Below are 57,671 nucleotides of genomic sequence, written 5' to 3' on the forward strand. Positions count from 1 at the left end.
CCATGGGGTGGATTCCATTGCGGCTGTGGCCTTTGTCACTGCTCCTTCTTATCTGCACCAGAAACTGGGAATCCCGGATTCTGAACGGATCCTTATGGGCGTGGGCCTGGGATACCGGTCTGACGCTGCCATCAATCGGTTTCGGAGTGATCGGGAGAAGGTGGAGGACATCCTCTCCATTACCCAATGAGTTGGAGAAAATGGACAGCAGGAAATCGGAAAGGAGGTGACGGTTTACCGCCCTGGGGCGAATCATTCCGGCATTGACGGGGGAGTTCTCTCAGCATAGAATATACATGCACTTACAAACAAATGAAAGCAGAGGAGATCTTTCATGAACAACAGCAGTGAATGCCAGATCATTCATCATTGGATGAGGTTCACCAAAAGTTATCGGATGCTGGAGCAGAAAATCGAGAGCAGGATCAGAGAAAAAGCAGGGCTTTGCCTCAACGATTTCTATCTGCTCTACTATCTGGGAGAAAGCCGCAATCACGAGATGAGACTGCAGGATGCCTGCGAAATGATCCAGATGAGCCAGAGCGCCTTGTCCCGGCTTGTCCAACGGCTGGAAGGATACAATGAACCCATTATCCGGAGATGTATCTGCCATGAAGATAAACGGGCGGTCTATATCTCATTGACAGAAGAGGGAAAGGCTCTGTACGAGTCTATCATCCAGGATATTGCCGATATCCTGGTGGAGTTTTCGGAAGTGGATTTCAGCCGGTGAATCTTTCTTTCTGAGGGCAGTTTCAGTGATACTGTACCGACAAGGGAATTTTCATTTGAAAAAGAAAATCAGATTATTGACCGTTCCACCATTGAACAGTCTTTGGATGCCCCGGGGGCTGAAGCCTACCGGATCGTATTCCAGGGAAAGGCAGCCGGAGGCGTATGATATGAACGCAAAACACATCCCTCCCGTCCCTGACCACATTGAGGTCCGGGGCGCCAGGGTCCATAACCTGAAAAATATCGACGTGGACATTCCCCTCCACAAAATCGTGGGGATCGCCGGGGTATCCGGGTCCGGGAAATCCTCCCTGGCCCTGGGGGTCCTGTATGCGGAAGGGTCCCGGCGGTACCTGGAATCTCTTTCCACCTATACCCGGCGCCGGATGACCCAGGCGGCCAAAGCGTCGGTGGACCAGGTGCTGTACATCCCGGCGGCTCTGGCCCTCCATCAGCGGCCCGGAGTCCCGGGAATCCGCAGCACCTTCGGCACCGGCACGGAACTGCTCAACAGTCTCCGGCTGATGTTTTCCCGGCTGTCCAGCCACCGCTGTCCCAATGGCCACTATCTGCCTCCCACCTTGAAAATGGCGGCGGAACAGCCCATTTTCTGTCCAGAATGTGGGGCTCGGGTGGAACCTCCGGGAGCGGAAGACCTGGCCTTCAACAGCCGAGGTGCCTGTCCCCGGTGCGGAGGTACGGGCATCATCCGGACCGTGGACGAATCTACTCTGGTCCCCGATGAGAGCAGGACCATCGAAGAGGGGGCCGTGGCGCCCTGGAGTTCCCTGATGTTCAATGTCATGATCAAGGTGTGCCAGGCCATGGGAGTGCGGACGGATGTGCCTTTCCGGGATCTGACCCCGGAAGAGAAGGATATGGTGTTCCACGGCCCGGCGGAAAAAAAGCATATCCTGGTCCAGTCCAACAAGGGCCGTGATCTGGTGGAAGTGAATTTTACCTTTTTCAATGCGGTGCGCACGGTGGAAAATGCCCTGTCCAAGGTGAAGGACGAAAAGGGCATGAAACGGGTGGAAAAGTTCCTGAAGCAGGCTGTGTGCCCGGACTGCGGAGGCACCCGGCTCAGTGAAGCGGCCCGGGCTCCCCGGCTCCGGGGCATCAGTCTGGCGGATGCCTGCCGGATGACCCTGGGGGACCTGGTGGAGTGGGTGGACGGGGTGCCGGCATCCCTGCCGGAAGAAATGCGCCCCATGGCCCGAAGCATCTGCGAATCCTTCCAGACTGCCGCCCGCCGTCTCCTGGATCTGGGACTGGATTACCTGACCCTGGACCGGGCGGCTTCCACCCTTTCCACCGGAGAACGGCAGCGGATGCAGCTGGCCCGGGCAGTGCGGAACCGGACCACCGGAGTGCTCTATGTACTGGACGAACCCTCCATTGGGCTCCATCCTGCCAATCTGGAAGGACTCACCGGGGTTATGGACGACCTGCTGGCGGACGGCAATTCCATCGTCCTGGTGGACCATGATGTCCAGCTGCTGGGACACAGCGACTGGCTGGTGGAGATGGGGCCGGGCGCCGGGGCGGACGGAGGACAGGTCATCACTCAAGGAACGGTGGAGGCGGTAGCGGCCAATCCCCACTCCCGGATCGGACCCTTCCTCTCTGGGAAGGCTGGGATTGTCCGGACGAAAAATCCTCAGCCTCTTTTTGCCCAGGGACGGATCCATCTGTCCACTGGTCCTATCCACACAGTGCAGCCTCTGGAGGTGGATTTCCCCAAAGGCCGGCTGACGGCGGTCACCGGTGTTTCAGGCTCCGGCAAGACCACCCTGGTGCTGGAAAGCCTGGTGCCCGGTCTGAAAGCCGCTCTGGACGGGAATCCTCTGCCGGATCCTGTGAAGGCCGTGGAAGCCCAGGGCATCCGCCAGGTGAAACTCATCGACGCCACTCCCATCGGCATCAACATCCGCTCCACCGTGGCCACCTATGCAGGTATCCATGATGAACTGCGGAAGGTCTTTGCCCGGACGGAGGAAGCCCAGAAGCAGGGGCTGAAAGCCGGGGACTTTTCCTACAACACCGGACGGCTCCGCTGTCCCACCTGCGACGGCACCGGGGTCATCAGTCTGGATGTCCAGTTCCTGCCGGACGTGGATATCCCTTGTCCGGACTGCAAAGGATCCCGGTATGCCAAGGCCGTGGGAGAAATCCGCCGGCAGCCGAAAAAGGGCGGCCAGTCCCGTTCCCTGACGGAACTGATGAACTGCAGCGTGTCCCAAGCCCTGGAAGCCTGCCGGGATCTGCCTCTGGTATCCAAACGGCTCCAGGCTCTCCAGGACCTGGGCCTGGGTTACCTGACCCTGGGAGAAGACACCCCCGGCCTTTCCGGCGGGGAGGCCCAGCGGCTGAAACTGGCCAGTGAATTGGGAAAAAGCCAGGGAGATTCCGTCTTTGTCTTTGATGAACCCACCATCGGCCTCCATCCTTTGGACGTCCAGACCTTGCTCCAGGTGTTCCAACGCCTCCTGGATAAGGGAGCTACGGTCATTGTCATCGAACACGACTTGGACTTGATCCGGAATGCCGACTATATCGTTGACATGGGGCCGGGCGGCGGCTGCAGAGGCGGACGGATCGTGACCAGTGGGACGCCGGAAGAGGTGAAGAGATGCAGGGAGAGCCGGACCGGATACTATTTGAAGGATGACAAATGACCCAGGCGCAGGGAAACTGGAAAGACGTCAGACACGGCCAGCAGCCAACAGATTTCAAACGTCAGCTTGTTGGCGATGAGCAGTCCGGTGCTGCATTTACATCGAACAAAGCTGACGTCTGACTTCTGAGAGGTTCGTCCGGGCCGTTTCTGGCTTCTTTTTTTTATGCAGTTGTCATGCCAACGGAATTATTTCTACCAATCTACTATACTTAAACCATCAAAGAAATACCAAACAAATTGGGAGGAATGTTCCATGATCACTGTGAAAAATACGCTGGCCGAAGTTGTCCGGGATTATCCCCAGACCATCCCCTTTTTCAATGAGCTTCACTTGGATTACTGCTGCGGCGGGGGGATCCCTCTGGAAGAAGCGGTGAAGGATACGGACTTGGATGCGGAAAAAGTGGTGGCGGACCTGAATGCTTTCATTGCTGCCCACAGCGCCAAAACCGGCAGCCAGCAGGAATCCCTGGACCGTTTCAAGAAGCTTTCCATTCCGGATATGCTCCAGGATCTGGAAGCCACCCACCATGTGGATGAACGGAAATACATGGCAGAAATCGAAACGGACCTGAACAAGATCCTCTTGGTCCATTTCGTCCACCACGGGGAACTGCTCACCCGTCTCCATCATCTCTACGGTACTCTGAAAACTGGACTAGAAGAACATTTTGCCCGGGAAGAACGGATGGTGTTCCCGCTGATGCGGACCTATCCCCAGCCCAACCTGGAAGTCCTCACCCTGATCCAGAACCTGGAAAAAGATCATTCTGCCGCCGGGGACATCATCAAGGAAATCGAAGCCCTGACGGATCATTTCACCGTGCCGGCCGATGCCTGCGCCACCTTCAAACGGACTTATCAGCTGTTGGAAGCATTCGTCAATGATGTGTTCGTCCATATCTTCAAGGAAAACTCCATCGTTTTCCCGGAATATGCGGAAAAAGCGCCCAACCAGGAAGAACTGGATCATCAGGTGGAAGTGTCTCTGGAACAAGAAGCGGGCAGCAACAGCAACACCTGCGGCTACTGTGAAAACGAAAATGGAGAAGAAAAGAGCCCGGTGCTCTTTGAATGCGGCAACTGCGGCGCCCTGTACTGCAGCGACTGCGGAGAGACCGGCTGCCCCAGCTGCGGCGCCTCCTTCAGTCACGCCCATCCTTTGGAATACTCGGGGAGCAGTTGGAATCCGAACCAGGACTAGGCAATAAGAGGGCTAACGCATAACCCCAGGGCACAATAAGGTCCCACCTGCTTTGTCAGCGGGAGATTTGGATCGCGGCATGTACGTCTATGTACTATGCCACAATCCAAATCTCCCGCTTTCGCGCATCTGGGCCTTTCTTGCGCCCTGGGAAGAAATCCATGGAATAGGCACCCATCCGCTTTGTCAGGGGAAGAAGAAAGACGTCAGCTTGTTAAGCGGAAGCAGGGCAACTGCATCTGCACCGAACAAAGCTGACGTCTGACTTCTGAGAGGACCGCAAGGGCCGGTTCTGGCTTCTTCTATTCCCAGGGGCTGAATGGAGGCTTGGATCGAGCGGTTCACTCCTCTGCCAGTTTCAGGAACAGGGAAACCGGGGTCCGGAGGATCCTGTCGTTGAAATCATATTCCGGACGGTGGGGAGTGGGCCAGTCTTTTCCGTTGCCCACGTAAAACATGGCACCGGGGCAGACTTTCAGGTACCAGCCGAAATCTTCCGAAGGCCGCCAGGGCTGTTCCATGGGAGCCAATTCCAGGCCTAGGCTGCGGGCAGCCCTGCGGACCCGTTCCGCACATCGGGGTGTATTGACCGTGGCCGGAAAGGGGTCGGATTCGGCAAAAGAAAGAGCGAGGCCGGATTGCTTCCCCAGACGGAGGGCTTCCTCCCGGAGACGGTTTTCCACTTCTGCCAGGTCTTCTTCCCGGTCCGCCCGCAGGGTGAGGGAAATCTCTCCATCTCCCGGGGAAATGCCGAAATTGCGGCCTCCCAGATTGATCCCTACGATGGTGAGCAAGGTAAAGAAGGGGGCTTTACAGGCTTCCTTTTCCAGCTGGCCGGCAAATAGCGTCATCTGGGCCAGGGCCAGAGCTGGGTTCCTGCCGTTTTCCGGGGCACCGGCATGGGTCTCTTTTCCCAGGAAGCGGATGATCAGCCCCTTGGAAGCGCACTGGGTGAGGCCATCCCGGACCATCACCGCGTTTTCCGGATAGCCGCTGAGATTGTGGAAAGCATAGACTTCGTCCAGTCCTGCCTGTTGGACGAAATCTGCACAGGGTTTTCCTCCTTTGCCGATTTCTTCTGCTGATTGGAAAATGAGATACACCGGCCGCCGGATCTTACGGTCCTTTTCCAGGAGCAGAGAAAGGGCTGCCAATACAGCGGAATGGCCGTCGTGGCCGCATTTATGGGCAACTTTCTCTTTTTTCGAACCATAGGATAGAGCAAGGGTTTCCGGCAGAGGCAGGGCATCCATATCTGCCCGGAAGCCGATGGGGGGCTTTCCCTTCTCCACAGCCGGTTCATACAGTGCATAGAACCAGTCCCCCTGGTCCACGACTTTCAGATTCGTATGCAGCCTGATGAAATCCATCAGGCGTTTTTTTGTCTCTCTTTCTTGTCCAGACAATTCCGGATGGGCATGGAGGGTATGGCGCAGCGCAATGATCTGTGCCCAGTCCTGTTGAGATATAAGTTCCTGATCCATGGTTGTCTTTTCCTTTCTGAGGGCTGTTGCAGCGCCCTTTTGTCTCATTTCCTAATGGTACTACAAATCCAGCAGAAAAAAAATAATAAATGATGTAACAAAACTATTGACAACAAAACCAAGATGATGTACTATACATCATGTAAGAAGTAATAAAAAATATTACAATAATAAAACAAACTGGTTGGAAGGGTTACCCCCTTCTGAAAGGAGAAATTCAAATGAAAAAGATTGCTGTTGTTGCTGCCAATGGCCGTGTTGCCAAAAAAGTGATTGCCGAAGCCCTGGACCGGGGAGATGAAGTGGTGGCTTTTGGCCGCCATGCCGAAAATGATACGGCTGCCCAAAACTACATCCGGAAAGACATCCTGGATCTGACCCGGGAAGACCTGGCCGGTTTCGATGCGGTGGTGGACGCCTTCGGGGCCTGGGCTCCGGAAGCTCTGCCCGGCCATTCCATTACCCTGAAGCATCTCTGCGATGTGCTTTCCGGGACGGAGGTACGTCTGGTGGTGGTAGGGGGTGCCGGATCCCTGTACCTGGATAAAGAACACAAGACCCAGCTGGTGGACAGCCCGGACTTCCCGGATGCCTTCAAGCCGCTGGCTCTGGCCCAGGGAAAGGCGCTGGAAGAGCTGCGGGAAAGAACGGATGTCCGTTGGACCTTCATCAGCCCGGCTGCTGATTTCCAGGCGGATGGGGAACGGACCGGGAAATATATCCTGGCAGGGGAAGAACTTACGGTGAACCCCAAAGGCGAATCCATCATCTCCTACGCTGATTACGCCATCGCTCTGGTGGATGAAATCGAAAAAGGGAACCACATCCAGCAGCGGATCTCCGTGGTGCGGGGGTAACCCTGCCACGGGAGTTGTCCTTAAAGGAGGGATGGGAATGACGGGAAATATTACGGACGAAAACATTGCCCTGCTGGAAGAAAAAATCTCCCAGGCGGAAGCCATCCTTGTTGGTGCAGGAGCCGGGCTGTCTACGGCAGCAGGGTTCACCTATTCCGGCAAACGGTTTCACCAGTGGTTCTTCGATTTTGAACAGGCCTATGGCATCCGGGATATGTATTCCGGCGGTTTCTATCCCTTTCCCAGCCGGGAAATCTACTGGGCCTGGTGGAGCCGGCAGATTTACTTGAACAGGTATGTGGATGCGCCTCTTCCGGTGTATCCCCAGCTGCTGGACCTGGTCCATGGAAAGGAATACTTTGTCCTCACTACCAATGTGGACCACCAGTTCCAGCGGGCCGGGTTCGACAAAAAACGCCTGTTCTACACCCAGGGGGATTATGGGCTCTTCCAGAAAGAGCGGCCCGGACGGAAAAAGGAAACCTGGGACAACGAAGAAATGGTGTACCGGATGCTGGAAGCCCAGGGGTTCGTGAAAGACCGGGACGGCCGGTACCAGGTGCCATCTGATGGGCATATCCGGAAAGCCATCCCTGCCGCACTGGTGCCCAAGGCACCGGATGACGGTTCTCCCTTGGTGATGAACCTGCGCTGTGACGATACTTTTGTGGAAGATGCCGGGTGGCACTGGGCGGCTGGGCAGTATCACCGGTTCCTCCAGAAGTTCCAGGATAAGAAGATCCTGTATCTGGAACTGGGTGTGGGGATGAATACCCCGGTGATCATCAAATATCCCTTCTGGCAGCGGACCGGGGACAATCCCCAGAGCTTTTATGTGTGCATCAACCGAGGCGCTGTTTTCTGCCCGGACGAAATCCGTGGCCGGAGCCTGTGCCTGGACGGGGATATTGCGGAGGTACTGGAAAAACTCACGGAAAGGAAGGAGGCATGACCATGGAACAGGAAGAACGGCGGATTTGGCTGATACGGCAGCTCCAGAAGGAAATGCCGGACTATGCCGGGATCCCTTTGCCGGAAGATCCGGAAAGACAGTGGCAGCTGTTCCGGGGGCTGTGCAATCTGCGGCCGCCCCGGAAGGCTTCCCGGGAATTCCTGGAAGTCCAGGATGCTTTCCTTCAGGAAATGACCCGGGAAAAAGGCATCATTGCCTTGGATGATCTGGAACCCTCTCCGGTGGATCCCCGGTTGTTCCTGTGGCAGGGAGATATCACCCGGCTCCAGGCCGATGCCATCGTGAATGCCGCCAACAGCCAGCTTTTAGGTTGCTTCCGGCCCAACCACAACTGCATCGACAACCTGATACAGACCATGGCCGGGGTCCAGCTCCGGTATGCCTGCTGGGAGCTGATGGAGGAACAGGGCTGCCCAGAGCCTACAGGACGGGCCAAGATTACCAAGGGATACAATCTGCCGGCCCGGTATGTGCTCCATACGGTGGGTCCCATCGTCCAGGGAAAAGTCACAGAACGGGACCGGCAGCTGCTGGCTTCATGCTATCGGTCCTGCCTGGAAATGGCTGATGCCGCAGGGCTCCGCAGCATTGCTTTCTGCTGCATTTCTACCGGTGTCTTCGGTTATCCGCCGGAAGCAGCAGCACCGGTGGCGGTGGGGGCTGTCCGGGAGTATCTGAAAAATCACCCGGCTTCCGCTCTGGAAAAAATCGTCTTTGATGTCTATCAGGATCGGGATAAGATCCTCTATGGAAGGGCACTGGACTGATCTGCAGACTTTTCTCGTTGACACGCTCCTAGGTATCTGGTAGGATATATGAGTAAAGAAAATAAGGGCTATGGTTGGAGCCGGCTGGTGAAACAGCAAAATCGACGCAGTGCGGGAGCATTGCGTCTTTTTCTTTATCCGCCCAAGCCTTAGAGAAAGAAGGAAGCACGTCCATGAACTGTCTGCAGAAATCCCTGATCCTGGCCCTGAGTGCTGCCAGTCCTTTTGTGTTCCAGACTCCGGCAGGGGCCCAATCCTATGCGGCTCCCCATTTCCATCAGGAAGGCCGGTGGCACAGTGTGGCCCTCAAACTGCTCCTGGATGCGGGCATCCAGGCCTATCAGCAGGGTGACTATACCCAGGCTCTGTCCCTGTTCCGGCAGGCTGCGGCCAGAGGACACGGCAAAGCTCCCCGGTACATCGGCCTTTGTTACGAAAAAGGACTGGGGGTGGCCCAGGATCTCCAGGAAGCGGTGGAATGGTATCGGAAAGCCGCTGCTAAGGGGGACATCACCGGGGCTTATCTATTGGCCCGATGCTATGAAAAAGGAAACGGCGTTCCTCAGGATCTGGCTCTGGCCCACAAGTACTACCGGCAGTCGGCCCAGCGGGGAGACATCATCGCAGCCCCGGCCATGACCGCCCTGGGGAGACTGGCGGAACAGGGGGTGGGGGAGCCCAGAGACCCGGCAAAAGCCAAAACCTGGTATGCCAAAGCCGATGCTGCTGGGTATGCTCCGGCCCATGAGGCCCTGACCAAGCTCCTGGGCCATGAACCGAAAGTCCATACGCCCCGGGTCCTGACGGAACGGGTGTCTGCCGGCAGCAGCCGGGATCTGGCGGACGGGGTCACCCGCCTGGACGTGACCCATATCTGGAAGCCAGTCCGGACCATCGACTTTTCCTCCAAACACAATGTGCTGATCCAGAATCCGGATGGTACCACTGTGCCCATGGATCAGCCCTGGTTCGCTTCCGCCCAAATAGCCCCTGGCACCTGGCAGATCCGCAGCGACGGGGACTACTGCTACCTGCTGGAAGGAGACAGCCTGGCGGTGATGATCGACTGCGGCTACGGAGCCGGGAACATCCGCCAGTACGCCCAGACCCTCACTGCCAAACCGGTGCAGTACGTGATCAATACCCACTACCATTTCGACCATACGGCCAATGATGCCTACTTCGATGCCGCCTTCATGACTCCCGAAAGCGTGGAGTACGCTACCATCCCGTATGCCAGCTTCCAGGGCATCACTTTCCCCCGGGACTATCCGGTGATCACCGTCCAAAACGGATACAAAATGGATCTAGGGAACCGGGAACTGGATATCCTGACCTTGCCCCATGCCAACCACACCTTGGGGGGGCTGATGGTCCTGGATCCATCCCGGAAGATCCTCTTTACCGGAGATGAGTTCCTGGGGAATGACAAAATCGATCTGAACATCTCTCTGGAGGATTTTGCTGCCAACATGGAACGGATCGGCGCTGTCCGCAGCCAATTCGACGTCATGTACGGAGGTCCCGGGAAGAAGGACGCCAGTGTGTTTGATGCCTGTGCAGCTGCCGCCCGGGCAGGTTTGGATCCCGACTTGAAAACAGGACCTTCTTCCAGCACTGGTTTCAAGCCCCAGCCTGCCGCTCCCGCCCAGGGCACGATGGTCTATAGACGGGGCAGCGTCCGGCCGGGAGACGGCACTTTCAATGCCCCGGAACCCGTGATCCAGGGTATCCGCCGGTCCTTTACCGTGAACGGATTCCAGGTGAATTTCACGGAACCTGAAAAAAAATAAAAAAGACCTTGCATCTTTTGGGACACTCTGCTATAATAACATTCGTTCGGTAAACACGCCCGTAGCTCAGTGGATAGAGCAACGGCCTCCGGAGCCGTGTGCGGTGGTTCGATTCCACTCGGGCGTACCATTTAAAACTTGCCTCATAGTTCGCGTCAGCGGGGTATGAGGTTTTTTGTTGCCCTGGTGGTTTTTTCAGTCAACTGGACCAGGGAAAAAGTGGTATAATAAATAAGTTGTCAATCCATGGAGAAATGATTTTCCATGAGGGAGAAAAGAGGTTATGCCGTGGTTAGTATCACAGATCGTGTGCGCTTTTCAGAAACTGATTTGATGGCCGTGGTCCATCATACCAATTATCTGCGCTGGTTCGAAATGGGGCGTGTGGCCTATTTCCGGCAGGCAGGCATCGACCTGAATCAGCTGCGGGAAGCTGGCTATATGGTCCCGATCGTCGAAGTCCAATGCAAATACCGCCAGTCCGCCCGGTTCGATGATGTGTATGAGATCCAGACCACACTGACGGCCTGCAGCCGGGCCATGATCCGGTTCAGCTACCGGGTCCTCCGGAAGGCGGATGGAGCCCTGCTGGCCGAAGGCAGTTCCAAGAATGCCTTTGTGAACCTGGAGGGGAAAGTGGAACGGCTGACATCCGAGTATTATGAAAAACTGCAGCAGCTGGCTGCACAAGAAAGGGAGATCCAAGCATGATCAATGTGATTTTACTGATTCTGGGGCTGTGCGTCCTGGGCCTTTTGGTGATGATCGTCTACGCCGCCCTGAAGCCCACCGATGCAACCCGCGTGGTGGTGGAAGAAAAGACCCCGCTGAAACTGGAGTATCTGGACCATGACAAGGCTGTGATGTCTTTTGAGGTGCCTCTCCGGAACAAGAGCCCGGAAAGTGCTGCAGTGACCGATTGCTTCGTCCGTCCCTATCTGCCCCAGGAACAGTTCCCCGATGCCTGGTGCACCGGCAATGTGGAAAAAAGCGACCGGCGCCGGAATGACCATTATTTCGAAGCCCTGGTGCTGAAGGAATGGTCCGAATGGACGCTGATCGTCACCTTGACCCTCCGGGCCCGGAACGGCAAGGACATGCGGGAAATCCTGAACCGGATGGTGGATATGGATGCGGCCATCTTCGTCTGCGGGGTGGGCCGGAAAGCCCATTATGTGCGGAAATATTTCTTCACCGTCTTCGCGGATGAACTGAAAAAATTGGCAGGGGGTGCCTACAATGGCTGAGAAATATGAAATCATTCCCATTCCGACCCGGATCCTCACCGTCCATGACAATATCGTAGATGCGGTACGGGAATTCGGCGGCGACAAGATCGGTCCCCGGGACGTGGTCTGTGTAGCAGAAAGTGTGGTGGCCATCACCCAGAACCGGGCCATCCGTCCGGAAACCCTGAAGATTTCCTTTGCGGCCAAGGTCCTGAGCCAGCTCTTCCCTGGGGTGGGGAGCATCGGGAACTGGTCCGCCATGCAGAGCCTCCTCAACGAATCCGGTACCTTGAAAGTGCTCTTTGCGGTGGTGGTGGGCTTCTTTGCCAAATGCTTGGGCAAGAATGGGGTGTTCTACCAGCTGGGCGGAGAACAGGCCCGGCTCATCGATGACATCACCGGTACCATGCCTCCCTATGATAAGCACATCGTCCTGGGCCCCAAGAATCCGGTGCGGGTGTCTGAAAGCATCAAGGAAGGGTTGGGCTGTTTCGGCGCCGCCGTGGCGGACGTGAACGACCTGAAACGGTCCTGCTGCCTGGGCTGCACCAAAGGGGTGGATCCCCGCCTGGTGGAAAAGATCCTCATCGACAACCCCTTCGGCAATGACAGCCAGAAGACGCCGATTTGTGTGATCAAGAATTACATTGATTAAGCAGCATTGCTGCTTAATCAATGTAGTCAGGAGTCGGAAGTCTGGAGCCCAATGATAAATTTGCGGGCAAATTTTTAAATGTGTAAACCGGAACCGTAGAGGCTGCACGCCGGGCAGCCCGCTGAATTATCGATAGTCCGTGCATAGAGCGGGCCGCCGGGCCTGCGGCCCCTACGGTTTTATACAATCAAAAGAAACTGGCCTTCAAGCCAGGTTCTGTCCTGAGGCTTCCGACTTCAGACTTCTGACTCCCGACTTAAAAAGCTGTTGCGCAGGCAACAGCTTTTTTTATCAAATAGAACTTTTTCCCTCTGGATTTATCCCCTCACAACAGTTACAATAACAGTTGTAGAAAAGGTAGGTGAAATTGATGTTGGAAGTTGTAATCGCAACCCACAATCTGGGCAAAGTAGAGGAATTCAAGTCGCTGATGGATGAACTCGGCATCACCTTTACCTGCCTCAGCGATTATCCGCCTCTGCCGGAACCGGAAGAGACGGGACGGACCTTTGCGGCCAATGCCCGGCTGAAAGCCCGGTATTATGCCAAGGCCCTGGGAAAGATCTGCCTGGCCGACGATTCCGGGCTGGAGGTGCTGAGCCTGAAGGGAGCCCCTGGTGTCCGGTCCGCCCGCTATGCGGGAGAAAAGGCGACAGATGAAGAGAACAATGATCTGCTCCTGGCCAATATGAAGATGCAGGTCCGGAGGAACTGCCGGTTCTTCTGCGCCTTGGCCATGGCCAATCCGGAAGGGCGGATCCTGGCAGAAAGTGCCGGGATCTGTGACGGGATCCTGCTCCATGAGCCCCATGGGACCAATGGATTCGGGTATGATCCCCTTTTCTGGTCCACGGAACTCCACAAACCCCTGGGCGAGGCCACCTTGGAAGAAAAGAATGGCATCAGCCACCGGGCCAAAGCCATCCGGAAGCTGGTGAACCAATGGAAAAGGATGAACAAATGAAAATCGGCGTGGTCAGCGATACTCATGGGGACCTCCATGCCCTGGAAGCTGTCCTGGATCAGGCCGGGGAAGTGGACCTGTGGCTCCACGCCGGAGATTACAGCCAGGATGCCCCGTACATCGAAGAAGCCACGGGGATCCCAGTCTATGCGGTCTGCGGCAACTGCGACAGCTATGCGGACCGGGCACCGGCAGAACTGGTGACGAAACAGCTGGGCTTCACCTTGGCCATGACCCACGGCCACCGGTATGTCCGGTACAATGACTGGAGCCAGCTGCTGTATTGGGGAGAAGAAAAGAAGGCGGATGTGGTAATCTTCGGCCACATCCATGTGCCGGTGAACCGGGAAGAAGACGGGATCCTCTTGATCAATCCAGGAAGTCCCAGCCGGCCCCGGAACGGGGTGCCCAGTTTCGGCATCCTGACCCTGGAGGCAGGGAAAAAACCGGTATTTGAAGTGCAGGCAGTGAGAGGATGAAAAGAGTTTGCTGGACACTGCAAGTTGAAAGGAGCCGAGAGAAATGGCAAATACGGAAGAACTGAACAAAGAGGCACTGGAACTCCATGCCAAGAACCACGGAAAGCTGGAGGTGCGCTGCAAGGTACCTTTGGAAAACGGCCATGACCTGTCCTTGGCTTATACCCCCGGGGTGGCTGAACCCTGCCGGAAGATCAAGGAGAATCCGGATCTTTCCTTCGAATACACTTGGCGAGGCAATATGGTGGCCGTAATCAGCGACGGCACCCGGGTCCTGGGCCTGGGGGACATCGGTCCGGAAGCCGCCATGCCCGTCATGGAAGGGAAGGCTGTGCTGTATAAGAAATTCGGTGACGTGGATTCTGTGCCCATCTGTATCGATGCCAAAGATCCGGAAGAATTCGTCAACATCGTGGAAAAACTCCAGCCCTCTTTCGGAGGCATCAACCTGGAAGACATCTCTTCCCCCAAATGCTATGCGGTGGAAGCGGAATTGATCAAACGGTGCAAGATCCCCGTCTTCCACGACGACCAGCACGGCACAGCCATCATCGCCTGCGCAGCCATCCTGGGGGCCCTTCGGTATGTGAAGAAGGACATCAGCAAGGTGAAAGTGGTGGTGAACGGCTGCGGGGCTGCCGGTTCCGCCATCGGAAAGCTGCTGGTGCGCTTGGGGGTCAAAGACCTGACCATGATCGATGTCCATGGGGCTGTCTATGAAGGCCGTCCGGGTGAAATGGACATGGCCACCGCATACTTGGCCAGCGTCACCAACCAGCGCCATTACCAGGGCGATCTGAAAGGGGCCGTGAAAGGGGCCGATGTGCTCCTGGGGGTTTCTGCTCCCTGGCTGTTCACCAAGGAAGTCATCCAAAGCATGAATCAGGATGCCATCGTATTCGCCCTGGCCAACCCGGTGCCGGAGACCACCTATGAAGAAGCCAAGGCTGCTGGAGCGGCCGTAGCCGGGACGGGCCGGAGCGATGCCCCTAACCAGGTGAACAATGTGTGTGTGTTCCCGGGGGTGTTCCGGGGTGCCCTGGATGTCCGGGCTTCTGCCATCACGGAAGAGATGAAAGTGGCTGCGGTGAAAGCCATCACCGGTCTGATCCCGGACGATGAACTGCGGGAAGACTATGTGGTGCCCGGTGCCTTTGACCGGCGGATCGTCCCCGCCATTGCTGCTGCCGTAGCCAAAGTGGCTATGGAACAGGGCATCGCCCGGATCAAGCGGGACCCGGAAGAAATCCGGAAAGAAGCTGCAGAACGGGTGGAACGGAATTGGAATGCGTGATTTTTCCGCTGGGCGGAAAGATCGGTTGACAGCTGAGAAAGCAGAAAGGGAGGAAAAAATGATGAAAAAATTGGCACTAGTCCTGGCGGGGCTCCTGGCCTTGGCCGGCATCGCCGGGGGCTGCGGAAGCTCCACGGGCAGCAAGCCTGCAGGGGGAGACAAGAAAGTGGTCCTGAAGGTGGGGGCATCACCGGTTCCCCATGCCGAGATACTGGAAAAAGTGAAACCGATCCTGGCCAAGGATGGGGTGGATCTCCAGGTGGTGGAATTCACCGATTATGTGAAACCCAACCTGAGCCTCAGCGACAAAGAAATCGACGCCAACTTCTTCCAGCATCTGCCGTATCTGGAAAAGTTCTGCAAGGATCGGAACCTGTCCCTGGTTTCCATGGGCAAGGTACACATCGAACCCATGGGAGTGTATTCCCGGAAAATCAAAGACATCAAAGCCGTGCCTGAGGGTGCGAAAGTGGCCATCCCCAACGATCCCACCAATGGCGGCCGTGCCCTGGCCATCCTGGAAAAGGCCGGTCTCCTGAAGCTGAAAGAAGGAGTGGGGGTGCTGGCCACCGCCAACGACATCGTGGAGAACCCCAAGAACCTCCAGATCACCGAAGCAGAAGCTGCCATGCTGCCCCGGACCTTGGATGATGTGGATCTAGCCGTGATCAACTCCAACTTCGCCATGGAAGCCAAGCTGAATCCCACCAAAGATGCTCTGTTCATCGAAGCCAAAGATTCTCCTTACGCCAACATTGTCGCCGTCCGCAAAGGGGACGAAAACCGTCCGGAAATCCAGAAACTGATGAAAGCCCTGAACAGCCCAGAAGTGAAGAAATTCATCGAAGAGAAATACAAGGGCGCCATCGTTCCGGCATTCTGAGGTCCGTGTCATGCCCAACACCATCGTTTATGAAGACGGAACGGCTTTCCATCCAGGTTCCTATCTGGAAGACCTGCTTACCGAATGGGAGATGACGCCGGCCCAGTTTGCCCATAAGCTGGGGAAGCCGGTGGAAACGGTCCAAGAGCTGCTGGAAGGGGCCATCCCGGTGGATCTGGAACTGGCCAGCAAACTGGAGGAAGCTACGGAAATCAGTGCAGCAGCCTGGCTGAACCTGCAGTTCATGTTCGATGAGAAAGTGGAAGCCCACAAGAAATAACAGTTCAATAGTTCGTCCAGAACAGACGGGCGGTCTCGTGGAGAGGCCGCCCTTTTTTGCGCACCAGGCAGACTTGGCTGGCCAGAGCAGCTTCTTCCACCGGCACCGCTGTGAGCCCATGGCTCAGAGAGACCACCGATTCCGGCACCAGGGCGATTCCCAGCCCCGCCTGGGCCCACTGGAGACAGCTCCGGGCATCGTCTGCCAGGCAGCGGAAATACAGGGAGAAATCCCGTTTCCGGCAGGTTTCCTGGATGATCCGCTCCCAGCGGCGGTAGCCCAAAAGGGCCAGACTTTGGAGGGCTTCTAAGGTAAGGGCGTCCGGCAGGGAGGAGGGGAACAGTTCCCGGACTCCCACGGCGCAGAAACTTTCCTGGCAGAGGACTTTCCGGTCCACCCGGGAATGGGAGAAGGGCGTCCGGATCACCGCCAGATCGATGGTCTCTTTTTCCAAGGCATCCAGCAGCTGGTAGGTGTTCCCCTCGTAGAGCTGGAAGGAAATCTCCGGATACCGCTGGATGAAATACCGGACGCCCCGGAAAAAATGCTCCCCGGTCCCGGAAGAAATCATCCCCAGGTGGAGGCTTCCCTTCTTTCCCAGCTGGAAATTCTTCATGTCCTCCTGGGCGGCCAGGGTCAGGCTCTGGATCCGTTTGGCGGTGTCATAGAGGCTCTGGCCGGCCTCGGTGAGCCGGATCTTCCGGCTGCCCCGTTCCAGGAGACGGACCCCGCACTGGGCTTCCAGCCGCTGGAGCTGGAGGGAGACCGGGGGCTGGGTCAGGTTCAGGCGCCGGGCCCCGGCAGAGATGGAGCCTTCTTCCACCACGGCAATGAGACAGTTCAGTTGTTCCAGATTCATATTCCATCCTCCTATATAGAAAATATATGATTCTCAATAGATTCAATATCTATTATATAGCAATCCTGGTGGTAAGATAAAGGCAGTCCAAAAAATGAGGTGCGTATCATGAAAAAATTCCTTCCCTATTTTCGGGGATATGGCTGGGACTGCTTCCTGGCCCCTGTGTTCAAACTGCTGGAAGCCCTGATGGACCTGGCCGTGCCTCTGATGATCGCCGCCATGATCAACCAGGGACTGGCCAGCAGCGACAAAGGCTTCCTGTTCCGCTGCTTCCTGATGCTCATGGGGCTTATGGTCTTGGGCATGGGTTTTTCTTTCACTGCCCAGTATTTTGCCGCCCGGGGCAGCGTGGGGGTGGTGACCCGGCTCCGGCAGGCCCTGTTCGACCACATCCAGGGGCTGTCCTACAGGGAACTGGATACCCTGGGCACCGATACCCTGATCACCCGGCTCACCAGTGACGTAACGCAGGTCCAGACGGGCCTGAACCTGGCCCTGCGGCTGCTGCTCCGGAGTCCTTTCATCGTGTTCGGGTCCATGGTCATGGCCTTCTTCATCGATGTGCCCAGCGCCCTGGTGTTCGCCATTTCTATTCCTTTGCTCCTTGTTGTGGTGCTGGGGGTCATGGGCCGGAGCATTCCCTTGTTCAAACGGGTCCAGGAAGCCCTGGATCGGCTGCTCCAGACCACCCGGGAAAACCTCACCGGGGTCCGGGTGATCCGGGCTTTTTGCCAGGAAAAAACAGAGGTGGAAGAATTCGACAGCCGGAACGCGGACCTGACCCGGAAGAATCTCCATGTAGGCCGCTGGTCCGCCTTGATGACCCCGGGGACCTACCTATTGGTGAACCTGGCCACGGTGATCCTGATCCGCCAGGGAGCCCTCCGGGTAGAAATGGGTGCCATGGCCCAAGGGGATGTGGTAGCTCTTTACAACTATATGGCCCAGATGATCATCGAACTGGTGAAGCTGGGCAGTATGGTGATCACGCTGAATAAATCGGCAGCCTGTGCAAGCCGTATCCAGGGTATCCTGGAGGTGAAAAGCTCCCTGACCAGTCCCGCTGCTTACGGACCCCTTCAACCGGTGAGCGGGGGACCGGCCGTGGCTTTCCATCATGTATCCTTTGGCTATGCCGGAGGTGCCGAAGCCGTCACAGATTTGGATTTTGCCATTCCCAAGAGCAGTACCGTAGGGATCATCGGGGGCACCGGCAGCGGCAAGACCACCCTGGTGGACCTGATTCCTCGTTTCTATGATGTGACCCGGGGCAGTGTGGAAGTGGACGGCCGGGATGTGCGGGAGTACCCGGCAGGTCGTCTCCTGGAAAAGATCGCCCTGGTGCCCCAGAAGACCGTGCTCTTTGAAGGCACCATCCGGGACAACCTGCGCTGGGGCAAGGCCGATGCCACCGATGAAGAACTCTGGCAGGCCCTGGAAACTGCCCAGGCCAAAGATGTGGTGCTGGGGAAGGAAGGCCAGCTGGACGCCCTGGTGGAACAGGGGGGACGGAACCTGTCCGGAGGTCAGAAACAGCGGCTGACCATTGCCCGTGCCCTGGTGAAACGCCCGGAGATCCTGATCCTGGATGATTCTGCCAGCGCCCTGGATTTTGCCACCGACCTCCGTCTCCGCCAGGCCATCAAGGCCCTGGAAGGGGAAATGACCGTATTCATCGTATCCCAGCGGACCAGCAGCGTCCGGCAGGCAGATTTGATCCTGGTGCTGGACGATGGGAAACTGGTAGGCCAGGGAACCCACCTCCAGCTGCTGGAGACTTGCCCGGTGTACCAGGAAATCTTCGATTCCCAGTATCCCGGCCGGCGGGCGGAAGAACTCCGCCAAGGAAAGGAGGAAGCCTGAATGAAGCAGAATAATTCCAGCTGGGAAACCTTGAAAAAAGTCTGGAAGGTCATCGATGCCTATCGTCTGCTCCTGATAGGGAGCCTGGTGCTGGCCGGGGCTTCCGTAGCCCTCCAGCTCTATGTGCCCATCCTGTTCGGCCGGGCCATCGACGGGATCGCAGGGCCGGGACAGGTGGATTTCGCCCTGGTGGGCCATTATGCCTCCCAGATCATTTTCCTGGTGATCCTGTCCAGCCTGGCCACTTGGGCCATGAATCTCATCAACAACAAGCTGGCCTTCAATACTGTCCGGGATATCCGGAGCCGGGCCATCCGCCGGATCCAGCAGCTGCCCCTGTCCTTTTTGGACAGCCACAGCACCGGAGACCTGGTCCAGCGGGTGATCGCCGATGTGGACCAGATCTCTGACGGGCTGCTCCTGGGATTCACCCAGCTGTTTTCCGGCCTGGTGACCATTTTGCTTACCCTGTATTTCATGTTTTCCACCCACCGGACCATTTCCCTGATGGTCATCGTCCTGACTCCGCTCAGCTTCCTGGTGGCCAAATTCATCGCCAGCCGGTCTTACAAGCTGTTCCAGGACCAGACCGCCATCCGGGGGAGGCAGACGGCTCTCATCAACGAAACCATCGGCAACGAAAAAGTGGTGAAGGCCTTCTGCCATGAAGAACGCTCTTCGGACCAGTTCCGGTCCCTCAACGGAGACCTGCAGCAGGCCACCCAGGGAGCCCTGTTCTACAGCTCCCTCACCAATCCTTCTACCCGGGCGGTGAACAACGCCATCTATGCTTTGGTGGCTCTGGTGGGGTGCTGGGAGATCCTGGCCGGAGGCCTTACCGTAGGAGGGCTCACCGTGCTGCTGTACTACGCCAACCAGTATATGAAGCCTTTTACGGATATCAGCTCCGTGGTTACCGAGCTCCAGAATGCCATGGCCTGTGCTGCCCGAGTGTTCGCCTTGATCGAAGAAACGCCCCAGAGCCCGGATCCGGACCGGAAGCTGGTGTTCCAGGAAGGCCGGATGGATATCCGCCATGTGTATTTTTCCTATGACAAAAAGAGATCCCTCATCGAAGACTTCAACTTCCAGGTGGAACCGGGCCAGACCACGGCCATCGTAGGACCCACTGGCTGCGGCAAGAGCACCTTCATCAACCTGCTCATGCGGTTCTACGATGTGGACCGGGGGACCATTGCCATCGACGGCCAGGATACTGGAAAAGTGGACCGGCACTCCCTCCGTCGGACCTATGGGATGGTGCTCCAGGAAACTTGGCTGAAACAGGGGACCATCCGGGAGAACATCGCCTTCGGGAAGCCGGAAGCCACCGAAGAAGAGATTATCCGGGCCGCCCAGGAAGCCCACAGCTGGGAATTCATCCGCCGGCTGCCCCAGGGACTGGATACGGTGGTGGACGACGACAGCCTGAGCCAGGGCCAGAAGCAGCTCCTGTGCATCACCCGGGTGATGCTGGCCCTGCCGCCCATGCTGATCCTGGACGAAGCTACTTCCAGCATCGATACCCGGACCGAGATCCAGATCCAGAACGCCTTTGCTAAGCTCATGGAAGGACGGACCAGTTTCATCGTGGCACACCGGCTTTCCACCATCCGCAATGCAGACCGGATCTTGGTGATGAAAGACGGCAGGATCATCGAACAGGGGACCCACGAAAGCCTCATGGCCCAGGGCGGGTTCTACAAGGAACTGTACAACAGCCAGTTTGCGGGGTGAGAGAGGGCTGCTGCAAGTGGTCTCCACACCTGCAGCAGTCCTCTTGTCTTCCTTCCCCCAGCGTGCTACAATGGGGAAAATCTTGAAGGAGGGTCCGGTATGACTCGATTCCAGAAAATCGTCGTTGCCCTGCTGACCGTCAATATGCTGGCTACCGTGGGCCTGTATCTGCGCCTGGACAGCCAGGAGCTGCTGCTGGAAAAGGAAGTCCGCAGCATGAAACGGGATATCTTGGGGACCCGGTATGATGACACCAATCTGAAGAACAGCCTGGCCAGCCTGGAAAAACAGGTAGGGAAGCTGGGCGAAGATACCCGGAAAGCCATGGAAAAACCGGAAGTCCCGGCACCTAAGCCGGAACAGCCGGCTCCTAAGACCAAAGCCACCGGCATCCAGGGATTTTTGGATCAACTGTTTGGGAAGTGAAAAAGGGGCTGTTGCTCATGCAGCAGCTCCTTCTTTACGTCTTTTTTACAGAACCATCACAAAAAACTGACAGAATTCTCCTATAATAAAAACGATTTTATGATGATTGGGAGAAATCGAATGGAAATCAGACTGGAAAATCTCTGCAAAGCCTTTGACGGAAAACCGGTGATCCGGGACATTTCCCTCTGCATCCGGGATCACAGCCTTACCACTCTCCTGGGGCCTTCCGGCTGTGGCAAGACCACCCTGCTGCGGATGCTGGCCGGACTGGAGACGCCCGACGGGGGCGAGATCCAGCTGGGGGACCGCTGTGTCTATTCCTCCCGCCGGAAACTCCTGGTGCCTCCGGAAAAGAGGGACATGGGGTTCGTGTTCCAGGATTTCGCCCTGTGGCCCCATATGACCGTATTTGAAAACGTGGCCTTTGGGCTGCGGGCCAGGGGGAAGACGGAACATCTCCAGCAGGAAGTGGAACGGGCCCTTTCCATCGTGCAGCTGGAAAACCTGGGGGACCGGTATCCTGGAGCCCTTTCCGGAGGGCAGCAGCAGCGGGTGGCTTTTGCCCGGGCTATCGTCCTGCGGCCGGAATGCATCCTTTTCGACGAGCCTCTTTCTGCCCTGGATGCTCTGCTGCGGATCCAGATGCGGCAGGAGCTCCGGCGTCTGGTGACCCAGCTGGGGATCACGGCGGTCTTTGTGACCCACGACCAGGAAGAAGCCATGTGCATCAGCGATGCCATTGCCGTGCTCCAAGGGGGCAGGGTGGAACAGATGGGCACTCCCCAGGAACTGTACGACCATCCTGCCACCCTCTTTACGGCCCAGTTCATCGGCAAGGGGAACTGGCTGGATGCCCACACCCTTTTCCGACCAGAAAAAGCCCGGCGGAAACCGACAGAAAATGCTCGGTCCTTTGGGACCACCGTCCGGGGCTGCACGTTCCTGGGGCCGGTGTGGCAGCTGCAGCTGGGATGGCAGGATCAGGAATGGACCTGCTGGAGCCCGGCCCCTATGCCCACGGGGGATCAATTGACACTGTTCGTCCCTGAACAGGATATCCTGCATCTTTGAAACGAAAGGAAGGAAACATGATGGATTGGAAAAAAACAGCAATGCTCCTTTGTTCTGCCTGTCTCTGTCTGAGCCTGACGGCCTGCGGGACGCAAACGGAAAAGAAAGCCGCTCCGGCTTCCTCCGGGGAGAAGAAAGTGACGGTGTACATGCCATCCCCGGCAGGCCTTTCGAAGAAACTGGCCCAGGGCTTCGAGAAAAAGACAGGCATCAAGGTGGAGACCTTCCAGGGTACCACTGGGGAGATCCTGGCCCGTCTGGAAACGGAAAAGAACAATCCCACAGCGGATGTGGTGATCCTGGCTTCTTGGAGCGACGGCCTGAATCTGAAGAAACAGGGCGGGCTCCTGTCCTATGCACCCCAGAACAGCGACAAGCTGGTGAAGGGCTGGCAGGATCCGGATCACCAGCTCACCGGGTACAGTGCCTCGGCGGTGGGGGTCATCTACAACACCCGGCAGTATCCCAAACTGGATGCGGATTGGGCGGAACTGGGGGATGCCGCTTATAAGGATAAACTGGCCATCCCTGACCCGGAAAAATCCGGGGCCTGCAAGGATTTCCTGGCCGGCTATGTGAACAAATACGGCTGGAGCGCGCTGGAAGCTATGGCGAAAAACGGCATGAAGGTGCCAGGGGCCAACAAGGCGGCCCTGGAAGCGGTGACCACAGGAGAAGTAGGAATCCTGGTGGCCGGCGTGGATTACAATGCCTATACGGCCAAGAAAAAGGGAGAACCTCTGGATATCTATTATCCCAAGAGCGGTACCATCGTGAATCCCCGGCCGGCCATGATCCTGGCCAAGGCACCCCATGGGGAGAACGCCAAGAAGTTCATGGACTATCTCCTTTCTGATGAAGCCCAGAAACTGGTGGCCGATGCCTATCTGCTGCCAGGCCGGAGCGATGTGAAGGCCAAGGGGACCCAGCTGGCGGATATCCCCCAGATCACCCCAGAATGGGATAAGATGATGGCTCTGGCTTCCAAAGCGGCAGCCAGGCTGAACGAACTGTGCAGACGGTAAGCAGGTGACAGGCGCATGGAAAAACGTTGGCGTTGGCTGCTGTCCTTAGCTCTGGCGGCAGTCCTGATCCTGCTGATCGGAGCCCCGTTGGCTGATGTATTTGTAAAGGCGGTCGTCATCGATGATCGCCTTGCTCTTTCTTATGCCCAGGAAACCTTGGCAGAACCGGGGAACGGACGGATGATCATCAATTCCTTGGTGCTGGGCGTTTTGGTGGTGCTGGGGTCCACGGTGCTGGGGGTGCCGGCGGCCTACCTCCTAGCCCGGACGGAACTGGCCCGGAAACGCTGGCTGGATGTGCTGTTCCTGGTCCCTTTTATGACGCCTCCTTACATCGCTTCTATGGGATGGATTCTCTTCATGCAGAAACGGGGACTGTTCGCCCAACTCTTCCCGGTGTTTCCCAATGGGATCCCGGCATTCTTCACCCTGGGGGGACTGGTCCTGGTCATGAGCCTCCATATCTTCCCCTTCCTGATGGTCCTGCTGAAGAATGCCATGCTCCGTCTCCCGCCTTCCCTGGAGGAAGCTGGGGCGGTGAATGGGGCCGGGCCTTGCCTGCGGCTGCGGAAGATCTTCCTGCCCCTACTCACCGGGAACTACGCCATCGGGGCTCTGCTGGTATTCGTGAAGACCATTTCCGAATACGGCACCCCTTATACCCTGGGCCGGCGGATCGGCTTCGACGTGTTCACCACCCATATCCACCGGTACGCGGCCATCGCCCCCATCTCTTTCGGCAAGGCGGCAGTGCTGGCTTCCGTCCTCACGGGGATCTGCCTCCTCTTGTGGCTGGTGCAGGATTTCATCACCCGGCACCACCAGTATGCCCTGGTGGGAGGGAAGGGCCAGCGGCAGGCTTTCAAGAAGCTGAGCCCTCTGGGCCGGATCGGAGCCTGGGGCTTCCTGGGAGGGATCTATTTCCTGGCTGTGGGGATCCCGTATTTTTCCGTGATTTCCACTTCTTTGATCCGACTCCGGGGATATGGGCTGGCGGCAGGGAATTTCACCTTCCAGCATTACCAGGAACTCCTAGGGACCAGTGACGGGGCCTTGGAAGCCATCGGCAACAGCTTTGCCATTGCTGGGGCGGCGGCCACCCTCTGCGCGGTGCTGGGGACGGCGGCGGTACTCCTGGTCCAGAGCCTTCCCCTGCGGCTGGGGAAAATCCTGGAAGGGCTGAGCCTGGTGCCGGAAATGCTGCCAGGGATCGTCCTGGTCATCGGCCTCATGCTGTTCTGGAACGATTTATATGAGGTGCTGCCCCTGTACAACACCCGGGCCATCCTGGTGGTAGGGTATACGGCCTTGTTCCTGCCCTATACCGTCCAGTATGTGACCAGCGCCTACGGACAGATCAGCGGGAACCTGCTGGCAGCTGGCCGGGTGTTCGGAGGGAGCCGGTTCTATATCTTCCGGAAGATCACTTTTCCCCTGCTCCTCCGGGGAATCGGCGCCGGCTGGATGATGACCTTCATCATTTCTGCCCGGGAACTGGTGGCTCCCAGCCTCATGGCGCCACCGGATACCTTGGTGATTTCCACCTTCATCCTGCGGGAATTCGAACAGGGCAGCGTCTCCCTGGGCATGGCCATGGCCGTGCTGTGCATGGTGCTTACCACCGGGATCCTCTTGGCGCTGCGTCTGGGGAAAGGGAAGGCCTCCTCTGGAGAGAACTGAAAATCAGACGGGAAACCGGACTTTTCCAGAGACCGGGACTTGGGGATTTGTTTCCTCAGGTCCCGGTCTCTATGGTATAATGACACTATTCAAAGGAAAAGAGGTGGCATTTTGGGCTGGTGTAAAGGTGTTGGACTATCTGTGGCGCTGCTGGTGGGGCTCTGTGCGCCTGCGGCAGCGGAAAAGCTGCTCTTCATTCCCCTGGACAGCCGGCCGGTCTCCCTGGCCTATACGGTGGACAGTTTCCGGAAGGCAGGGGTGCAGGTGGTGACCCCGCCTGGGGAATATCTGGCCAATGACCGGCAGACGGGGGACCCGGTGAAGCTCTCTCAGTGGCTGGAACAGGAAGCCCGGGGAGCGGACGGGGCGGTGGTTTCTCTGGATTCCCTGATCTACGGGGGCTTGGTCCCCTCCCGGACCCATGAGCTGGATCCCCAAGTGCTGGCCGAACGGGCAGAAGGACTGCTGGCTTTCAAAGAGAGGCATCCCGGAGTCCCGGTCTATGGCTTTGCCACCGTCATGCGGTCGCCCAAATGGAGCAGTGCCCCGGCGGAACCGGCCTATTATGCCCAATACGGGCCCCAGATCTTCCGGTGGGGCGCCCTCCGGGACCGGCAGGAACAGGGGCTGCTGGTCCGGAAGGAGAAAAAGGAGCTGGCCGGGCTGGAAAAAGACCTGCCCTTGGAAATCCGTCGGGATGTGTTGGAGCGGCGGAAAAAGAACCTGTTCGTGCTGAAGGGCCTTGTCCGGGGCCTGGAAAAAGGGAAGCTGGATTATCTCCTGATCGGCCGGGATGATTCCGCCCCCTATTCCGAAGCCCATCGGGATGCCCGGGAACTGGAAAAATTCAGCGATCCGGCATTCCGGTACAAGTTCCGGAGCTTTTCCGGGGCAGATGAACTGGGGATGGTGCTGCTGAACCGGGCCCTGAATAAAGCCCGGGGAGAGACGCCCCTGGTGTATGCTTACTATAATGAAGGAAAGGGACCGGCCACCGTAGCTAGCTATGAAGACAGTCCCATCCGGACCAGCTATCGGCAGCATGTGCTGGCTTCCGGCGGCTATCCCGCCCAGTGGGACAAACGGGCGGATCTGGTGCTGGGGATCTATACTCCGGCAGATGGGGTGACCTTGGGGGCGGATGATCCCCGGAATGGGGAAGCCTTGGACGAAAGGGGACAGCGGTTCCTGGAAAAGACCTGGGACTATGTACAGCGGGGGGCCAATGTAGGGATCGCGGATGTGGCTTTTGGGAACGGAAGCAGCCGGGGGCTGGTCCGCGCTCTGTTGGAAGAAAAGGACGGCCAGGAACCCCTGGGGTATCAGCTGGGGTCCTATGCCGGGTGGAATACCGCCAGCAACAGCCTGGGGTACGCTTTGGGCCAGGGGATGCTCCGGCCCTATCTGGATCCCCAGGACCGTCAGGCACTCCTGACCGTGCGCTACCTGGATGACTGGCTGTACCAGAGCCGGGTCCGCCAGGAAGTGCGGAAGGAACTGATCTGGCCCAGCCAGTGGCCGGACGGGAAACTCACGGACAGCCAGACGGAACAGGCGGAAAGAATGGTGACGGAGAAGATGGTGCAGGAAGGCGCACCTCTTCTAGGCGGACGGCCGGAACGATACCGGTACCGGCTGCCCTGGCATCGGACATTCGAAGTAGAAGTGGCCCTGCGGGCCAGTTCTTAGTGAAGCCTCACGCTTAATGTCTCACGTCTCACGCCAAAAGAGACCATCTGATCAAGCCAGATGGTTTTGGATGCAGAAAAACCAAAAGCTGGGAAGGACAGAGTCGTGAAATGTTTCTGCGGCTTTGGTGGCGGGTATTTTAGAAGCAGATGCGTCAGTATCTGGTATCCTTTGGCGTGGGACGTGAAGCGTGAGACGTTGGGCGGCGGATGTATCAGCATCTGCTTTTTATGGACTGCGGACCAATGAAGGCTCATAAAATACATTCAGGGAGGATAAAGGTATGACCTATTACGAAGAAGCCATGGAGATGAAGGACGAGATGATCCGGCAACGGCGGGATTTCCATGCCCATCCGGAAACTGCCTGGACGGAATTCCGGACCACTTCCTTCATTGCAGAGGAACTCCAAAAGCTGGGGTATGAAGTCCTCATGGGCAGCGACATCCTGGATGAAGGAGCCCGGATGATGGTGCCCGATGAAAAGACTTTGAAACAGTGCGCCCAGCGGGCCATCAAAGAAGGGGCCAACCCGGTGCTGGTGGACCGGATGAAAGGGGGCATGACCGGCTGTGTGGGGATCATGCATTTCGCCAAACCGGGGAAAACCGTGGCCCTGCGGTTCGACATCGATTCCCTGTTCGTGGCGGAAGATCCGGCTCCCAGCCATCGGCCCAGCGCCCTTGGATTCCAATCCAAGCATCCGGGGCTGATGCATGCCTGCGGCCATGACGGCCATGCCACCATCGGTCTGGCAGTGGCCCGGCTGGCAGCAGCCCACAAAGACCGGATGGCAGGTACCCTGAAAATCTGCTTCCAGCCAGGAGAAGAAGGAGTGGTCGGGGCCAAAAGCATGGTCCGGAGCGGCATCGTAGACGATGTGGATTACTTCATCAGCGGGCACATCGGCCTGGGCAATTATCACGACAGTTCTCTGGTCTGCATGACCCAAGGCTTCCTGGCCACGGACAAGATGGATGCCGTGTTCACCGGCGCTCCCAGCCACGCCGGGGCCGAACCGGAAAAAGGGAAGAATGCCCTGTTGGCAGCGGCCCAGGCGGCCATTTCCCTCCACACCATCAGCCGGCACAGCGGCGGCTCTTCCCGGATCAATGTGGGGGTCCTGGAAGCCGGTACGGGACGGAATGAGATCCCGGCCAACGGGCTCATCAAATTCGAGACCCGGGGAGAAACGGCGGAAATCAATGATTTCATGGTCCGGGAAGCCAAACGGATGGTCCGGGCGGCGGCGATGCTCTATGATGTGGGGGTGGAGATCCTGCCCCGGGGCAGCGCTACCTCCTCCAATTCTTCCCCGGAAATGGGAGAAGAGATCTACCAGCTGATCGAACCCCTCCATGTGTACAGCCACGTGGCCCGGGAACAGAAAGTCAGCGGCAGCGAGGACTGCTGCTACTTCATGAGCCGGGTCCAGGAACACGGGGGACAGGCGGTGTACATGCTCTACGGCACCGAGGAAGCCGCCGGCCATCACCAGAGCGATTTCGACTTCAACGAAGACGTCCTGCCCCGGACCGCCGGGACCATCGCCTTTTTGGTGGAACATTTTGGGAATCAATGAGGGGGGCTGCTGCATGCGCAGCGGCCTCTTTTCTATTTGCCTCCTTTAGGAAACTGTGCTATGATAAATTAAGAAGTAATAAATAAAATTACATCATCCCAGCTGCTCGGCAGTGGGAAGAAAGGAGCCATTATGCAAATCTCAACCAAATTCACCATTGCCATCCATATTTTGGCGGCTACGGAGATCTTCGGGGACCAGTACAAGATCACCAGCGATTTCCTGGCTTCCAGCGTGGGCTGCAACCCGGTGATCATCCGGAACCTGATGAAGCAGTTGAAAGGAGCCGGCCTCATTGCCGTGCGGCGGGGTCCTGGGGGAGTACGGGTGACCAAGCCCCTGGAGCAGATCACCTTCTACGATGTCTACGAAGCGGTGGAAACCAACAAAGAAGAACTATTCAACTTCCACGACCGGCCCAATCCCCAGTGCCCGGTGGGACGGAACATCCATAAGGCCCTGGACGGCCAGCTCCGGGAGATCCAGAAGCAGTTCGAAGCCGATCTGCGGCAGCATAACGTGGGCGAAGTGGTAACCGACCTGAAGAAGGAGATTGCCGGCTGAAGGAGAAAGTTGGAGGGACCGGGCCCCTTTCGGCTCTTGCCACCGTGGACAGAAGTGCGCTATAATAGCATCATCTTTGCAATTTATCAGGATAAAGCAGTCTTGATAGGCAGAAATGAGGAGAAGTTATGGGAAGTATTGTTTCGTTGACGGCACTTTTTTGCATCTATGCGGTCAGTGAGCTGATCGCCATGCGCACCCGGGCCATTTTGTCCACGGTGCTGGGAATCTCGGTGATCCTCCTGGCCGGGTTCTGGTCCGGGCTCCTGCCCCAGACCCTCATCAAGGACGCCCAGGTGTCCGGCATCGGCATGGGGGTAGTGGGGATGCTGATCGTCTCCATGGGGACCACCATCGATTTCACCGAGCTGAAGCAGGAATGGAAAGTGGTGGTCACCTCCGTCCTCTGTGTGGTCTTTGCCGTAGCGGCCATCATCCTCATCGGGGCTTTCGTCATGGATCCCAAGATTGCCATCTCCGGATCCCCCATCTTTGCCGGGGGCAATGCGGCCACCTTGATCATGCTGGCGGCGGCCAAGGAAAAGGGGCTGGAATATGTAGGGACTTTCTGCCTGGTGCTGCTGGTGACCCAGAAATTCTTCGGCATTCCCATCGCTTCCTTTGCCCTCCGTCACCTGGCCCGTCAGCTGCGGGTGGATCCGGGCTTTGTGGCCCAATACAGCGAGGAAGCAGAGAAAAAGGCGGAAGCCGCCCGGAAACGGCCTCTCGCAATGCCTTCCGCCTTTGACAAGCCATCCGTCTACCTGGCCAAATTGGGGTTGGTGGCCACCCTTTCCTTCTATGCCGCCAGACTCACCGGGGGCCATATCCATTACTTGGTGATGTGCCTGATCCTGGGGACCCTGTTCTTTGCCCTGGGTTTCCTGGATAAGGGGATCCTGGCCAAGACCCAGTCCAGCGGGCTGATCATCTTCTTTGTGACCATCGTGATCTTCACCAATTTGGGGGCCACTACGCCTCAGCAGGTCCTTTCCGTGCTGCCGCCCCTGATTTGGTCCGCCGTCCTGGGGGTGGCCGGCCTGTGCGCTGCTGCTTTGCTGTGCAGCCGGCTGTTCCGGATGCCCTTTACCTTGGCGGTATCCCTGGGGATCACCTGTACTTTCGGCTTTCCTACGACGATGCTGATTTCCCAGGAAGTCTCAGAAGCCATGGGGGAAACGGAAGCACAGCGGAAGGCTCTCCTGAATTTCCTGCTGCCCAAGATGCTGGTAGTTGGGTTCGTGACGGTGACCATCACTTCCGTGGTCTTGGCGGGCTTTGTGGTGAATATCTTGTAAAAGGAGCATGAGGGAATGGATACACTGGATCTGCAGCTAAAAGCATATATCGAAGGGCACCGGCAGGAGATGCTGGCCCTGTGGGAAGAAATCGTCGATACGGAAAGCGGTCCCGAACAGCTGGACGGGGTGGACCGGGTGGGGGACATCCTCCAGCGGGAATTGGAAAAGGCGGGGGCCGCGGTGCGCCGAGTACCTGTGGACCACGCCGGAGACTTGATCGTAGGGGACTGGAACCCAGGATCGGAAGCAAGACCGGTGGTGTTCATGGGCCATATGGATACAGTGTTCCTAGCGGGGGAAGCGGCCAAAAATCCCTTCCGGGTGGATGCAGCTGGCAATGCCCATGGTCCGGGGGTGCTGGATATGAAAGCGGGGCTGGTGATCGGCCTCTATGCCCTAAAAGCCCTCCAGTCCATTGGCTGGAAGAAGTATCCCATCCGGTTCCTGGGGATCCCGGACGAAGAGACCCTCCATATGTTCTCCAATGCCAAAAACCTGATTGCCCAGGAAGCGGCAGGAGCGGCTGCTGCCTTCAATTTCGAGCCGGGACCTGTCAATGACAGATTGGTCATCGGCCGGTACGGCGGAGGACCTGTTTCCATCACCGTCCATGGGGTGGCGGCCCATTCCGGCAGTGCCCCGGAAAAAGGCCGTTCAGCGGTATTGGAAGCGGCTCACAAGATCCTGAAGCTGGAAGCAGCCAACGATATCCCTCGGGGGAAACTGATCAACTGCGGGGCAGTGGAAGGGGGTATCGGGGAAAATACCATTCCGGATTTCTGTAAGATCCGCATCGGCATCCGGTACCGGAACCAGTCCATCGGGGACGAGATCTTCGCCCTTTTGCGCCAGGTGACGGAGGAGCGCACCGTGGAAGGGACTTGGGCGGAATTGGATGTGAGCCGGGTAATGGCCTGCATGGAGACCACAGACGGGGTCCGGAAACTCTATGACCATGTAGCGGATACGGGGGAAGCTTTGGGCCTGGGCCGGATCCCGGGCATCCAGGTAGGCGGTCTTTCCGACGCGGGGATCACCATAGGGGCCGGAGTCCCCACCCTGTGCGGCATGGGAGTCCGGGGAGAAGGGGCCCATACGGACCGGGAATATGCCCAGGTAGAGTCCCTGTACGAACGGTGTCTCTTGGCAGCGGCTGCCGTCCGTACCCTGTGAGGCGGCCATGGACCGGAGAGTCATCGCCAATGTGATCCTGGGGTTCGGCTGCATCGCCTTGGTCCAGCAGGAATTTTTCCTGGGAGCCGGTCTCATCGCCCTCAGCTGTCTGGTGCGGAAGGAGTGACGGGTTCAGCAAGAAGTTGGACACGGCCCCCGAAAGGGACCTTGGGACGTCAGAATCAGCCTTGTTGGGCTCAACAGCTGGACCATTCTGCTTATTGGGGACAAGCTGATGTCTGCCTTCTGACAGGCCCGTTAGGGCCGGGGCTGACATCTACCCAGGGATGTTGACCAGGTATGGTATAATAGATATGTATCATAAAATATTACATTTCAAAGGAGAAAACTGAAATGAAAGTATTGCTGTTCAATGGCAGCCGGCGGGAAAAAGGCTGCACTTATACGGCCCTGTCCCTGATTGCCAAGGAACTGGAAAAAGCCGGGATCGATACGGAAATCATCTACATCGGCCTCAATGCAGTGAACGGGAAACTGGATGCTTTGGTGAAGGAATGTGCCGCTAAGATGAAGGAAGCGGACGGCCTTGTCATCGGGTCTCCGGTGTACTACGCTTCTCCTACAGGAGAGATCCAGGTGTTCCTGGACCGGTTTGCAGGAGCGGCAGGGGCTGACCTGCGGCACAAACCGGCAGCTGCCGTCGCCTCCGCCCGGAGAGCCGGCACCAGCGCCACCTTGGATGTGCTGTACAAATACCTGATGTACAACGAAATGCCCGTGGTCACTTCCAACTACTGGAATATGGTCCATGGGAATACCCCGGAAGAAGTACTCCAGGACAAAGAAGGGGTCCAGATCATGGAAACCCTGGGCAAGAACATGGCCTGGCTGCTGAAATGCCTGGAAGCCGGCAAAAAAGCAGGGGTGGAAGAACCGGCCAAACCGGTGAAAGTGATGACCAATTTCATCCGCTAAAAAATCCCCAAAAAGTGCTTGACGGCTTCTGATATTTGCCGTATAATAGCTCTTGTGTTCGGGGCGTAGCGCAGTTTGGTAGCGCGCTTCCTTGGGGTGGAAGAGGTCGTGAGTTCGAATCTCGCCGCTCCGACCATTTAATCGAACGGAACGCCACAAAGTTCAGCTTTGTGGCGTTTTTTCATGTGCAAAAGCTGCCGGAATAGGTGACCTGGATCGGCAGCCATGCTATAATTATCATGGAAAATTTTGAGCCAACCGTTATGGAGTACAGGAGGAATGCCTTGCATGTCTGAGCTGCAGGAGAAAATCGCGAAAAGAAGGACCTTTGCCATTATTTCTCATCCGGATGCCGGTAAGACGACGCTGACTGAGAAATTATTGCTATATGGAGGCGCCATCCATCTGGCTGGTTCCGTGAAATCCCGGAAAGCCAACAAGCATGCCGTCTCTGACTGGATGGAAATCGAAAAGCAGAGAGGGATCTCCGTCACCTCTTCGGTGCTGCAGTTCGACTATGATGGGTACCGGGTGAACATCCTGGATACTCCCGGGCACCAGGACTTTTCAGAAGATACCTATCGGACCTTGATCGCCGCCGACAGTGCAGTGATGCTGATCGATGCCGCCAAAGGGGTGGAACCCCAGACCAAGAAGCTGTTCTGGGTCTGCCACCGGCGGAAACTGCCCATCTTTACCTTTGTGAACAAATTGGACCGGTACGGCCGGGCTCCCATGGACCTGATGGATGAAATCGAGAAGGTGCTGCACATCAACGCTTATCCCATCAACTGGCCCATCGGGGTGGACGGCCACTACATCGGGGTCTACGACCGGCTGAAGAAACAGGTGGAGCTTTTCGATAATGACAGCAGCCACGGGTCCAAGATCCTGAAGAGCACCACCGGCAGCCTGGACGATCCTGCCATCCGGGAAGCCATCGGAGAAGCCAATCTCCAGACTTTGATGGATGATATCGAGCTGCTGGATCTGGCCGGGGACGAATTCGACCTGGAAAAAGTAGATGCAGGGGAACTGACACCCATGTTCTTCGGATCCGCCATGACCAACTTCGGGGTCCGGAGCTTCCTGGAGAAATTCCTGGAACTTTCCCCGGCCCCCCAGCCCCGGAAACTGAAGGACGGCGGCGTGGTGAACCCCACCGATGAGGATTTCACCGCCTTCATCTTCAAGATCCAGGCCAATATGAACCCGGCCCACCGAGACAGGATCTCTTTCATGCGGATCTGTTCCGGGGTGTTCGAGAAGGGCATGACCGTGTGGCATGTCCAGGGACAGAAACCGGTGAAGCTGGCCCAGCCCCAGCAGTTCATGGCTCAAGAGCGGACTACGGTGGAAAAGGCCTATCCCGGGGACATCATCGGGGTGTTCGACCCGGGGATCTTCACCATCGGGGACACCCTGTGCAATGAGAAGCACCCGGTGCAGTTCGAAGATTTCCCCATTTTCCCACCGGAAATCTTCGCTAAGGTCCAGCCCAAGGATTCCATGAAACGGAAGCAGTTCGAAAAGGGCATCATCCAGTTGGCCCAGGAAGGTGCTATCCAGGTATTCCGGCAGAAGGACATCGGGATGGAAAGCTTCGTTGTGGGGGTTGTGGGGGTGCTGCAGCTGGAAGTGTTGGAATACCGGCTGCTGAACGAATACAACGCCAAACTGCTCATGGACCAGCTGCCCTATTCCGTGGCCCGGTGGGTCTATGCGGATGATCCGGAACTGATCCGGAATATCAAAGGCTTGGACAACGGGATGCTGGTGTACGACAAATTGGACCGTCCTGTGGTGCTGGTTTCCAACGAATGGAACCTGAACTGGATCTTGGAACGGAACCCGGGGATCAATTTCACCCAGGTGCCCAGCGAAGCGCGGGCGATTTAAGGAGAAAAGGAGGGAACCTGCCTGAAGCAGGTTCCTGTGAAGGGAAACGCAGCCGGTGGCTGCTAACCCACCACCAGCCTGGCGGCTGGTCCCCCGCCCTTGAAAAGGGCGGATATAGTGAGGTGGACTTATGGATAACAAGAAACCTGCCATGGACATCCTGGGGGTCCCGGTGACGCCCTTTTCCATGGGGGAAGCAGTGGCGTGGCTCATGGACCGGGTGGACCGGGAACTGCCTACCCAGGTGGTCACTGCCAATGCAGAGATCATCATGATGGCCCAGAAGCTGCCGGCTTATAAGGCCCTTTTGAAAAAAACGGACCTGGTCCTGGCGGACGGGGCCGGAACCGTATGGGCCGGACGGACTCTGGGACATCAGGTGCCGGAACGAGTGGCCGGCTTCGACCTGTTCCTGGAACTGCTCCGGGAAGGGGCCCAACGGGGGACGAAATTCTTCCTGTTCGGCGCTGCCCCGGGGATCGCAGAAGCGGCGGCCCAAAAAGCAGCAGAGATCGCTCCCGGGGTCCGGATCGTAGGGACACGGAACGGCTATTTCACCCAAGCTGATGAACCGGAAATCATCCGGCAGATCAACGGAAGCGGTGCCCAGGTGCTCTTTGCCGCCCTGGGGGCTCCCAAACAGGAATTCTGGCTGGAAGAACACCGGGATGCCCTGGCTCCTGCCCTGCGGGTGGGCCTGGGCGGCAGCTTCGATGTGCTGGCCGGCAAGATGGAACGGGCTCCCAAATGGATGCAGGAAGCTTCCCTGGAATGGTTGTTCCGGCTGTACAAGCAGCCCAGCCGTCTGGGGCGGATGATGGCACTGCCCCAGTTCGTGGTGAAGGTGCTGGAATACAAACATTCCCACAAGTGAAAAATGGGGTCTGCCCCCACCGTTTACCAGCAGAGTTTGGACAAAGGAACTGAGATAAGGTATAATAAAACGATGGGTGGAGGTGAAGCTGTGACCAAATACAAATACAGAATCGTCAAAGAAGGATATCCTTTCATCGGGACCATGCTGGCTGTGACTGTGCTTGCAGGATATCTGGCCGGGCCGGTGTTCGCCGTGCCGCCGGCAGTCCTGATGCTCTATTTTGCCTATTTTTTCCGGAACCGGGTGCTGGACGTGAAGCAGGATCCCAATATCCTGTATTCTCCGGCGGACGGTACGGTGATGGGTGTGGAAGAGTTTTACGATAAAGAATTTCTCAACGAACCGGCCAAAAAAGTGACCATTTTCCTTTCCGTATTCAATGTGCATACCAACCGGGCGCCCATGACGGGGCTGATCAAGTACATGCGCTACACCTGCGGCGGGTATGAACCAGCTTTCAAGGATTCTGCCCCTGTGGTGAATGAACGGATGGCCATCGGCCTGGACAATGGATCCAACCGGATCCTGGTCATCCAGATTGCCGGCATCCTGGCCCGCCGGATCGTTTCCTGGACCAGCCTGGGCAGCCGGCTGAAACAGGGGGAATGTTACGGCATGATCAAATTCGGGTCCTGCACGGAACTGGTGGTTCCCCGCTCGGTGGAAATCATGGTGCGCAAAGGCGATAAGGTGCAGGGCGGTATCAGTATCATCGGGAGGCAGAAAGCAGAATGAACTACAAACGCATGGTCCCCAACAGCATCAGCGGCCTGAGCCAGATGCTGGGACTCATTTCCATCTATCTGTCCATGGAAAAGGATTTCAACCTGGCAGCTATCTTCATCATCTTGGCCATCCTGGCCGATTCCTGTGACGGCCGTGCCGCCAGGGCTTTAGGGGTCAGCGGTCCTTTCGGGGTGGAAATGGATTCCCTCTGTGATGTATGTTCTTTCGGGATGGCCCCTGCCGTCCTGATCTATACCTACTCCCTCCAGCAGTTGGGAGTGGCGGGGATGGTCATTTCCGGCCTCTTCGCCTTTGGGGCAGCCATGCGGCTGGCCCGGTTCAATGTGAACGTCACGGCCATCCACGGCTATTTCCAGGGCATGCCGGCACCGGCCGGGGCCTGTGTCATCGTCACCTTCGTCCTGGGAGGGATGCAGATCAGTCCGCTGCTCACGGCCCTGCTCACCGTTGCCGTAGCCTGCCTCATGTACAGCGATGTGAAGTATCCGGATTTCAAGGGCCATGGGAATCCCCTGTTCCGGGTGCCGGTGATCATTGCCTTCATCTTGGGGGCCCTGGTGCTCTGGAGCGATGTGAAGGCCTGGCCTTTTGTGATCATGTTCACCTATACCCTCTGCGGGGTGCTCAATGCAGTCTATGTGAAAGTGACGGGAAAACAGGCCGTCTTTAAATAAGAGGAGGAAACAAGAGGTTTTATGAGCACGTATTTCGACATCATCATGGTTCCCCTCCAAGTGCTGATCGTCTTTTTCACCATTTATTATTTTGTCATTTCCCTGTTCGGCATCCTACCCCGGAAAAAAGAAAAGAAGATCCTGACTCCCCAAACCACATTTGCCGTCATCGTCGCCGCCCACAATGAAGAAAAGGTCATCGGCGAACTGGTGGAGAACCTCCATATGCTCCGGTATCCCGATGAACTGTACGACATCTTCGTGATCGCCGACAACTGCAGCGACCATACGGTGGAGGTGGCCCGGAAGGCCGGTGCCTTGGTGTATGAACGGTTCAACCAGGAAGAAGTGGGGAAGGGATTTGCCCTGGAATGGATGTTCCGGCAGCTGTTCGCCTTGGACAAACAGTATGCTGCAGTTGCCATCTTCGATGCGGACAACCTGGTCCATCCGGACTTCCTGAAGGAAATGAACAACCGGTTCTGCAAGGGTGAAAAACTGATCCAAGGGTATCTGGATGTGAAGAATCCCAACGACAGCTGGGTCAGCGGCACTTTTGCCATCAACTTCTGGATCGTGAACCATGTGTGGCACTTGGCCAAATATACCATCGGGCTCTCCAGCGTATTCGGGGGTACCGGCATGGTGATTGCCACGGAAGTGCTGAAGAAATATGGGTGGAAGGCCACCTGCCTGACGGAAGACATGGAATTTACCATGAAATGCCTGCTGGAAGGCATCCCCACCGCCTGGTGCCAGGATGCCATCATCTACGACGAAAAACCCCAGACCTTCAAAGCTTCCTGGAACCAGCGGAAGCGGTGGGCCCAGGGCCAGTTCGATGTGGCAGGCCGTTATATGGGGAAACTGCTGAAAGAGGGGATCCGGAAGCGGGACATCGTGATCCTGGATGGGGTCATCGATGTGTTCCAGCCCTATTTCATGCTGATTTCCACCTTCTTCGTGCTCTGCAGCACCATCTACAATTTCGTGCCCTTCTACACCAACGTGCTCTATGCCCTGCTGCCCTACCATGTGTGGCAGGTGATCGGGGTGGCCCAGTATGTGATCCCCGCCATCATCCTGTTCAAGATCAATGCAGCCCCCAAATCCTGGTTCTACACCCTGTTCTACCCGCTGCTGCTCTACAGCTGGGTGCCCATCACCATTTTGGGCTTCCTGCACCGGCATGAACATGTGTGGAGCCACACCATCCACACCCGGAGCATCAGCTTCAATGATGTGCTGGTCCCAGAAAGCGCAGAGACCGGACCGAAGCAGATCGTGCTGCCAAAAGAGAAAAGATAAGAGAAGTCAGCTGCCAACGGTTGGCGGCGGCCGGAAAGGACTCGTCCATGGGGGCGGGTCCTTTTTTCTATGGCAAGAAGAGTCCCACGCCCAGAACGGATCTTGTCTTACGCCGAAGGCTGTCCGGCTTCCGCAGGCCTTTGGATAAAAAAAACAAGTGGTCCGCACGGCCCAAGTCCTCCCTGTGAGGGGAGGGGGACCGTGCAGAGCACGGTGGTGGGGGCATCGGCGGCAGCCGATACTTTGCAGGAGCCATGGACAACAGTTGGACGTGTGGTAGAAATATGGAACGGGAAAATCGGCGACCCCGAAGCCCCCGTTTCTGTATTTCCGACTGAGTGGAAACTGGATGTCCGCCAAGGTATTCGGTCCTTTCAGGACCTCATGCCCCCACCACCGGACAAGCCCGGTCCCCCGCCCCTGCAGGGCGGACTGGGCTTCTGGCCTTGCTTGGTACTTTGTACGAGTATACATCGATTCTCCAGGAGCCGGGAGGGCAGGCCCAGGAGGAGTCGGCGGGATCACATCGGGTGTCGTCGCTCTTGGGGTGGAGCACGCGGGCGATAGTGTCCGGCTTCCTGGTCCGTAGCCGCAGCCTTTGACCGACAGGGCAAGGCGATAGGCTGTGAACCTCCCGCCAGGGACGAACGGGTCTGCCCTCCCGGCGGAGGGGCGGGGTTCAGGTCAGTACGGGTATAGGAGGACTTTTCTCATCTGGGAGGCCGGGATGGGTTTGCCTGGGACGAATCCCTACGTCGTCGACCTCGAAGCAACGATGAAAAATTTTTGACCCCATTTCTGAATGGCTATACTGTGATGGAGGTTCCACCGAGAACTTGTTGACACATATTCTTTTCTGTTCCATCCTTGACAAAATCCTCGCATATCTGTATACTATTTATATCAACAGAATAGTTCCGGTAGGCAAGGCTCCTACAGGGATATGGACTGCTGCCGCAACAGGATGGAGACATCCCGCGTAGGTCTGAACAGGCTGCGTCAAACAAGAAGGCGCCGCATAATGCAGTTTCACCGCCCTGTAGAGTTAAAGCTCGTACGGTGGCAGTGGATGCATCCAATTCCATTGAAGAAATGTTTGTTTTTGTCGCCGTTCGGGGAAGCCCCGGACGGCTTTTCTGTTATGTGTAATCAAGTCCTTGAAAGGTGGTGGCAAAGCATGGACGGCGCAAGTGGAGGCAGTCATCCTCACAGTTTGGGCAGCGGAATTTCCACAGACTGGCAGTGCCGGTCCGGTTTTGCTGCGCGGTTTTGAGCTGACGGCCTCTTAAAGAGGGGGAATGGCCCCCGGATTTCTTTAGGAGGATATCATGAAAAAAGAAAATATGGATAAAAAAGTCCAGGCAGCAGCCCGGGAAGCCCAGGCAAAGCTCCAGCAGGCTGCTTCCCTGGCTAAGGAAGAAGTACTGGCCCGTTACGGGTCTTCTGTCACGGGCCTCACCCAGGAACAGGCGGAAACTTCCCGGGACAGATACGGTGCCAACAAGGTGACCCGGGAAAAGAAGAAGAGCGTCCTTACCCGGCTGGCCCAGGCCTTCATCAACCCTTTCACGGTGATCCTGTTCGTCCTGGCCGGGGTTTCTGCAGTGACGGATATCATCATCCCCCTCCAGCAGGGGGAACCAGAGGAATGCAATCCGGTGACCGTGTGCATCATTTTGACCCTGCTGCTGATTTCCGGTGCCCTGCGGTTCATCCAGGAAACCCGGAGCGGGGATGCAGCGGCCAAACTCCTGGAACTGATCACCACCACCTGCACGGTGATCCGGGACGGGGGAAAAAAAGAGGAGATCCCCCTCCAGGATGTGACCGTGGGAGATCTGGTGTTCCTCTCCACCGGGGATATGGTGCCGGCGGACCTGCGGATCCTGGAAGCCAAGGACCTGTTCGTGAGCCAGGCTTCCCTTACCGGGGAAAGTGCGCCCCAGGAAAAGGTCCCCCAGGCCATCCCGGACAGCAGCCAGAAAGCGGTGACGGAACTGTCCAACTTGGCCTTTATGGGCACCAACGTGATTTCCGGTTCTGCCACCGGCTTGGTGCTGGGTATCGGCGACCATACCCTCTTCGGGAGCATGGCCAGTTCCATGGCCCAGGAAGCCCCGGAGACTAACTTCACCAAGGGAGTCAATGCCGTATCCTGGGTGCTGATCCGGTTCATGCTGGCCATGGTGCCCGTGGTCTTTTTCGTCAACGGCATCACCAAGGGGGACTGGGTCTCTGCCTTCCTCTTCGCCATTTCCGTGGCGGTGGGGCTCACCCCTGAGATGCTCCCCATGATCGTCACCACCTGTCTGGCCAAGGGCGCCGTCTCCATGTCGGAGAAAAAGACCGTGGTGAAAAGCTTGAACTCCATCCAGAGCTTCGGAGCCATGGACGTGCTCTGCACCGACAAGACCGGGACCCTGACCCAGGACCAGGTGGTGCTGGAATACCATCTGGATGCGGACGGCCGGTCCAGCCAGCGGGTGCTCCGGTACGCCTACCTGAACAGTTATTTCCAGACCGGCTACAAGAACTTCATGGACCGGGCCATCATCCAGAAAACGGAAGAAGAGGAACAGGCTGATCCCCAGCTGGTGGATCTGTCGGAAAACTACCAGAAGGTGGACGAGATCCCCTTCGATTTCGCCCGGCGTCGACTGTCCGTCCTGGTGACGGACCCCAAAGGCCGCACCCAGATGATCACCAAAGGGGCCGTGGAAGAGATGCTCTCTGTCTGTACCTTTGTGGAACGGAACCATGAACCGGTACCCTTGACGGACGCACTGCGGAAAACCATCCGGTCTGTAGCTGATCATCTCAATGAAGAAGGGATGCGGGTCATCGCCCTGGCCCGGAAAATCAACCCCTCCCCGGTGGGGGCTTTCGGGGTGAAAGATGAAACCGGCATGGTGCTATTGGGCTACCTGGCCTTCTTGGATCCTCCCAAGGAAAGTGCCGCCAAAGCCATCGAAGCCCTGAAAGATCACGGGGTCACCACCAAGGTGCTCACTGGGGACAATGAAAAGACCACCCGGTGCATCTGCCGTCAGGTGGGGCTGCCGGTGGAACACATCCTTTTGGGCAGCGACCTGGAAAAGATGGATGAACAGCAGCTGTCAGGGGAAGTGGAACGGACCACTGTGTTCGCCAAACTCTCTCCGGACCAAAAAGCCCGGGTGGTGGAAGCCCTCCAGGCCAAGGGCCATACCGTGGGTTTCATGGGGGACGGCATCAACGACGCTCCGGCGCTCAAGATGGCGGATATCGGGATCTCCGTGGACAGTGCCGTGGATATCGCCAAGGAAAGCGCGGACATCATCCTCTTGGAAAAGAGCCTGATGGTGCTGGAAGAAGGCATCGTAGAAGGCCGGAAGACCTACGCCAACATGATCAAGTACATCAAGATGACGGCTTCTTCCAATTTCGGGAACATGTTCTCCGTACTGGCTGCCAGTGCCTTGCTGCCGTTTTTGCCCATGAGCAGCCTCCAACTGATCATCCTGAACCTGCTGTACGAGATTTCCTGCATCGCCATTCCTTGGGACAATGTGGATGAGGATTATTTGAAAGTCCCCCGGAACTGGGATGCCTCCAGCATCGGCAGTTTCATGCTGTGGCTGGGGCCCACCAGTTCGGTGTTCGACTGGATCACCTACTTGGTGCTTTACTTCGTGATCTGTCCCCAGATCATTTCCGGAGGGCTGACTTACAACCACATCGCCCCGGATGCGGTGATCGCTCAGGGCTCTTTGGCAGGCATGCCTGTGCGGGAAGCCTATGAATCCCTGTTCCAGGCCGGGTGGTTCGTGGAATCCATGTGGACCCAGACCCTGGTCATCCACATGATCCGGACCCCCAAGATCCCCTTCCTCCAGAGCCATGCTTCCGCCATGCTCACCACCCTGACCTGTGCCGGCATCGCCCTGTGCACCCTGCTGCCCTTTACCGGGGGACTGGGGAGGGACCTGGGCTTCCTGCCTCTGCCGGGAGTCTATTTCGGCTTCCTGGCCCTGGTGGTGCTGGCTTATATGCTCCTGGCCACCAGCATCAAGAAAGCCTATATCCGGCATTACGGGAGCCTGCTGTGAGGGGATAGGACCGCCCACGTGCAGCGTCTCACGCCTCACGCCGCAGGAAAGGAACCCGCCTGCTGCAGGTTCCCTCTTGAACGACCAACGATGAACGACCAACGATGAACGAAAGGAGGAACGGGCCATGTTGAACCTGATGGATGTAGAACCGCTGTTCTGGATCGGGTTGGGTGCCGTGGCTGCAGTAATCTGCCTCATGCAGATCGTCTGCTGGAGCCAGGCCCCGAAAGCCCAGCGCCATGGATGACCGACGACGATGGGTACATGGAAAGACGCCATTGGGAAAGAACGGGAACGTTCCTTCTGCAATGGCGTTTTTTTTGCCGGTACCATGGATGCTGACAAATAGGATCATATGATGAACAACGGGTAACAGAAAAAGCAGCTTTTAAAATATTTTACACAAAAACGTGAAATTATTATATAATGGTATACATTCACAATAAGGGGGAGATTTGTATGAGTCAAAAAGAAATCGCGGATTTTATGGAAAAAAGCCGGATCAATGAACCTGCCACTCCAGAAGAATTCCGGGAAGCGGTCTTGGGAGCCTACAAGGACCGGGCCCGGCAGATCTATTTCATCTGGCGGAAGCTGAAAGAACTGTATCCAGAAGTGGATGCCAACCGGGTCATCCGGGAGGGGAGCTGGGATTTCGGGTATTACCAGGGGCAGCAGATCGCCAAAAAATATGGGGCCGAGAATGTGGGGCCCAAAGAAGCCCTGCTGGGACAGACGTCCCGGGGCGGGCTGCAGGTGTTCCAGCAGGAAATCACCCAGCTGGACGATGACAAGGCAGTGAAGATCTTCCATCACTGCCCCCATGTGGAAGCCCTTCAGGAACTGGGCCTTGCTCCAGAAGAAATCAAGATGTTTTGCCGGGATATGCTGGGCCATTGCGATTATGCCATCTGTGCGGCTTTCCCCAACGTGGACATCGATTTCCCCACCACCATTGCCGATGGGGAAGGGAAGGGCTGTGCCATGACCATTACCAGAAAGAAGGAGAAATAAGATGGCAGGAACGAAGAACAAACTGATCCGGAAGCCCACCTTCGGGGAGGCCATGACCCCTCTTGTGGGCATGCTGATCCTCCTGGGGCTGGGCTATGGAAAATTCGGCCTGCCCATCCAGGCCCTCTTGATCGTGGCTGCTTTCGTGGCCTCCCTGATTGCCAAACGGGTGGGCTACGGCTGGGAAGATATGATCGCAGGCATTACCGATAAGATCCACAGCAGCCTGGGGTCCCTGTTCGTCATGGTCTGTGTGGGCGGCATGATTGCCAGCTGGATGGTCTCTGGGACCATTCCTCTGCTGATCTATTATGGGATCCAGATCATCAATCCCCATTATTTATATGTGACGGCCTTTTTCGTCTGTGCAGTGATTTCCACCTTCACGGGGACTTCCTTCGGGTCCGCAGGGACCGCCGGGGTGGCCATCATGGGCATCGCCATTGCCCTGGGACTGCCCCTGGATATCACGGCCGGAGCCGTTTTGTCCGGTGCCGTGTTCGGGGATAAACTGTCCCCCCTGTCCGATACCACCATCCTAGCCCCCATTGCAGCTGGGACCACCCTGTACAGACATATCCGGAGCATGATGTACACCACCGGGGCTGCATCTATCGCCTGCATCGTGGTCTATACCATCCTGGGCTTCAATACCAATGTAAGCACCCTGTCTAATCCGGAACAGGTGACCGCCATGCTGTCCAACCTGGAAGCCCTGTACCATTTCAATCCCATCCTGCTGCTGCCACCGGTACTGGTGTTCTGGGGAGCCTATACCAAAAAGCCCACCATTCCCATGCTGCTCCTGTCTTCCGTCATCGCCCTGGCCATGGGCATGATCTTCCAGGGATTCACCCTGAAAGTGGCCCTGAACGCTTTTGTGAAAGGCTTCAATGTTTCCATGCTGCCGGCCGTAGCCGGAGGGGTCAAGACCCTGAAAGTCATCAACACCCTGCTGAACCGGGGCGGCCTCATGGGCATGATGGGGACTGTACTTCTGGTGTTCTGTGCCTTCGCCTTTGCTGGGATCTTCAGCAAGGCCGGCTGCATAGAAGTGATCCTGGAACGGGTGAAGTCGTCCATCAATTCTGTGGGCAACCTGATCGCTGCCACCGTGGGCTCCACCCTGTTCATGAGCATCGTGACCGGGAGCTCCTACCTGGCCATCCTGATCCCTGGGGAAATGTTCCAGGACCTCTACAAGAAATTCAAGCTGGCTCCCGAAACTCTTTCCCGTACCCTGGAAGACGCCGGGACCTGCGCTGTGCCCATTGTGCCCTGGTCCGTGGCCGGGACCTATATGGCCGCCACCCTGGGCGTCCCTACCGTCCAATACATGCCCTACGCCGTCCTGTGCTACGGCAGCATGATCTTCGCCCTGATCTATGGGTATACAGGACTCTTCCTGATCAAGGCAAAGGAGGGGGAGGAAGAATAAAAACGCAGTGATATTCTCTGTCATTGCAGGATTCGTTATGTGAAAAGGATTAAAAAGCCGGCAGGTGAGGAATGGAATCCTTGCCTGTCGGCTTTTTATGTTGCAGTGTGCTTTTACGTTCTGCTTTTTACGGTAATTTTGTCAGCCTGGCAATCTCTTCTTCTGAAATCCCTGTCTGGTCAGCGATATCTGCAATTGACTGTCCCTTTTGCAGCATCCTCTTGATGATTTCAAGCTGCGCTTTTTCCAGGCCTTTCTTCTCCCCCAATGCGATGCCTTTTGCTAGGCCTTCTTCTTCAGCCTCTCTTTGGCGTCTCCTGATTTCATCACTTAAAATCATGTACTCTCGCCTCACTTTATCCATGCTCTTGACAAAATGGACTTCACGATCCAGGTTTTCTACAAAATGTCCTTCAGCCGCTTTTCCATCCACATACCGGAGAAAGGCAGCAATATCAGGATCTGCTGCATTTTCGCTGCCCTTGCTGTTCAGGAACATCCGGGTCTCTTCGTCCTTTAATTGTACCTTGTTATCCTCTTTACAGCAATGGGTGAATGTGTAAATGGGCAGACCCTTGTGGAAGGGGTCAAAGGTGCAAATGAAGATTACGTAAGAGGGGTTCAGTTCTTCATACGGTTTGCCCTTGTCCAACAGTTCTCCATCAATCATGCTTTGGTAAAATCGGCTGCGTTTGGCCAGGTCGTTCTTGGGGGAGTTGGAGCACTGCATCTCGATGTCATAGACTCGGCCTTCGTCATCTTCTACATAGACATCCAGACGGATGCTTTTGCCGTCCAGGCGGAGGTCTATGGTCTTTTCGAAATCCAGGTAGCGAAGAGAACGGACTTTGATGTTCAAGATTTTTTCGATGAGATGGGTGCAAAGCCGTTCATTGCGCATGACATGTTGGAAGAGAAAGTTGTCCCGGATAGTGAGTTCGTCAAAAGTCTTGATTTTTTCCATTGCTCTGCCTCCTTGTAGAATGGATATAGTGAATCCATTCGGCAGGAAACAGGAAGTTCCTTCCTTGTTTTTAGATAGACCGTCATTAAATGGAAAAAAACCGTCATAAGCTGCAATCGTTCCAATCACAACAAGACGATGGGCAACTGAAAGAACGCCATTGGAAAAGAACGGGAACGTTCCTTCTGCAATGGCGTTCTTTGTTGGATCCATGTAAGCTGCCAATTTCCGTTGCAGCAAGCTCAGCGGGGGAAAATCCAGCGGATCGCATCCGGGAACCGCTGCTTCCAGAACAGCTGGGAGTGTCTTGCTTCCGGATAGATATTGTATTTGATTTTTTCCTTGGGGATCTGCAGTTCCATGTATTTTGTATAGAGCAGATCTGCGCCTTGGAGGAATTCTTCTTTGGTAGTGAATCGGCCGAATTCGTTGGTCCCCACATCCATATAGATCCGCTGTAAATGGACGGCATCTACAGTCTGGAAGAAATCGATTACGTTCTGCTTCCACAAGGCTACAGAACTGCTGAGTGCGGCCAGGCGGCTGAAGATATCCGGATAGGCAAAAGCTGCGTAAACCGCCAGGATGCCCCCTGTACTGTAGCCCAGGATGGCTGTTGCATCTGCCTCTCTCCGGGTCCGGTAATTTGCGTCCACCCAGGGTTTCAGGGAGCGGACCATCCATTCTGCATACGCTTTGCCTTTTCCGGCGATCCCTTTGACTCCGGGCCGTTCTCCATCTTTCAACACGAAAGGCGTATACAGTTCTGTCCGTTCCGCCCTGTCCTTGGGACAGCACAGGGCCACCAGGATGAATTCAGGAAGATATCCTTTATAATCTTGGTAATATTGGGCAAAATCCATGCTGCAGTCGCCCCATAAAATATCTTTGTCGAAAAAGGCATCCTGGCCGTCGTTCATATACAGGACTGGGTATCTTTTGTCCGTCTGCTGGTAGCCATCCGGCGTCATGATGCGGACGGTGCAGGAACCGGAACCCATCAGAGAAAGAGGAAGCTGATATTCTTTGATTTCCATGATTTCACCTCAATGATTTTTCGATTACATGAATTTGCTGAACATGAAGCTGGCAATCACCAGAAGGATGGCCCCGCCGATCCGAGAGGAAATGGCCGCATAGGGCATCAGTTCCATCCGTTTGGCAGTCCCGAGCACCTGGACATCCCCGGATCCTCCTGCATTGGCCATGCACAGACCAGCCGTGATCATGGCTTCAATGGGATAGAAGTGGAAAAGTTTGCCCACCAGGGCTGCCCCAAGGCATGCTCCCAGGACCACGACGAAAACGTAGACGATGACTTGGATGGAGAGGACCTTGATGTAATCGTTCAGATTGGTGCTCAGTCCTACGCAGAACAGCAAGGGGAAGGACAGATATTTGACAAAAAATCCCTGGATATTCTTGGCTGCCGCTTTCAGATCGTCAGGCACACAATTGCTGATGTTCAGCAGCATCACGAAAATGATCATGAAAGCGAATTTATGGATCTTAAAGCCCAGATGGAGATAGTTGTTGATGAGAGAAACCTTGCCGGCATAGTAATGGGCGCCCATGTAGACGAAGAGAGCCAGGGTAAAAGCAGCTGCATAGGTGATCATGCTGATTTCCGCATTTTGTTTCTGGGCCGGACCTTCCTTGCTGAGGGAAGGGACATCCAGCAGTTTCCCATTCCCAGTCAGGGCGGGAAAACGTTCGCCCAGACGGTTCAAAAAGGCGGCAAACAGTACGGCCATGATATTGCCAAGCATCAGGACGGCAAACGCAGAGGCATACCAGACGGAGGGATTGTTGCCAGTGACTTCACCGTAAATCTTGCTCATGGGGATGGCACCGGCACCGTTCCCGCCTCCCATGATAGGCATGGCGATGGAAAGGACGGATTCTACAGGACTGCCACCCAAGAGAACCGCCGCACCTGCGCACAGGATGAAAGAACCGGCAATGGCCCCCAGGATGGTCGGGATGTAGCCGATGAAAGAACGGATGAGGAGCCGGCGTTCAACGGACAATACAGATCCGAAAATCAGGATGACGACGTATAATTCCAGAAACCCTTGGCTTCCGTTGAATACGGTCATGGTCTTGATGGTGCTTTCCGGAAACAGCTTGAAAGTATTGATGAAGGAAGCTGCCAAGTTGGCAAACAGGATCCCTCCGCCCAGCCAGTCTTTCCAAACCGGGATCTTGTCACCGATCAGGCCGAAGGCCGTGCCTACAATCATGGCGCAGGCAAAGGCCCCCATGATGTTGTTGAGAAGGTATCCCTGACAGGCAATGAATACGGTGATTGCCAGCAAGGCGATGTACATGCGCAAGGGCATGCCCAGTACGGTTGTTTTCCCAGATCCACTCATTATGATGATTCCCCCTGTTTCGAAATAAAAACATTCCGGAATGTATTTGCCAATGCATCGTACGATTTTTTGTGCTTCCATCATAGTATTTTTCAGCAGAGATGTCGATGAGGGGATTTTAATAACTTGTATGCGGCTTTTTTCATATTCTTTTGTTCTGGCGGTATATAAGGTATAATAAGTAGAAACTATGATGGATGGAGCAGCAGGTGTTGAAATGATTGACGGAAAATATAGATTCATATTGACCATTGCCGCCAAGCGAAGCTTTTCAAAAGCGGCTGAGGCCCTGTACATATCACAGTCCCATTTAAGCCATCTGGTGGCTTCCGTGGAAAAAGAACTGCATATCCGGATCTTTGATCGGAGCAGGAAGCCTCTGTCCCTTACAGAGGATGGACTGATCTACGTGGAATATATGGAAAAGATCCTGGCTTTGGAGAAGGGCCTGAAAGAAGCTTTGCAGAAGGAACCGACCCGCCAGGAAAAAATCATCCATTTGGGAATGGGGCCGGCGCGTACCCCCTTGGTCGCTCCCCTTGTTTTGAAGTATTTCGAAAATCACTTCCCAGATATCAGGATTGAAATCGTCGAAGACAACAGCAATGAAGGACTCCTGAAAAAAGTCTTGGATGGGACATTGCAGCTGGCCTTCTATACGTCTCCGGATCCGCCTGCAGAAGTGGATCGGGTGGTCCTGTATAAAGAACTGCTTTGGCTGGTCCTTCCGGCAGATCATCTTTTGGAAACGGACAAAAGGGAAGATACCCTTTATTCTGAGGACCTGAAGAAGTTGGAACAGAATAAGTTCCTGGTGCTGCAGGAATCTTATGGCCTGGGCCAGTATGCCCGGGAGTTCTTCCGAAAATATGATTTCCACCCGAAAGAAATCTTCACGGTCAAGAACCTGGAATCCCTGCAGAGCTTGGCTGCTTCCGGCATCGGCATCACCCTTCTTCCTACAACCTGGAAGGAACGCTCTTTTACAGAGATTTCGCCCCAGTATTATAAAATCGGAGAACCTCCTTTTGGCAGAGAAATCTATATGATCTATCAGAAATCCCACGAACTGACAGAACCAGAAAAGGTCGTCTGCAGATTATGTTCCCATCATTGAATAAGAAATCCATTTTCCGAAAGAACCGCGCCACGGATGATTGACGATGGACAAATGAAAAACCGCCATTGAGAAAGAACGGGAACGTTCCTTCTCAATGGCGTTCTTTTAGCGGAAGCTGTTGGCGTCCAATTATAATCATTCTTTAATGATCTTCTGCAGGGACGTTACGTACAGAAGCAATAAGAGAATTATTCAAATTCTCTTTTACAATTTTAATGAAGGATTTTATCAGAGAAGAGTGTCTTTGGTGTTCAGGATAATTAACAGAAATCATCAGTGGCTTAAAATCAGGGAGAGGATGTATGATATGTTCCTTCGAAAAAGGATAAGTTGAACATTGAATTAAAGTCCTGGGGCAGAGCATAAATCCCATTTGAGAATAACACATACTGAGCATCGTACCTACATCACGTAATTCTAATATTTTGGTAATATGTAATTTTTGATCGGAAATATATTGATGACAATATTTACCAACAGTAGTATCAGAAGGCATGATAAGAAAAGGACAGCACTGGATAATATCTTTAATAGCTTGGTCATTATAGATACGAAACTGATGACTTGGGCGGTCAGGAAAGTATTGTTCCAAAACCGCAGGATGGATGACCAGCATAAATGGGTCGTGATAGAGTGGTATACTAATGATATTTTTTAAATTAGCAGGCTGAAATCCTATTGCCACATCAACTTCATGCTTCACTAATTTTACTTCCACTTCCGGCGTATTTCCCTCAAAAAGTTTAATTTGAACCAGCGGATATTTCTTCTTGAAATCTCTGATAATGGGAGGCAAAAGAAACTGTGCACGAGAATAAGTTGTACCAATTGTTATGGTGCCACTTTTCTGTTTCTGCATCTCGAACATGCTTTCTTCCATTTTTCGTTTACAAGATAAGATTTCACTCGCATATGTCTTTAATAAAATCCCGGCAGAAGTGATTTTTAATGGTGGACCATAAAGGAAAAGCTTAACTCCCAGACTTTTTTCCAATTTATTGATATGTCCACTTAGGGTTTGTTGTGTAATATGAAGCTCTTTTGCAGTCGTGTTGAAATTCAATCTTTCTGAAAGCAATAAAAAATATTCAAGGTTTAGAAAGCTAATCATATTTGAGCCTCCTTTTTCCTCATTTAATCCATTATATCATTGAAAGGGATTTTTCTTGAGTAAAATTAGAATAACTCATTCATTTAAAGAGGTATTAACAGGTATAAGCCTGTTAATACCTCTTTAAATATCAGTTGGCCTGAAATTTCAGTATTAGATATGATAAATGTGTAAAGAGAATGTAAAAAAACAAGCAGTTGATATACAAGAAAAGGGGAAATGTAATTATGATGACGAAAAAAGAATTGATTCAGGCGGTTTTAAAGGGAGAAAAGACAGATCATATCCCGTATTCGATGTGGAGCCATGTACCGGGTGTGGATCGGGATCCTGAGGCAATTGCAGAAGAAACCTATCGTTTTTACAAAGAATACGATGTGGATATCATCAAAACCATGAACAATGGCATGTACAGCATCGAAGATTATGGCTGTGAAATCGATTACTCCGATGTCCTGACCGGCGGTGTAGCCAAAATCATTACGACCCCCGTCCACTGTGGGGCGGACTGGCTGAAAATCCAGGAAATCTCCATTGAAGAAGGGGCGCTGAAACGGGAGCAGACCTATTTGGCCCTGCTGCTGGAAAAATTGAAAGGGGAGGCAGTCCCTGTTGTATTCACCGCTTTCAGCCCCATCACTACGGCCAATAAACTGTGCGGCAACAAAGTACAGGAATACGTGAAAAACGGGTATGGAAAAGAGGTCCATCAAGCCCTGGAGGCGATAACGGCGACTACCCGTAAATTGGTCCAACGGGTCATCGAGATGGGGGCCGATGGGATTTTCTTTGCCACCCAATTGTCTTCTTATGTAAAAAGCGATGAGAAGTTTTACGAGGAATATGGGGCTCCGTATGATAAAGCGGTCCTGGAAACTTCCAAGGGATGGTGCAATGTACTCCACGCCCATGGGGATGAAATCATGTTCGATCTGCTGAAGGATTACCCGGTCCAGATCTTCAACTACCATGCCTGGCAGAGCCTTCCTTCTGTGGGAGAAGCCCAGGTTTGTACCGGTAAGACCCTGATGTGCGGGATTGAACGGATGGATATCACGAACCACAGAAAGAACGAGATCCGCAACGAAATTTATGAATCCATCAAACAGACAGGTGGACGGCATCTGATCCTAGCACCTGGCTGCGTCATCCGGTATCCGTTGGATAAAGAGATGCTGGCTTATGTGAAAAAAGTAAAGGTGGAGATTGAAACGGCCTTACAAGCTTGAAGAGTTTGCTATAGGGAGGTAAATTAAATGGATGCTGCTGGATTTGTAAAAAATAGAATCGAAAAACTTAAAGAGAAAATGGCAGAACAAGGTATAGATGCTGTAATCATCGAAAAACCGGAAAATGTTATGTATTACAGCAACTTTAACGAAGTCCTGAATTCGATGCCTGCTTTTGTAATCTTGACACTGGCCAGTGAACCAGTATTACTAGTTCATTCTTTGAGAGCTGATCATGCAAGAAATGAAGGGGCTGTTTCAAACGTTAAATTATATGGGAAATGGGGCAACAATGTTCCTGTCGCCATGGATCCCATTGAAGCAATCCGTATATTGCTTGGAAGCTTTAAGGGTACATTGGGTTTAGAAACAGAATACATGAATGTTGCAAGATATCAAAAAATAAAGGAAATCGTGAAGCCTAAAGATATTCTTTCAATTTCGAATTTGATCAATATGCAGAAAATCATAAAGGATCAATATGAAATCCAATGTATTAAAAAATCAGCTGAACTGGTAGATTTAGGAGTGAAAACAACGATTGAATATCTAAGTCAGGGGTATTCAGAAGCAGAAGCCAGTACCGAGGGCCAATATGCCATGCGGAAACTGTGGCACAAAAAATTCCGGGACAGCGAGGTCTGCGGCTATGGGACCAGCGAAGGTGGCATGATTGACAGTCTCCATGTGTGGTGCCTGTCAGGAGGCCACATTGCTTACGGCTGTGACTGCCCCAAACACTATTACCCCAAAGAGGGGGATCTGACTCTTCCCATGGCCTGGGCCAAGACGGATGGGTACCATGCAGAAAATGAGCGGACCATCATCATCGGCCATTTGGATGGATTCAAACAGCACGCCTACGACAGTATGCTGCGGGCGCGGGAAGCTGTTTTCAAAATTTTAAAGCCTGGTACCCTGTTCAAAGACCTTTATTTTGCAGCGGCAAAGGTATACAGCGATGCCGGCTTTGAAAAGATTCTTCCCGGCCGTGTAGGGCATGGGGTGGGTTGTTCTGCCCACGAGTTCCCTTCGCTGGATCCCAAAAATGAAATTCCTTTAGCACCGGGTATGGTCATCACGGTTGAGCCAGGGCTGATGGATAAATCCTGGGGCGGTGTCCGCCATTCTGATACTGTTCTGATTACCGAGTCCGGCTACGAACGGTTGACCGTATTGGAAAATGGAAAGATTGTAGTCAATTTAAAATAAAAGGAGAATTTGATGGAACAAAAAATTTATGATACTTATGTTGCCATCCTGGAAAATGAATTAAAAGTAGCCCTGGGGTGTACGGAACCCATTGCCATTGCTTATGTAGGGGCAAAGGTACGGGAAGTCCTGGGCAAGATGCCGGAGCATATCGATGTATATTGCAGCGGAAATATCGTGAAGAATGTCAAAGCTGTGGTGGTTCCCAATTCTGATGGACAGCGGGGCATCGATGTGGCGGCTGCTCTGGGTGTCATCGGCGGGGATGCATCTCTGGAACTGGCGGTGTTGGAATCTGTCAAACCGGAAGATATCCGGCTCTGCAGGAAATTACTGCAGGAAAATTTCGTTACCACCCATCTGGTGGAAGATGTGGCCAATCTGTACGTTGCCATCAAAGCCACGGCAGGCGATGGATCTGCAGAGGTGGAAGTCAAAGAGTACCATTCGAACATCACGAAAATCGTGAAAAATGGAGAGGTGATCTTTGCAAAAGAGGAAAAGAATGGCCAGGCAGATTCCAGTGAGCCTGACAAGAATCTGCTGAATGTGAAAGACATCCTGGAATTTGCGGATGCCGTCAAGATCGATGATGTGAAAGACATCCTGGACCGGCAGATCCAATACAATACGGCCATTGCCCAGGAAGGCATGAAGCATCCCTATGGAGCAGAAATCGGCCGGACGCTGATGGAGGATTTCGACCACAGCAATGTGAAGCTCCAGGCAAAGGCCTTTGCGGCAGCCGGATCCGATGCCCGGATGAGCGGATGCCCGCTGCCTGTGGTCATCAACTCCGGGAGCGGGAACCAGGGAATCACCGTATCCCTTCCCGTGATTGTTTATGGCCGTTATTACCATTTGCCCCAGGAAAAGATCTACCGGGCCCTTTGTGTCAGCAACCTGATTTCCATCCACCAGAAACGGTTCATCGGAAGTCTGTCCGCCTATTGCGGTGCCACCAGTGCAGGCTGCGGCAGCGGTGCCGGCATCGCCTATATGATGGGGATGTCTTACGATGAAATCTGTGATGTGATCACCAACAGCATCGCTACCATCGGGGGGATGGTCTGTGATGGGGCCAAATCTTCCTGTGCAGCGAAAATCGCGGCTTCTGTAGAAGCGGCACTGGTGGCCGTCCACATGGCCAAGAAGCACAGAGCCTTCAAAGATGGGGAAGGCCTGGTGAAGGGAAATATCGAGGAAACCATTGCTGCCATCGGGGATATGGGCCGGGTCGGCATGAAAGCAACCGATGTAGAAATCCTGAACCTGATGCTGGGTAACGTGAAAGTTTAATGTAAAACAACCTTTGGGAGGGATTTAAAAATGGAGATGGAAACTAAAAAATCCAAATCTGAAGGCCTAATGCATATGATTGAAATAGCAGGGAATAAGATACCGGATCCGTTGGTGTTTTTCTTGATTTTAATTGTTGCCTGCTTAGTTGGTTCTTTTATCATGTCTTATTTTGGAATTTCTGATATTAATCCAGCAACTGGCAAAACCGTAAAAGCCTATAATCTTTTGTCAAAAGACGGATTTATTAGGATGTTGATCAGTGTCATCAGTAATTTCCAAGGATTTACTGTCATGTGCATGACTTTGACTTGTATGTTTGGAATGTGCGTGGCGGATCAATCCAGATTCTTTGAGAGTATCATGAAACACGTTATTCTCTCATCTAAAGGATCAGACAAAAAAATAATAATGATTTTTTGCTTGATTAGCGCACTGGCAGATATTACAAATGGTGGGGGATTTGTGATTATGCCATTATTAGGCGGTATCGTATGGGGGAATATGGGACGGAATCCCATTGCCGGCATGCTCTGTGGGTATGGAACTATCGCTGGTGCTTTTTGTGCAAATTTTATGTTGGGTACAACGGATATTGTATGCGCGGGATTTACACAAAATGCAGCACGAGTAATTGATCCCTCTTACGTGGCTGCTGCTTCAATGGGATGGTACTACCAAAGTGTGGCAGCTATTTTATTGACTTTGACATCCTATTTTGTAACGACACGTTATGTTGAGCCAAGATTAGGGAAATATCAAGGTGAATATGTTGCCCGTCAAGAGGAAAAACTTCCCAATGAAGGAAAAGCACTGAAATTTGCAGTGATTGCATTATTCATCTATGTTATTTTGATTGTCATCAATGCGGTTCCTGCTGGAGGGATTTTACGTGATCCTAAAACTGGAGAATTGGTATCTGGCAAATCACCATTTATGCAGAGCCTGGTATTTATGATTTCTATGTTTTTCTTTATTCCTGGTTTGGTATTCGGTAAAGTCACGGGAACTATTCCTAACATTAAGAAATTAATCAAAGTACTGAATAGTGGTATCGCAGCTATGAGCGGATTTATCGTCCTGTCTTTTGTAATGGCTCAATTCATGAAGTATTTTGCCTGGTCCAATATGGGAACAATCATAGCCATTAAAGGGGCAAAGGGATTAGCAGCTTCAGGTCTTCCCTTTATTGGGATTTGCGTAGTATTTATCTTGTTTTGTGGTGTGCTGAATTTGTTTATGGGAAGTGCATCGGCAAAATATGGCTTGATTGCTCCGGTATTCGTACCAATGTTCATGTTGATGGGCTATGATCCTTCAGTTGCACAAATGTGCTACAGAATTGGCGATGCTATAACAAATCCTATTACTCCGACATTTGCTTATATTGCAATGCTTATGGAAGCGGTAAAGAAATATGATCCCAAAATGGGCTTTGGCTCTTTAATTGCTGGATTAATGCCATATACGATTTCATTTACCATTGTTATGATTGGTGAGTTTGTTATTTGGCTTTTGCTTGGCATGCCATTAGGCCCTGGTGGAAGTATCTTTTTTGGTGGTTAAAAGGTAGCTGAGATGAAAACTGGAAGAGTACTTAGTAGGATTTATCTAAAACAACTGGGAGGACCCTCTGTAAAGAAAAATAAGAAACCAATAGATTATATAGAAACTATGTAGTAAAAATTCAAGCAGCACGTTGAAGCAGATGTAGAAATCCTGAACTTGATGCTGGACAAAAAGAAAGTGCAGCAGTCGTAAAAAAGGGGGAGTAAAAATGTTTGGAATGAAACCGATTACCGGGGCGATAATCGATTCCTTATTGTGGTCAGCCTCTTTGCTGGGGATTTTGCTGTTGTTTGCGACCTTTATCCGGGTACGCTTCCAATTCTTGAAAAAGTACTATATTTCGGCTTCACTGATTGCCGGTCTCATCGGTCTCATCCTGGGGCCGGAAGTCCTGGGAGTCATCCCTAAAGATGTCATCAGTTCCTGGGGGGCACTTAGCGGACGGCTGATCATCGTAGTCCTAGCACCCATGCTGATCACCGGCAGCTTTCCCCAGCTGGGCAAACTGGGACGGGTCACGGCTTCTCAGTCGGTCTGGTCTAGGCTGGCCACCGCTGCCCAATATGCAGTACCTTGCCTGATGAGTGCCCTGCTCTTTACTCCAGTCATGGGCGTGAATCCATTGTTTGCTTCTGTCCTAGAACAGGGATGGGCCGGCGGCCATGGCACAGCCGGCGGTATGAAGATGGTGTTCGATTCTCTGCATTATGTGGATGGCGCTTCTCTGAGCATCACCTCAGCAACGGTTGGTCTGCTGTACGGGGTCGTCGGTGGGACCATCGCCATCAACTATGCAGCCCGGAAAGGGTACATTCATAACGTCACCACCCATGATGAAAAGGTGGATGAACTGCTGGGCCATGATCACAGTGAAGTCGGCTCCAATATCACCATCAGCCGGAACGTCATCGATATCTTTGCTTTCCATGCCGGACTGGTGGGCGGGGCTATCGTCATCGGCTATCTGCTGATGCGGGCCATGAAACTGTTCTTCAACTTCAATCTGTACTGGTTCATTGCAGCCATGCTGGGTGGATTGGTGGTACAGGCGCTGATCATCAAGACAAAATATAACAAATGCATCGACCGTCCCACCATGAGCCGTATCCAAGGGCTGGCACTAGAATTCCTGGTGGCAGGGGCCATCGCTTCTGTCAAGATTACCGTCATCGTAAAATATGCCCTGCCGTTGATCATCCAGCAGGGGGCCTTCATGATCATCATGCCTGCACTTTTGTTCTTCTTTGGCCCTCGTCTGTTCAAGACCAACTGGTTCGAAAATACCATCGTGGTATTTGGGACTGCCTGTGGCGTGGTAGCAACCGGTTTCCTGCTGCTGCGGCTGGTGGATCCGGAACTGAAGACAGAATCAGCAGAAGCTTTCGCTGCCAGCCGTCCCTTCTGCTCTCCTTTCATCGCCGGCGGCATCCTTACCAGTATGATGCCGAACCTGATTGCACAGTATGGGAATCTGGCCGTAGGCTTTGCCTGGACCGCAGCCTTCCTGGGTATCGTCCTGATTGCCCGGGTGGCAGGACTGCTGAAATTTACCAAGCAAGCTGCTTGATTGGAATTTGAAAAGTAAATTGAACAAGAAGAGGTGTGAGCCATAAGATTCACACCTCTTTTCAGCCACTGGAGGAATCAATCATGGATTTTACCATATTGGGAATGGGAAAGACCGGCCATGCAGCAGCCTGTTATTTGATGGAGCAGGGCCATAAAGTCACTGTATGGGACCGCAATCCGGATAAGATTGCAGCACTGCAAGAAAATGGAATCTCCATTTATGGGCAAATCGTTGGAGTGTTCCGTCCTGAATCCTGCCAAGCTATCGGAGAAGCCGTTGGAGAAAGCCGATATCTCTTGGTATTTACCACGGCAATCGGACACCGGCCCATTGCAGAAGCGTTAAAGGGAAAGCTGCAGCAGGGGCAGCGGATCCTGATCTTCAACGGAAATTGGGGTGCTGTGGAATTCGCCGAATGCCTGGGGAACGAACTGGAAGAAAAAGAAATCATCCTGGGAGAAACGGGAGCCCAGATTTTTGCGGCCTCTCTCAAAACGACGGGTCAGAGCTATTTGAAATCTTTGAAGAAAGCCGTTGATTACAGTACCTACCCGGCTTCCTGTGCGGAAACAGTCAGTACCGAACTTCTTTCTGTCTTTCCCCAGCTGCACCCGGTGGGCAATGTTTTAGAAACTTCTTTGAATATGTCCAACCCCATAGCCCATTGCCCTCTGGATCTGTTCAATCTGGCAGCCATTGATGCGGGCCAGGAAAAATTGATGTTTGCGTCGGAATATACGTCTCCTAGAGGGGTTGCCTATACGGAGCAAGTGGACCGGGAACGGCTTGCCCTGTTGGAGAAAATCGGTGTCAAAGGGCAAAGCCTGCTGCAGCTGTTCAATAAATCATGGCAGAGCGATTATACGGATCTGTATACGGCTTTCAAAAAAATTAAAAGTTATCAGACGGCCAAATCTCCCACCGACTTTGCTTCACGCCATTTTACAGAAGACATTCCCTTTGGCATCCTGCCAATCCAGAAACT

At 54.6% G+C, this 57,671-nt stretch carries 51 protein-coding genes, 2 tRNA genes and 1 riboswitch (2 of these 54 cut by a window edge); of the genes, 47 read left to right on the forward strand and 6 right to left on the reverse strand.

The annotated features are described in order from the left end of the window. From BQ2657_RS13120 to BQ2657_RS07640, 5 genes are all read left to right on the forward strand, one after another. A protein-coding gene (locus BQ2657_RS13120) for a nitroreductase family protein (RefSeq protein WP_232709097.1) crosses the window boundary here: on the forward strand, positions 1–190 show its 3' portion. It extends 77 nt beyond the left edge of the window; 190 of the gene's 267 nt are visible here — the last part of the coding sequence; its start codon lies off the left edge, out of view; the stop codon is at positions 188–190. 144 nt (positions 191–334) lie between these two features. Then, on the forward strand, positions 335–733 hold the full coding sequence (locus tag BQ2657_RS07630; RefSeq protein ID WP_083236210.1) for a MarR family winged helix-turn-helix transcriptional regulator: 399 nt from the start codon (positions 335–337) through the stop codon (positions 731–733). A 169-nt stretch (positions 734–902) separates the two neighbouring features. Continuing rightward, positions 903–3,413 (forward strand): excinuclease ABC subunit UvrA, encoded by a 2,511-nt coding sequence (locus tag BQ2657_RS07635; RefSeq protein WP_075580086.1) that lies wholly within the window; start codon positions 903–905, stop codon positions 3,411–3,413. After that, positions 3,410–3,535 (forward strand): hypothetical protein, encoded by a 126-nt coding sequence (locus BQ2657_RS13395; RefSeq protein WP_261796399.1) that lies wholly within the window; start codon positions 3,410–3,412, stop codon positions 3,533–3,535. The genes BQ2657_RS07635 and BQ2657_RS13395 overlap by 4 nt, the downstream gene beginning before the upstream one ends. Positions 3,536–3,668: 133 nt before the next feature. After that, entirely contained in the window at positions 3,669–4,619 is a 951-nt protein-coding gene (locus tag BQ2657_RS07640; RefSeq protein WP_075580087.1) for a DUF542 domain-containing protein, read from the forward strand. 341 nt (positions 4,620–4,960) lie between these two features. Here BQ2657_RS07640 and BQ2657_RS07645 read toward each other — a convergent pair whose 3' ends face one another. Further along, positions 4,961–6,103: a M20 metallopeptidase family protein gene (locus tag BQ2657_RS07645; RefSeq protein WP_075580088.1), complete on the reverse strand. Its 1,143-nt coding sequence runs from the start codon at positions 6,101–6,103 to the stop codon at positions 4,961–4,963. Between the two features lie 221 nt (positions 6,104–6,324). Here BQ2657_RS07645 and BQ2657_RS07650 point away from each other — a divergent pair, with 221 nt between their 5' ends. The 13 genes from BQ2657_RS07650 (at position 6,325) to BQ2657_RS07710 (ending at position 16,277) form a co-directional block, all read left to right on the forward strand. Further along, positions 6,325–6,960, forward strand: coding sequence for an NAD(P)-dependent oxidoreductase (locus tag BQ2657_RS07650; protein WP_075580089.1), 636 nt, complete (start codon positions 6,325–6,327; stop codon positions 6,958–6,960). A 37-nt stretch (positions 6,961–6,997) separates the two neighbouring features. Further along, entirely contained in the window at positions 6,998–7,912 is a 915-nt protein-coding gene (locus tag BQ2657_RS07655) for an SIR2 family NAD-dependent protein deacylase (RefSeq protein ID WP_075580090.1), read from the forward strand. A 2-nt stretch (positions 7,913–7,914) separates the two neighbouring features. Then, positions 7,915–8,700 carry a protein-ADP-ribose hydrolase gene (locus BQ2657_RS07660; RefSeq protein WP_075580091.1) on the forward strand — a complete coding sequence of 262 codons (786 nt, stop codon included), beginning with the start codon at positions 7,915–7,917 and terminating at the stop codon, positions 8,698–8,700. Positions 8,701–8,873: 173 nt separating this feature from the next. After that, positions 8,874–10,493, forward strand: coding sequence for an MBL fold metallo-hydrolase (locus BQ2657_RS07665; RefSeq protein ID WP_075580092.1), 1,620 nt, complete (start codon positions 8,874–8,876; stop codon positions 10,491–10,493). A gap of 55 nt (positions 10,494–10,548) precedes the next feature. Then, positions 10,549–10,623 (forward strand) — tRNA-Arg (locus BQ2657_RS07670). Between the two features lie 158 nt (positions 10,624–10,781). Beyond that, positions 10,782–11,204 (forward strand): acyl-CoA thioesterase, encoded by a 423-nt coding sequence (locus tag BQ2657_RS07675; protein ID WP_075581024.1) that lies wholly within the window; start codon positions 10,782–10,784, stop codon positions 11,202–11,204. Beyond that, positions 11,201–11,740 (forward strand): hypothetical protein, encoded by a 540-nt coding sequence (locus BQ2657_RS07680; RefSeq protein ID WP_075580093.1) that lies wholly within the window; start codon positions 11,201–11,203, stop codon positions 11,738–11,740. Before BQ2657_RS07675 ends, BQ2657_RS07680 begins: the two co-directional genes overlap by 4 nt. After that, positions 11,733–12,377, forward strand: a complete 645-nt coding sequence (locus BQ2657_RS07685) for a coenzyme F420-0:L-glutamate ligase (RefSeq protein ID WP_075580094.1) — start codon at positions 11,733–11,735, stop codon at positions 12,375–12,377. The genes BQ2657_RS07680 and BQ2657_RS07685 overlap by 8 nt, the downstream gene beginning before the upstream one ends. A 370-nt stretch (positions 12,378–12,747) precedes the next feature. Next, on the forward strand, positions 12,748–13,341 hold the full coding sequence (rdgB, locus tag BQ2657_RS07690; RefSeq protein ID WP_075580095.1) for an RdgB/HAM1 family non-canonical purine NTP pyrophosphatase: 594 nt from the start codon (positions 12,748–12,750) through the stop codon (positions 13,339–13,341). Further along, complete coding sequence (locus tag BQ2657_RS07695) at positions 13,320–13,820, forward strand: metallophosphoesterase (RefSeq protein ID WP_232709035.1); 501 nt, start codon at positions 13,320–13,322, stop codon at positions 13,818–13,820. The genes rdgB and BQ2657_RS07695 overlap by 22 nt, the downstream gene beginning before the upstream one ends. A gap of 43 nt (positions 13,821–13,863) precedes the next feature. Further along, positions 13,864–15,114: an NAD(P)-dependent malic enzyme gene (locus BQ2657_RS07700; protein WP_075580097.1), complete on the forward strand. Its 1,251-nt coding sequence runs from the start codon at positions 13,864–13,866 to the stop codon at positions 15,112–15,114. 61 nt (positions 15,115–15,175) lie between these two features. Continuing rightward, the gene (locus BQ2657_RS07705) at positions 15,176–15,997 is read left to right on the forward strand and encodes a MetQ/NlpA family ABC transporter substrate-binding protein (protein WP_075581025.1); all 822 of its coding nucleotides are present in this window, start codon (positions 15,176–15,178) and stop codon (positions 15,995–15,997) included. Positions 15,998–16,007: 10 nt separating this feature from the next. Beyond that, positions 16,008–16,277, forward strand: coding sequence for a helix-turn-helix transcriptional regulator (locus BQ2657_RS07710; RefSeq protein ID WP_075580098.1), 270 nt, complete (start codon positions 16,008–16,010; stop codon positions 16,275–16,277). Positions 16,278–16,281: 4 nt separating this feature from the next. On the opposite strand, the gene BQ2657_RS07715 is transcribed toward BQ2657_RS07710, so the two are convergent. Then, a complete protein-coding gene (locus tag BQ2657_RS07715; protein ID WP_075580099.1) occupies positions 16,282–17,136 on the reverse strand; it encodes a LysR family transcriptional regulator in 855 nt (284 codons plus the stop codon). 108 nt (positions 17,137–17,244) lie between these two features. On the opposite strand from BQ2657_RS07715, the gene BQ2657_RS07720 reads away from it, so the two are divergent. The 22 genes from BQ2657_RS07720 to nhaC all read left to right on the forward strand — a co-directional run bounded on the left by BQ2657_RS07720 (position 17,245) and on the right by nhaC (position 44,237). Beyond that, entirely contained in the window at positions 17,245–19,002 is a 1,758-nt protein-coding gene (locus tag BQ2657_RS07720) for an ABC transporter ATP-binding protein (protein ID WP_075580100.1), read from the forward strand. Further along, positions 19,003–20,739, forward strand: coding sequence for an ABC transporter ATP-binding protein (locus BQ2657_RS07725; protein ID WP_075580101.1), 1,737 nt, complete (start codon positions 19,003–19,005; stop codon positions 20,737–20,739). A gap of 99 nt (positions 20,740–20,838) precedes the next feature. Then, positions 20,839–21,165, forward strand: a complete 327-nt coding sequence (locus tag BQ2657_RS07730; RefSeq protein WP_075580102.1) for a hypothetical protein — start codon at positions 20,839–20,841, stop codon at positions 21,163–21,165. Positions 21,166–21,285: 120 nt separating this feature from the next. Beyond that, positions 21,286–22,239 carry an ABC transporter ATP-binding protein gene (locus BQ2657_RS07735; RefSeq protein WP_075580103.1) on the forward strand — a complete coding sequence of 318 codons (954 nt, stop codon included), beginning with the start codon at positions 21,286–21,288 and terminating at the stop codon, positions 22,237–22,239. A gap of 17 nt (positions 22,240–22,256) precedes the next feature. Then, the gene (locus BQ2657_RS07740; RefSeq protein WP_075580104.1) at positions 22,257–23,264 is read left to right on the forward strand and encodes an ABC transporter substrate-binding protein; all 1,008 of its coding nucleotides are present in this window, start codon (positions 22,257–22,259) and stop codon (positions 23,262–23,264) included. Positions 23,265–23,279: 15 nt separating this feature from the next. Continuing rightward, a complete protein-coding gene (locus BQ2657_RS07745) occupies positions 23,280–24,944 on the forward strand; it encodes an ABC transporter permease (protein ID WP_075580105.1) in 1,665 nt (554 codons plus the stop codon). A gap of 111 nt (positions 24,945–25,055) precedes the next feature. Then, positions 25,056–26,633: a DUF4127 family protein gene (locus BQ2657_RS07750; protein ID WP_075580106.1), complete on the forward strand. Its 1,578-nt coding sequence runs from the start codon at positions 25,056–25,058 to the stop codon at positions 26,631–26,633. A 283-nt stretch (positions 26,634–26,916) separates the two neighbouring features. After that, entirely contained in the window at positions 26,917–28,215 is a 1,299-nt protein-coding gene (locus BQ2657_RS07755; protein ID WP_075580107.1) for an amidohydrolase, read from the forward strand. Positions 28,216–28,347: 132 nt separating this feature from the next. Next, complete coding sequence (locus tag BQ2657_RS07760; RefSeq protein ID WP_075580108.1) at positions 28,348–28,779, forward strand: Rrf2 family transcriptional regulator; 432 nt, start codon at positions 28,348–28,350, stop codon at positions 28,777–28,779. Between the two features lie 128 nt (positions 28,780–28,907). Then, positions 28,908–30,077: a hypothetical protein gene (locus BQ2657_RS07765; protein WP_075580109.1), complete on the forward strand. Its 1,170-nt coding sequence runs from the start codon at positions 28,908–28,910 to the stop codon at positions 30,075–30,077. Positions 30,078–30,092: 15 nt separating this feature from the next. Beyond that, positions 30,093–31,253 (forward strand): M20/M25/M40 family metallo-hydrolase, encoded by a 1,161-nt coding sequence (locus BQ2657_RS07770; protein WP_075580110.1) that lies wholly within the window; start codon positions 30,093–30,095, stop codon positions 31,251–31,253. 354 nt (positions 31,254–31,607) lie between these two features. Beyond that, positions 31,608–32,189, forward strand: a complete 582-nt coding sequence (locus BQ2657_RS07775; RefSeq protein ID WP_075580111.1) for a flavodoxin family protein — start codon at positions 31,608–31,610, stop codon at positions 32,187–32,189. Positions 32,190–32,248: 59 nt separating this feature from the next. Then, positions 32,249–32,325 (forward strand) — tRNA-Pro (locus tag BQ2657_RS07780). 152 nt (positions 32,326–32,477) lie between these two features. Then, a complete protein-coding gene (locus tag BQ2657_RS07785; RefSeq protein ID WP_075580112.1) occupies positions 32,478–34,088 on the forward strand; it encodes a peptide chain release factor 3 in 1,611 nt (536 codons plus the stop codon). Between the two features lie 130 nt (positions 34,089–34,218). Then, a complete protein-coding gene (locus BQ2657_RS07790; protein WP_075580113.1) occupies positions 34,219–34,962 on the forward strand; it encodes a WecB/TagA/CpsF family glycosyltransferase in 744 nt (247 codons plus the stop codon). A 72-nt stretch (positions 34,963–35,034) separates the two neighbouring features. After that, positions 35,035–35,700 carry a phosphatidylserine decarboxylase gene (locus BQ2657_RS07795; protein WP_075580114.1) on the forward strand — a complete coding sequence of 222 codons (666 nt, stop codon included), beginning with the start codon at positions 35,035–35,037 and terminating at the stop codon, positions 35,698–35,700. After that, positions 35,697–36,386: a CDP-diacylglycerol--serine O-phosphatidyltransferase gene (gene pssA, locus BQ2657_RS07800; RefSeq protein ID WP_075580115.1), complete on the forward strand. Its 690-nt coding sequence runs from the start codon at positions 35,697–35,699 to the stop codon at positions 36,384–36,386. The genes BQ2657_RS07795 and pssA overlap by 4 nt, the downstream gene beginning before the upstream one ends. Before the next feature lie 21 nt (positions 36,387–36,407). Then, on the forward strand, positions 36,408–37,694 hold the full coding sequence (locus BQ2657_RS07805; protein WP_075580116.1) for a glycosyltransferase family 2 protein: 1,287 nt from the start codon (positions 36,408–36,410) through the stop codon (positions 37,692–37,694). A 909-nt stretch (positions 37,695–38,603) separates the two neighbouring features. Next, a riboswitch (M-box (ykoK) riboswitch) is annotated at positions 38,604–38,765 on the forward strand. 254 nt (positions 38,766–39,019) lie between these two features. Beyond that, positions 39,020–41,782: a magnesium-translocating P-type ATPase gene (gene mgtA, locus BQ2657_RS07810; RefSeq protein ID WP_390621277.1), complete on the forward strand. Its 2,763-nt coding sequence runs from the start codon at positions 39,020–39,022 to the stop codon at positions 41,780–41,782. Between the two features lie 127 nt (positions 41,783–41,909). Next, on the forward strand, positions 41,910–42,032 hold the full coding sequence (locus BQ2657_RS13400; RefSeq protein ID WP_261796404.1) for a hypothetical protein: 123 nt from the start codon (positions 41,910–41,912) through the stop codon (positions 42,030–42,032). A 212-nt stretch (positions 42,033–42,244) separates the two neighbouring features. Then, positions 42,245–42,799, forward strand: a complete 555-nt coding sequence (locus BQ2657_RS07815; RefSeq protein ID WP_075580118.1) for an L-2-amino-thiazoline-4-carboxylic acid hydrolase — start codon at positions 42,245–42,247, stop codon at positions 42,797–42,799. 1 nt (position 42,800) lies between these two features. Further along, entirely contained in the window at positions 42,801–44,237 is a 1,437-nt protein-coding gene (nhaC, locus tag BQ2657_RS07820) for a Na+/H+ antiporter NhaC (RefSeq protein WP_075580119.1), read from the forward strand. A 127-nt stretch (positions 44,238–44,364) separates the two neighbouring features. Here the strand turns inward: nhaC and BQ2657_RS07825 are convergent, their stop codons facing one another. The 3 genes from BQ2657_RS07825 to BQ2657_RS07835 are packed head-to-tail and all read right to left on the reverse strand — an operon-like array spanning position 44,365 to position 47,576. Then, positions 44,365–45,414 carry an Rpn family recombination-promoting nuclease/putative transposase gene (locus tag BQ2657_RS07825; RefSeq protein WP_232709037.1) on the reverse strand — a complete coding sequence of 350 codons (1,050 nt, stop codon included), beginning with the start codon at positions 45,412–45,414 and terminating at the stop codon, positions 44,365–44,367. Between the two features lie 29 nt (positions 45,415–45,443). Continuing rightward, positions 45,444–46,238, reverse strand: coding sequence for an alpha/beta hydrolase (locus BQ2657_RS07830; protein ID WP_075580121.1), 795 nt, complete (start codon positions 46,236–46,238; stop codon positions 45,444–45,446). Positions 46,239–46,262: 24 nt separating this feature from the next. After that, entirely contained in the window at positions 46,263–47,576 is a 1,314-nt protein-coding gene (locus BQ2657_RS07835) for a 2-hydroxycarboxylate transporter family protein (RefSeq protein WP_075580122.1), read from the reverse strand. 217 nt (positions 47,577–47,793) lie between these two features. Between BQ2657_RS07835 and BQ2657_RS07840 the strand changes: the two genes are divergently transcribed. Then, the gene (locus tag BQ2657_RS07840) at positions 47,794–48,693 is read left to right on the forward strand and encodes a LysR family transcriptional regulator (protein WP_075580123.1); all 900 of its coding nucleotides are present in this window, start codon (positions 47,794–47,796) and stop codon (positions 48,691–48,693) included. A gap of 145 nt (positions 48,694–48,838) precedes the next feature. Here the strand turns inward: BQ2657_RS07840 and BQ2657_RS07845 are convergent, their stop codons facing one another. Next, positions 48,839–49,807: a LysR family transcriptional regulator gene (locus BQ2657_RS07845; protein WP_075580124.1), complete on the reverse strand. Its 969-nt coding sequence runs from the start codon at positions 49,805–49,807 to the stop codon at positions 48,839–48,841. A gap of 230 nt (positions 49,808–50,037) precedes the next feature. Between BQ2657_RS07845 and BQ2657_RS07850 the strand changes: the two genes are divergently transcribed. The 6 genes from BQ2657_RS07850 to BQ2657_RS07875 form a co-directional block, all read left to right on the forward strand. Then, positions 50,038–51,036: a uroporphyrinogen decarboxylase family protein gene (locus BQ2657_RS07850; RefSeq protein ID WP_075581026.1), complete on the forward strand. Its 999-nt coding sequence runs from the start codon at positions 50,038–50,040 to the stop codon at positions 51,034–51,036. A gap of 27 nt (positions 51,037–51,063) precedes the next feature. Beyond that, positions 51,064–52,248, forward strand: a complete 1,185-nt coding sequence (locus tag BQ2657_RS07855; protein ID WP_075580125.1) for a M24 family metallopeptidase — start codon at positions 51,064–51,066, stop codon at positions 52,246–52,248. Between the two features lie 12 nt (positions 52,249–52,260). Continuing rightward, positions 52,261–53,547 (forward strand): L-cysteine desulfidase family protein, encoded by a 1,287-nt coding sequence (locus BQ2657_RS07860; RefSeq protein ID WP_075580126.1) that lies wholly within the window; start codon positions 52,261–52,263, stop codon positions 53,545–53,547. A gap of 30 nt (positions 53,548–53,577) precedes the next feature. Next, the gene (locus BQ2657_RS07865; protein ID WP_083236212.1) at positions 53,578–55,113 is read left to right on the forward strand and encodes an AbgT family transporter; all 1,536 of its coding nucleotides are present in this window, start codon (positions 53,578–53,580) and stop codon (positions 55,111–55,113) included. 211 nt (positions 55,114–55,324) lie between these two features. Continuing rightward, on the forward strand, positions 55,325–56,683 hold the full coding sequence (locus BQ2657_RS07870) for a sodium/glutamate symporter (protein WP_075580127.1): 1,359 nt from the start codon (positions 55,325–55,327) through the stop codon (positions 56,681–56,683). Positions 56,684–56,766: 83 nt separating this feature from the next. Beyond that, positions 56,767–57,671, forward strand: the 5' portion of a protein-coding gene (locus BQ2657_RS07875) for an NAD/NADP-dependent octopine/nopaline dehydrogenase family protein (protein WP_075580128.1). It continues 133 nt past the right edge of the window; only the first 905 of its 1,038 coding nucleotides appear in the window; it begins with the start codon at positions 56,767–56,769; its stop codon lies beyond the right edge, outside the window.

This window comes from Acidaminococcus massiliensis (assembly GCF_900095825.1).
GTDB classification, from domain to species: Bacteria; Bacillota; Negativicutes; order Acidaminococcales; family Acidaminococcaceae; genus Acidaminococcus; species Acidaminococcus massiliensis.

Excerpts from the sequence above, each read along its gene's own strand:
- BQ2657_RS07630 (WP_083236210.1), top strand. The coding sequence starts at position 335 with ATGAACAACAGCAGTGAATGCCAGATCATTCATCATTGGATGAGGTTC.
- BQ2657_RS07635 (WP_075580086.1), top strand. The coding sequence starts at position 903 with ATGAACGCAAAACACATCCCTCCCGTCCCTGACCACATTGAGGTCCGG.
- BQ2657_RS13395 (WP_261796399.1), top strand. The coding sequence starts at position 3,410 with ATGACCCAGGCGCAGGGAAACTGGAAAGACGTCAGACACGGCCAGCAG.
- BQ2657_RS07640 (WP_075580087.1), top strand. The coding sequence starts at position 3,669 with ATGATCACTGTGAAAAATACGCTGGCCGAAGTTGTCCGGGATTATCCC.
- BQ2657_RS07645 (WP_075580088.1), bottom strand. The coding sequence starts at position 6,103 with ATGGATCAGGAACTTATATCTCAACAGGACTGGGCACAGATCATTGCG.
- BQ2657_RS07650 (WP_075580089.1), top strand. The coding sequence starts at position 6,325 with ATGAAAAAGATTGCTGTTGTTGCTGCCAATGGCCGTGTTGCCAAAAAA.
- BQ2657_RS07655 (WP_075580090.1), top strand. The coding sequence starts at position 6,998 with ATGACGGGAAATATTACGGACGAAAACATTGCCCTGCTGGAAGAAAAA.
- BQ2657_RS07660 (WP_075580091.1), top strand. The coding sequence starts at position 7,915 with ATGGAACAGGAAGAACGGCGGATTTGGCTGATACGGCAGCTCCAGAAG.
- BQ2657_RS07665 (WP_075580092.1), top strand. The coding sequence starts at position 8,874 with ATGAACTGTCTGCAGAAATCCCTGATCCTGGCCCTGAGTGCTGCCAGT.
- BQ2657_RS07680 (WP_075580093.1), top strand. The coding sequence starts at position 11,201 with ATGATCAATGTGATTTTACTGATTCTGGGGCTGTGCGTCCTGGGCCTT.
- BQ2657_RS07685 (WP_075580094.1), top strand. The coding sequence starts at position 11,733 with ATGGCTGAGAAATATGAAATCATTCCCATTCCGACCCGGATCCTCACC.
- rdgB (WP_075580095.1), top strand. The coding sequence starts at position 12,748 with ATGTTGGAAGTTGTAATCGCAACCCACAATCTGGGCAAAGTAGAGGAA.
- BQ2657_RS07695 (WP_232709035.1), top strand. The coding sequence starts at position 13,320 with ATGGAAAAGGATGAACAAATGAAAATCGGCGTGGTCAGCGATACTCAT.
- BQ2657_RS07700 (WP_075580097.1), top strand. The coding sequence starts at position 13,864 with ATGGCAAATACGGAAGAACTGAACAAAGAGGCACTGGAACTCCATGCC.
- BQ2657_RS07705 (WP_075581025.1), top strand. The coding sequence starts at position 15,176 with ATGAAAAAATTGGCACTAGTCCTGGCGGGGCTCCTGGCCTTGGCCGGC.
- BQ2657_RS07710 (WP_075580098.1), top strand. The coding sequence starts at position 16,008 with ATGCCCAACACCATCGTTTATGAAGACGGAACGGCTTTCCATCCAGGT.
- BQ2657_RS07715 (WP_075580099.1), bottom strand. The coding sequence starts at position 17,136 with ATGAATCTGGAACAACTGAACTGTCTCATTGCCGTGGTGGAAGAAGGC.
- BQ2657_RS07720 (WP_075580100.1), top strand. The coding sequence starts at position 17,245 with ATGAAAAAATTCCTTCCCTATTTTCGGGGATATGGCTGGGACTGCTTC.
- BQ2657_RS07725 (WP_075580101.1), top strand. The coding sequence starts at position 19,003 with ATGAAGCAGAATAATTCCAGCTGGGAAACCTTGAAAAAAGTCTGGAAG.
- BQ2657_RS07730 (WP_075580102.1), top strand. The coding sequence starts at position 20,839 with ATGACTCGATTCCAGAAAATCGTCGTTGCCCTGCTGACCGTCAATATG.
- BQ2657_RS07735 (WP_075580103.1), top strand. The coding sequence starts at position 21,286 with ATGGAAATCAGACTGGAAAATCTCTGCAAAGCCTTTGACGGAAAACCG.
- BQ2657_RS07740 (WP_075580104.1), top strand. The coding sequence starts at position 22,257 with ATGATGGATTGGAAAAAAACAGCAATGCTCCTTTGTTCTGCCTGTCTC.
- BQ2657_RS07745 (WP_075580105.1), top strand. The coding sequence starts at position 23,280 with ATGGAAAAACGTTGGCGTTGGCTGCTGTCCTTAGCTCTGGCGGCAGTC.
- BQ2657_RS07755 (WP_075580107.1), top strand. The coding sequence starts at position 26,917 with ATGACCTATTACGAAGAAGCCATGGAGATGAAGGACGAGATGATCCGG.
- BQ2657_RS07760 (WP_075580108.1), top strand. The coding sequence starts at position 28,348 with ATGCAAATCTCAACCAAATTCACCATTGCCATCCATATTTTGGCGGCT.
- BQ2657_RS07765 (WP_075580109.1), top strand. The coding sequence starts at position 28,908 with ATGGGAAGTATTGTTTCGTTGACGGCACTTTTTTGCATCTATGCGGTC.
- BQ2657_RS07770 (WP_075580110.1), top strand. The coding sequence starts at position 30,093 with ATGGATACACTGGATCTGCAGCTAAAAGCATATATCGAAGGGCACCGG.
- BQ2657_RS07775 (WP_075580111.1), top strand. The coding sequence starts at position 31,608 with ATGAAAGTATTGCTGTTCAATGGCAGCCGGCGGGAAAAAGGCTGCACT.
- BQ2657_RS07785 (WP_075580112.1), top strand. The coding sequence starts at position 32,478 with ATGTCTGAGCTGCAGGAGAAAATCGCGAAAAGAAGGACCTTTGCCATT.
- BQ2657_RS07790 (WP_075580113.1), top strand. The coding sequence starts at position 34,219 with ATGGATAACAAGAAACCTGCCATGGACATCCTGGGGGTCCCGGTGACG.
- BQ2657_RS07795 (WP_075580114.1), top strand. The coding sequence starts at position 35,035 with ATGGGTGGAGGTGAAGCTGTGACCAAATACAAATACAGAATCGTCAAA.
- pssA (WP_075580115.1), top strand. The coding sequence starts at position 35,697 with ATGAACTACAAACGCATGGTCCCCAACAGCATCAGCGGCCTGAGCCAG.
- BQ2657_RS07805 (WP_075580116.1), top strand. The coding sequence starts at position 36,408 with ATGAGCACGTATTTCGACATCATCATGGTTCCCCTCCAAGTGCTGATC.
- BQ2657_RS13400 (WP_261796404.1), top strand. The coding sequence starts at position 41,910 with ATGTTGAACCTGATGGATGTAGAACCGCTGTTCTGGATCGGGTTGGGT.
- BQ2657_RS07815 (WP_075580118.1), top strand. The coding sequence starts at position 42,245 with ATGAGTCAAAAAGAAATCGCGGATTTTATGGAAAAAAGCCGGATCAAT.
- nhaC (WP_075580119.1), top strand. The coding sequence starts at position 42,801 with ATGGCAGGAACGAAGAACAAACTGATCCGGAAGCCCACCTTCGGGGAG.
- BQ2657_RS07825 (WP_232709037.1), bottom strand. The coding sequence starts at position 45,414 with ATGGATCCAACAAAGAACGCCATTGCAGAAGGAACGTTCCCGTTCTTT.
- BQ2657_RS07830 (WP_075580121.1), bottom strand. The coding sequence starts at position 46,238 with ATGGAAATCAAAGAATATCAGCTTCCTCTTTCTCTGATGGGTTCCGGT.
- BQ2657_RS07835 (WP_075580122.1), bottom strand. The coding sequence starts at position 47,576 with ATGAGTGGATCTGGGAAAACAACCGTACTGGGCATGCCCTTGCGCATG.
- BQ2657_RS07840 (WP_075580123.1), top strand. The coding sequence starts at position 47,794 with ATGATTGACGGAAAATATAGATTCATATTGACCATTGCCGCCAAGCGA.
- BQ2657_RS07845 (WP_075580124.1), bottom strand. The coding sequence starts at position 49,807 with ATGATTAGCTTTCTAAACCTTGAATATTTTTTATTGCTTTCAGAAAGA.
- BQ2657_RS07850 (WP_075581026.1), top strand. The coding sequence starts at position 50,038 with ATGACGAAAAAAGAATTGATTCAGGCGGTTTTAAAGGGAGAAAAGACA.
- BQ2657_RS07855 (WP_075580125.1), top strand. The coding sequence starts at position 51,064 with ATGGATGCTGCTGGATTTGTAAAAAATAGAATCGAAAAACTTAAAGAG.
- BQ2657_RS07860 (WP_075580126.1), top strand. The coding sequence starts at position 52,261 with ATGGAACAAAAAATTTATGATACTTATGTTGCCATCCTGGAAAATGAA.
- BQ2657_RS07865 (WP_083236212.1), top strand. The coding sequence starts at position 53,578 with ATGGAGATGGAAACTAAAAAATCCAAATCTGAAGGCCTAATGCATATG.
- BQ2657_RS07870 (WP_075580127.1), top strand. The coding sequence starts at position 55,325 with ATGTTTGGAATGAAACCGATTACCGGGGCGATAATCGATTCCTTATTG.